We start from the raw sequence: 57,671 nt of genomic DNA, 5'->3' as shown, positions 1-57,671 counted from the left end.
ATTGAATTATCAATTGGCCTTTTGGCAACGAATTGTTCAACCCTTTACCACAGTGGTCATGATGATTCTGGCGATACCATTTATTTTCGGACCGCTGCGTTCTTCAACCATGGGCTCCAAATTGCTGGCCGGCGCTACAATGGGCTTCGGCTTTCATATCATCAATCGATTTTTTGGGCCGGTAAGCCAGGTGCTCCAATGGCCGCCGATTATTGCCGCCCTGGGGCCGACCGTTTTATTTGCCTTTTTAGGCCTGTATCTTATGAAGCGGGTAAGATAATGATAGTTCGCCATCTACTTGAAGCCGTCATTAATCCATTCATTCTTTTGATATTATTTTTTATTTTTCTACTGTACAAGTTACGAAAACTGGAAGGCTCACAGCGATTGTTTACCGGCTTTAGTATTTTTTTAATGCTGCTTTTGCTTATTAGTACCGGTTGGCTGCCTCGGTTTATAACCAATTCACTTGAAAGGCAATACCCGCCAATTAAAAAAACCGATCCCAAAATCGAATGGATTGTGGTGCTAAGCGGCGGACAGACCGAGGTAAAAAATTTACCGCCGCAATCCTTGCTTTATGCAGCATCCGTCAAGCGTGTCCTGGAGGGCTTGCGTTTATGGCGGCAAACTCCCGGAGCTAACCTGTTGCTTTCCGGAGGCGGTTATGGCCAGGAAACTGCTGAAGCCTTCCGCATGCGTAAACTCGCATTACTGTACCCGATTGATTCATCCAGATTACAGATAGAGACGGGTTCTTTAAATACGGCGGATCAGGCAAAAGCCATAAAAACCTGGGTAGGGGACAAGCCATTTTATCTGGTCACCTCAGCCATTCATATGCCAAGGGCAATGGCACTTTGCCAGGCACAGGGTTTACATCCCATTGCCGCCCCGACTGATTTCACCTTGTATTGGGGTGATGAGCGCTGGCAAAAAACCTTCATCCCCAATGCCCAGAATATGGTCTTTCTTAATATCGCCCTGCACGAGTTGATGGGGTTAGCCTGGGGGAGGTTAAGCGGTTTGCTGTAAGCTTCTAGGCAAACCGCGAACCCTTTCGAATTCCTGCAGCTTTGACCCATAGGTATCTACACAAATGTGTTTCTCACTCCGAATCCCCGCGGCGTCGACCGCAAGGGATATCTGGTGGCCGAAAATGCGCTTTGAGTTTGCAATGTTGCCAAAAAATAGAGAGTAAAAAGACACAAGACTGATACCCTGAATAGGCATCATGTGGGCCCCGCGGTCGTTGCCGCGGGGATTCGATAGCTAATGCATTTGTGTAGATAGCTATGGGTCGACGCCGCGGGGATTCGGTGCACTTAAAGCCCGGGAAATTTCGAAAGCCATATGCGCCGCAGAAAATTCACAGGCTTACAACATAAAACGAAAGATAAGATAGGATCTTTTGACTAAAATCGTTAGAATAGGTCACTCAAACTGTTTTCTAAGTTGTCATGCCAAAACGTACAGATATTAAATCCATTTTGATTCTTGGTGCAGGCCCGATTGTTATTGGCCAGGCTTGTGAATTTGATTATTCAGGTACGCAGGCGGTGCGTGCATTGAAAGATGAGGGATATCGCGTTATTTTGGTTAATTCCAATCCCGCCACCATCATGACGGATCCGGAATTGGCGGATGCTACTTACATTGAGCCTGTACTGTGGCCGGAAGTGGCGAAGGTTATTGAAAAAGAACGGCCCGATGCACTTCTGCCTACCATGGGCGGGCAGACTGCTTTGAACTGTGCGCTTGATTTGGCAAAGCACGGAATCCTGGAAAAATATTCAGTCGAAATGATTGGCGCTACCAAGGAAGCAATCGACCGGGCAGAAGATCGCGAGCGCTTCCGCCAGTTGATGAAAAAAATAGGCCTGGAAATGCCAAGATCTGCCATTGCGCATAGCATGGAAGAAGCCATTCAGGTACAGGCACAATTAGGTTTCCCCACGATTATCAGACCTTCATTTACCATGGGCGGCAGCGGCGGGGGTATCGCGTATAACCGCGAGGAATTCGAAGAAATTTGTACACGCGGCCTGGATATGTCGCCCACTCATGAACTGTTGCTCGATGAATCGGTTCTTGGCTGGAAAGAGTATGAAATGGAAGTGGTCAGGGATCAAAAAGACAATTGCATTATTGTATGTACCATTGAAAATTTTGATCCGATGGGCGTTCATACCGGCGATTCGATTACAGTTGCACCTGCCCAGACACTCACTGATAAAGAGTTTCAACGCATGCGGGATGCGGCTATCAAAGTGTTGAGGGCCGTTGGCGTGGACACAGGGGGTTCGAATGTCCAGTTTGCCATTAACCCGGAAGATGGGCGCATGCTCGTAGTAGAAATGAATCCACGGGTTTCAAGAAGTTCGGCGCTCGCATCAAAAGCCACTGGATTCCCTATTGCCAAAATTGCAGCAAAACTGGCGGTTGGCTACACACTGGATGAACTGGATAATGAAATTACTGGCGGCAAAACGCCCGCTTCCTTTGAACCCAGTATTGACTATGTTGTTACAAAAATCCCACGGTTTAATTTTGACAAATTCCCCCAGACTCCGACTACACTGACAACGCAGATGAAATCGGTGGGCGAAGTGATGGCGATTGGCGGTAATTTTCAGGAATCATTGCAAAAAGCCATACGGGGTTTGGAAATCGGTCGCAATGGTTTGAATAGCCTGTTCAAGAAAGGTGAGGATTTAAGCCGGTTAAGAGGCCATCTGCGCGAACCCACCCCGGATCGCCTCTGGTATATTGCTGATGCTTTCCGTCAGGATCTGACCCTGGAAGAGATCCAGCAGGAAAGCAAGATTGACGCCTGGTTTCTTCACCAAATCCAGGATTTGGTGATGCAGGAAAAAGCGCTGTATGGCAAAACCATTACTGATTTGGATAAACAACACCTATTGCAGTTGAAGCGCCACGGGTTTTCCGACTCGTTTCTTGCCAAGATCCTTTATTGCCGGGAAGAGCAGGTGCGCGCACATCGTCTGAGATTGGGAGTGAAGCCAGTTTACAAGCGGATAGACTCCTGTGCTGGCGAATTCCCTAGTTCTACTGCTTATTTATATTCCTGCTATGAGGGAAGTTGTGAGGCTAACCCGGAGCCTAATGCTAAGAAAGTCATTATTCTTGGAGGCGGGCCCAATCGAATTGGCCAGGGTATTGAATTTGATTACTGTTGCGTCCATGCGGCTATGGCTCTGCGGGAAGAGGGTTATCAGACAATCATGGTCAATTGCAATCCCGAAACCGTTTCAACCGATTTTGATACTTCCGACAGGCTTTATTTTGAACCGGTAACGCTGGAAGATGTGCTATCGATTGTTGCTGTTGAACAACCCATGGGCGTGATTGTGCATTATGGCGGGCAAACTCCCTTGAAGTTAGCCCAGGCGCTTGAAGAGAATGGCGTACCCATTATTGGAACCTCGCCTGACGCTATCGACATGGCTGAGGATAGGGAACGTTTTCAGAAAATGGTCGCTGAACTGAACCTGCATCAACCAGCCAATGGCACGGTACGAAGCCTGCCAGAGGCGCTTGAAGTTGCCAAGCGCATCGGTTATCCCCTGGTAGTAAGACCTTCCTATGTCCTTGGCGGGCGGGCGATGGAAGTGGTTTATCAGGAAGAAGACTTACGCCACTACCTTGAGCATGCAGTCGCTGTTTCCAATGACTCACCTGTATTGCTGGACAAGTTTCTAAATGATGCCATTGAGGTCGATATTGATGCTGTCTGTGATGGCCATGACGTTATGATTGGCGGTATTATGGAGCATATTGAGCAGGCCGGCGTCCACTCGGGCGATTCAGCCTGTACATTACCGCCCTTTAGTTTAAGCTCTGTAGTCCAGCAGGACTTGATTGAGCAAATGCGGCTAATGGCTTTAAAACTGGGCGTTGTTGGACTTATCAATGCGCAATTTGCGATTCAGGCAGATGATATTTATGTCCTGGAAGTCAATCCCCGGGCATCGCGTACAGTTCCCTTCGTATCCAAGGCAACCGGGCTTCCCTTAGCGAAAATTGCAGCGCGCTGCAAATTGGGGCAAACTTTAAGACAGCAAGGTCTTAGTCAACATTACCCGATGCCGGCTTTTTACTCGATCAAATTACCGGTGTTCCCCTTCATTAAATTTTCTGGTGTGGATTCTATTTTAGGGCCGGAAATGAAATCGACGGGTGAAGTGATGGGTATTGCCAGACGATTTGGCCAGGCCTATGCTAAAGCCCAATTAGGGGCAGGCTGTAATATTGTTAAAAGGCGCCGGGCGTTTGTTTCTGTAAGGGATGCGGATAAAACCCGAATCGGCGAAATTGCAAAACGCTTGATTCAACTGGGGTTTGAAATTATTGCAACCCGCGGAACGGCACTGGTATTGCATGCTGCCGGTATTGATTGCCGCAGGGTTTATAAAGTAGCAGAGGGAAGACCTCATGTAGTGGATTTTATTAAAAACCACGAAATAGATTTTATCGTAAATACGACTGAGGGAAAGCAAGCTGCTGCGGATTCATTTGCAATTCGTCGCAATGCCCTGCAGCACAAAGTTAGCTATACTACGACTTTATCAGGTGCTGAGGCAGCTTGCCTGGCAATGAAATATGAGGATCGTGAAACGGTCACTCGTTTACAAGATTTACATTAGAGGTGGATATGATGCATAAGCATCCAATGACAATTGCAGGTGCAGAAGCACTGAAGAAAGAGTTAGCTCATTTAAAAACAGTAGTGCGCCCTCAGATTATAGAGGCGATTGCAACAGCAAGGGCACTCGGCGACTTAAAAGAAAATGCCGAATACCATGCTGCACGCGAACAGCAAAGTTTCACTGAAGGACGTATTAAAGAACTGGAATCCAAAATTTCCCATGCGCAGATCGTCGATATCAGCAAGCTGGAAAACCATGGCAAGGTGGTTTTTGGCGCGACAGTTACTATTTGCCATACAGAGACGGGCAATGAACTAAGTTACCAGATTGTGGGTGAAGACGAAGCGGACATCAAATTAAACAAAATTTCCTATAGTTCTCCGATTGGCCGTGCCTTAATTGGCAAGCAGATTGATGATACGGTCGTGGTTGAAACACCAGGCGGAAAGGTTGAGTACGACATTATTGAAGTCGATTATAGTTAAACCCTAGTATATTTTCACAAAAGTCAAGCATTTCCAAGTACTTGCATACCATGAATAACGGTATGCAGGCTTCTTGCTAAGGAAGGACTTGTTTCTTTTCTACAGGAGATTCTAACCCTATTGTTGGCCTTTCTGACGGGAAGAAATGGTTACAGATAGTCTGTTGCATTGCTTTACCATAATTATGGGGTGCACTTACGTACTCCCTAATGATCGCCTTCATATTATTGTTTCTTTTTGTAATATGATGCCTTGTCTGTTGGGTATTATAGTCATCAAGACGCTTTTGACGGCTTTCATCAAGTTTTAAATTAGCGATAAATCTTTTTCTATACCTATCCAAAAGCGATGGATCTTTATCAATGCCTAATTGTTCGTATTGTAAGATTTGCTTCTTTCTGTTGATGTCTTTTGCCAAATCCGAGTCTGCTTCTATCTCAATTTTATTTAATGATGTACAAAGCTTTTGGCTTGATAATGATTTTGCATGAGAAGAATAAGTATTAATAGTTTCAAGAAGTGGATTAATATCTGAATCTAAAGTGGCTATGTGATTATCTACAGCCTTAAGATTGGTTTCGGGAATATTTTTTCTTGAAAAAAAATCGATTAAGGTTTTTATTCCTGCACCCAAACTAAGAGTAAAGGGTAATAGAACTATACATACTGGCCATGCATATTTCCATAGCTCGATATCAAAAGAAATTCTTAAAACGCCTCGGGCATTTCTAAAATAGATATCTAAAAAACTCTTTTTCATAAAGTCCTGTGATGTGTAAGTTTTGCACAATTGTATAAATATTTAACATCCTTGTCAACGCAACAAATATGGTTTTTCTTTGGAAGAGAGGAAAGGCGAGTAGATAAGCCTGTTCCAGGCTCTTCAATGAAAAGTCCAGTTAAAAATTGCTTTAAGTTAATCTAAGGATGGCGTAAAATTAGACAAAGTGATTTGTTGTGAGTTTGAAATGGGGTGGAAAAAATTAGGTGAGGGGGCTTTTAATACAGTTTATGTCAATGACGATAAAACCACAGTGCTCAAAATTGCGAAGGACTGCTCCGCAACCGATAAGCCGGAACGTTCTGTAAGAATATGGAACGAGATAAACGCACATATCAAGCCTTCTGCAACAGTCGTAGATTCGCCACTTGGCAAAGGTTGGTGTTGCCCTTATATCGAAGGGAAGCAGGCAAGTGATAAGGAAATCAGTCAGTCTGTGATTGACATTTTCAATCGTACAGGCCGTATTGTTATAGATGCGGTAACCCAAAAAAATATTCTTAAAACCAAAGATGGGGAGCTGGTTTGTATTGACATAGGCCTCGCTGTGCAGCTTGAACAAAGAGAGGAAGTCATTGTTAATAAAAAGCTAAGGCGAAGAAGCCTCGTCAGCCAGTCTTACTGGCATACCTATCAAGCACCCCATGATTCCTGGTTTTATATTGCCAGCTTTACCCGTCCACAGGGAGTTGACACGGTAAAAGCCTTGTTATTTATCAAGGCTAACAGGCCTGACATGTTTGATGTGAGTTTTTTAAAAGACAAGCCTAATCTGTTGAAAACATTAGCTGCTGCATACGATGCGCAGCGCGTATCCTTTAAAGCGCCAGGTCTGCTGGCCGCTGAAATAGTAGACCACAGGGCTCACAAGGCAATTCATCCCCTAAATCCATTACCTCCTTTTAAATTGAATGCTAAAGATAAATTGGCTGATGCTGTAAAAAAAGGAAACAAAGTACTGTTGGATGAGCGAGAAATAAATCTGGATAACCTCAAGGAGAGCTGTCTTCGGGAGTTAACCCGCTATTTCTATTCGAGAGGTTCTTTAAAAAAGGGCGAGTTTCAAGCCTCTTTGGCTACCCGCTTATTCCGTAATCATGCCTTGACTGCGACCAAGGCGGAATATACCAAAGTGCTGATGGATAAAATTAATCATGCAGTTACGCTTGATGAGATCAAGCAAATAATTAATAAATCGCTCAGTAATGGGCTCCTTACCATGTCTTCCCACAAAGTCAGTCTCGCGGTGCGTCTGGCTCGATGTTCTGTGATGTGTGAGCTGGCCAGACCCTATCTAAATGACGTAGAGAATAAACATAGCTATACACACTAAGGAATTAGAAATATCGAATGCTCGCGGCTGCGACCTATGGGTATCTACACATCTCTGAAAACACAGTCTGCACCTAGCTTCTACGTCCCACCACTTGTCCGAGGGATCCATAAGACTCATAGAAAAACACTGGACCCTGCGGACAAGCCGCAGGGCGTAGGGGTGGTGTGTAGATACCCACGGCTTATAGGCCTGATTTAGTATGTTGCCTGGGCTCTGTGTTGGCAAACTGATGTTCCAGCGCATCTTCGAGATCCGGATATTGGAACTGATAGCCATTGTCCATCAGGCGGTTAGGGAGAACCCGCTGGCCGCTGAGCAAGAGGCATTCTCCCATTTCGCCGAAAAGTAATTTGATAACCCAGCCTGGAATGCGAAATAGCAGCGGCCGTTTTAGAACACGGGCCAGTGTTCTGGCGAATATCTCCTGCGTCACTGGTTCGGGGGCGCATACATTCAATGGGCCGGTCAGGCCGGGATTGGCTAACAGGAATTGGTAAGCGCCAATAACGTCCTGCATATCGACCCAGGAAATAATTTGCTGGCCTTTTCCCAGGATACTGCCGATGCCTAATTTAAAAACAGGAGCCAGTTTTCCCAGCATGCCGCCTTCCCGATCAAGTACAACGCCAAAACGCGTAATGGTGACTGGTATATTGGCATCGATTGCTAGTTGCAGGGATTGCTCCCAGAGAATACCAACTTTGCTGAGAAAATCATGGGGTGTTTCATCATCAATTGCACTGTTCTCATCGAAGGCGTTGCTGTCATTGTCTGCCTGTGTTCCATAAATGCCAACGGCATTTGCACAGAAAAAATGGGGGCTGGCTTGGTGTTTAAGCAACCAGTCAATCAAGACCTTATTCGTGTGAACACGTGAATTAATAATGTCCTGCTTGATTGTATTATTCCATCGCAGTGAAGAAATATTCCTGCCGCTTAAATTGATGACGGCATCGAATGACCGGGGATCAATAGTATCCAGATGATCCCAGTCAAGCTGTTTTACAGGATCAGAAAATATCGCTTGCAGTAATTTAATATTTCGCCCTAACACAGATATTTGGTGATCTGCGACTAAGGCTTTAACCAGTTTCCTGCCAATAAGTCCGGAAGCGCCTGCAATCAATATGTTCATTCTTATCCTTAAGCCATTAGGGCAAGACTTTTGAGAACGCCTGCTGTCATGGGAGTAATCTGTAGAACCTGTTCTAATTCATGTTCAAGTAATTCGATGCTTAACCGTTTTGAACTTTCCATTATTTCCCGTTTCATTTCACTGGCTGTTTTCCATATTTCATCCCAGGTTTGAAAGACTGCTGCCGGATAGTCGAGATGATGGGCAACCAGCTGCTGCAAAGCGCCCATCTTTTTCGGGTGGCCGTCTGCAATATTGAAAATTCCCTCTGCGCTGCGTTTCATGGCAAGCTGTGAAGCAATTTTCACTAAATCCATAACGAATATATGATTAGTATAAGGGGCTTGCTGAGGTATTAAAAGGGGATTTTGAGTGCGCGCTGCTTCAATGGGCAAGCGGTTGGGTCCGTAAATTCCAGCAATACGAAGGAGCACACAGGCTGCCCCGTTTTTTTTTGCAAATTGCTTCCATTGTTCCTCTGCATCTAGACGTCTCAGTTGCCGCGCGTGCTGAATACGGCATTTCGAACGTTCCGTTATCCATTTTCCCTGATGATTTCCATACACAGCGCTTGAACCGAAATATACAATTTTCATGGGTTTTAGTAGTGTTTTGCTTAAAAACTCATGAAGAAGGCTGTCTGTGTCCCTTGCGGGAACAGGGGGAACAAGATAGTAAATAACAAGATCCGCTTCTTGAGCGATGTTAAGGTTACACAAGTCGCTGGCTATATGTTTTAATCCTGGCAGCGCCAGGGAGGGTTCATAATGTCTGGAAACAGCGGTGACCTGCTCATGCTCATCCAATAAATGTTTCGCAAGATAGAATCCGCAATAGCCATAACCTAAAATTAAATGATGCATAATTTACTGCGTTCGAAAAACCTTTCATTATTGGATAAAATAATAAAAAATCAAGGGATTAGATTAATTTCTTGAACAGTTGTTAATTAAATCAGGCTATTTGGTTGTAAAATTACACAAATTGATATTAAATGAAAAAGAATACATCGATGGAGTAATGGAATGCCTGTCAGTGATATGTGCTGTAAATTATTTGAAAAAATGATTATTGATTACCAGCAAAAAGGTTCAGGGGATCATGATTTTAAGAATCTCCACAAACACCTGTTGCAATGGTTGTTTAAAATTAAGACAGATGATAGTCAGTATAACGATGCTCAGTTTATATTGGAAATTGCAAGAAATACCGCTTACCTGCACAAGGATGAAAATCCCGGTTTAATAAGTGCTAACCAGTCGTTTCAGACAGCCTATTTGAAAGAAACCGCCCATTCTCAATTGTTTGTACAAACAGATGGAAGCGTTTTAGGAAAATGGCCCGTTGTCCAGGAGCCTTTGCCAAAACCACCAGAAGGCCCTTCAAATATAGAAACGATGTCATTTTTTAGCCAGGAAATAAAAAAGGCAGCGGATAAGTTAGCTGCTAGCCGCCAGGCCAAGGAATTAGCCATCATCAATGAAAAATTCTGTATTCTTCCAACGGACGATTCGCCAGGGGTGACCTTGGGCTAGGCGCCTTGGCTTCGACCGCGGGGCCCACACGATATTGGTTTTTGCTAATTTAAGATAAGTTTGAAAGACTTGTTCCTAACTGCTTTTGCTATTGAGGGCAACGTTGGATTCTTCTGAAGAGTATGTTCGGCCACCAAACATGGGCCCCGCGGTCGCAGCCGCGGGGATTCGACTGTCGACTAGCACGAATTCCCGCGGCGGAGACCGCGGGATCCATTTTAAATCTGGGGGTCTTCTCTATTTAAAGTTAAAGCGCTTTCATAAAGCTGACTAGATCTTTCTTTTCCTGCTCATTTAACTGGAGCTTCAAAATCAGGTTAAAGAATTCAACGCTGTCGTCCAGGGTTAGCAGACGGCCGTCATGCAAATAGGGCGGCGAATCTTTAATTCCCCTTAATGGAAAGGTTTTGATTGGCCCGTCACCAACTGCCATCATGTTATTAATCATAACCGGTTTGAAAAATCGTTCAGTCTGCAGGTTATGCATCGTGTTATCGGTATAGTAGGGAGGAACATGGCAGGTTGAACATTGGGCTTTGCCGAAAAAGAGTTCCTGGCCGCGTAATTCTTCAGCGCTTGCCTTGGCAGGATCAAGTTTACCATCCACTCCCAGCTTGGGAGCGGGTGGGAAATCCAGGATATCCTGAAATTCCGCCATGAAGTGAACCTGGCTGCCACGTTCAAGAATGTTAACCCCTTTCTTCGTTGCAATAACCGGATCGCCATCAAAATAAGCGGCTCTTTGCTCAAACTCAGTAAAATCTTCAACAGTTTTTAAAGCCCTTTGTGAGCCAAATAAACGTTGAATATTCACGCCGCGCAAACTGGGCGTATTAATCCGATGACGAAACTCCTGGGGCCTTATATCGCCGACCAGATGCGTCGCTTTGTTGGTGTGGCCGTTTGAATGGCAGTCAAAGCAGGCCACTCCGCGGCTGGGAGCCACCGTTCGTCTGTCTTCTGTCTGATTAAACTGCTGCTGCGGGAAAGGAGTTACCAGTAAGCGTAAGCCTTCGAGCTGTTTGGGATTAAGGAGACCGTTAAACAGTTCATAATAATTATTGATGTTAACTAACTGGCCTTTCGACACATCGCCCAGATCAGGCCGGGTTGTGAGAAAAATTGGTGCCGGGAAGATGGGAAGAAAATGATCGGGAATATCGAAGTCCAAATCAAATCGGGTTAAATCGCGTTGTTCCTGTTTATTAAATTCGTCAATGACAAATTTGGGAAACAACATGCCACCCTCAGGATGGTTAGGATGCGGCAAGGGCAGAAATCCTGCGGGATATAAACCTTTTTCCTGAATTTCTTCAGGCGTCATTTTCGATAAGGAATCCCAGGTTATCCCTGCAGGCAGCTTCACCCTGACGCCTTCCTGAATCGCCTTGCCGCCCGTCATGGTGGTGCCGGATGCCGGTTTATTGCTAAGATCATAGCGCTGCTCAAGCAAGTCAGCATGTTTTTTTTCAACCGCATCTTTCTGATCGACCATGCGTTTCATGATGGTTTGAAAATCTTCTTTGATGTCAACAGGCATGTAACTGGAAGGATGGTCGGAGTAAGCTGTCGAGCCAAAGCCGACAAGTAATGGGAAAAGCCATTTGGCAGGAGTGCGCATCAGTTAAAATCCTTTTCCAAAAATCAAGAGCTTAAAAGATAAATCAGAGACTTGCAATAGTGGCAGGTGATCCCCTCAAAACCTTGACGCGCTATGCTTATCAAGGCTGGACACTGCGCACTAAGGTTTTTCATTTAACCCGGCAAAGCGAGGTATAGCTACACTGTTGGCAGATAGAACGATTAAGCGGCTGGGGGGCGCATAATCCTTCTGCAAATTCCTTTGCCAGCTGTTCAAGACTTTTTTGCCAGCTTTGACGGGCATTTTCCCAAGAGTTTTCTTCCGGAAGGCTTTGAATGTTTTTTATCTCGTAATTACTGCTGCTCACCCCTTTGCAGTGGTGCTGCCCCTCTTTCAGTGCTGAAAACACCAGTGTGTCGATCGCCCCGTCAAGCAAGGCATACATCAGAAGCTGCGGCTCCCGTGGCCGTTCTTCGTTCCAGGGAAGGCTGACAGGGATACTGGTTTTATAGTCAATCACCCATTTACTGCCATCCTCAAGCTGGTCAAGGCGATCTACACGCATATTAAACTCAATTCCGCCAAGCATTAACTTGAAACTTTTCTCCAGTGCCTCCACTTTAAAGGGAGGGCGTCTTTTTTCCCATTCGAGGCAAGTTTTCAGCAGGCGGCATAGCCGTTTAATTTCGACCTGTTGTATTAAAGAGGAAAATGAGTAATGTCTGTGTTGTCGATAAGGATCCAGGGCTAAATCGATTGAATTGCTGATTAACTCGCTTAATTCGTCCTCTGACATCGCAAGTAAGCGTTTCTGATCGATGACCTGCTGCCAGAAGCATTCCAGTGCTTTATGAACCAGTTGCCCCCGTTCCAGGGGATTTAAACCATCAAAGGCGGGATTGCCTTGCTGGGCATGAAGACGGTGCGCCGCAAAAGCCTGGAAGGGACATTTCGATTGTTTTGCCAATAAACCCGTACTTCCTTTGATAGACTCTTTATTCTGTGGAATCTGGTAAGTCTCTTCTATTTTCTCCAGGGTGATACCTGAGCGGATATCCTTTATGGCCAGGGCAGTCCTCTCTGGCATGTGCTTGAGCAAGGGTGAGGGCAGTTGCGGTTTGTCCTCCTCAATAGCGGCATAGCTGAAAATAATCTCTGGCGCATTCTGCAGAAAGGATTCAAACTGTTTCTCTGCTAAAAACAATGCATGCTCCGAGCTGATATAAGCCCTTTGGTACTCTAATGGAATGAAGGGAGAGGGTTTAATCTTTTTGGGAAGGCATACATCGGTCATTCCGGTAACCCAGAGGGCGTCAAAACGAATACCTGTTGCTTCAAGCATTCCCATAATCTGCAGATTGCTTTTTTCTGCTTTGGGTTGAAAAATGGTGTTGGAAGCAATGCCGGTTAAAGCATCAATTGCTTCAACCATGGTCATTTTGCAGGTAAGAAGCTGGAGTTGCTTGAATTCAGAGAATAGATTTAGCAGCTTTTGAAAACACTGATAATCCTCGGAATTCAGGCTAAGATCGCCCGGAAATCCAAGTGTGTTCAGTCTTGTGCGAAAATGACTGGCCCACTCTGAGGGAGAGGCAGTTTCCGGATAAGCGCTGATTGAAGAAAGTGCTTTGTGTAATTGCGGAGCAGATCCACGAAGTTCATTTAAAAAGTAACCCCAGTTAATCACTTCCTCCTGGAGGGAAAGGCTGTTTTGCATCATTTGCGCGCGCTTGAGAAACTCTTCATTGGCCTTGTATAAATAAGGTGAATGAAGCAGTAAGCGCGCCTGATGGTTGCCAAGCGAGTAACCATCCAGTTTGAGCCAGTTTAGTGCATGGCCAATCAGTGGATAATCGCTCAAAGGTTGACCCAGAGAAATGCTAAACACTATTTCAGGAAGCCTGCGCTGCAATAAGCGCTGTAGTGTTGTTCCCTCTGTTTCCAAAGAGGGGACAACAACACCTACACTTGCTGAATCGGCCAGTCTCTCTTTTATCCACAGAATCATTTCCTCATATTCATCGCTGGCGTTTTTAGCCTTGTATAAACGGGTTGAGGCGATAGTGACGTTTAGGGGCGTATGGAGAACCCTGCATCCGAGTGCCGTCAATTTATCGTGTAGTGCTTTTTGCTGAGGGGTATATTCTTCAAAACATACCCAAATGCTGGTGGTGAAATCAAGGCATAGAAGCGATGAAGTCAGATACTCTGCCAGCTGTTCATCGACAATCCCTGGAATGTTATCCAGCTCCCTCTGAAACAATTTTGACCACTTCGCAAATGCCTGGGTCTGCTCCGTATAGGAAAAAGCCGGGGAATTAGTATCCAGCTTCCAGCGCTGGCATTTGGACCATGCATCTTTGACTGTCTCGACCAGACCTGCGTGCAAAGGAATTTCCTGTTGCCCGAGAACTTTCTGCCAAAGGTAATTGTATTGACTGCTGTTTAAGAGTAATGGATGCCTGTTTTCCGAATTATTAAAACACAGCGTATGGTACTGCAGGCGTAAAAAATTCTGAAAAGGCAGGCAAACGGGTTTTTTGACAGTCTTACAGTTATAAAACTGAAAATATTCTTCTAAAAGCGCTATCGAAAGACGTTTGGTCGGTGTTATTACGACAGCCCCCTCTGCCATTAAGGGAAATAGCGTTTGTCTATCAATCATTCCGATTTATGATTCCTTATGCCTGAGTTTGTCAACATCACGCAAACCGGGAAAAAAATGTTTATTAAAATACACAGCAATCAATGCAGTAACGGGCATTAGCCAAGGACCAATAATGAACGTTACAGACAGAAAAATAGCCCCGTACACAACCCAGTAATCACGGAATGATAATTTGCTGAAGTTAGGATCGTTCCAGTAGGAATTAATTAAAACAGCGAGACTGATGAGAAGCAGGTAAACAATGGCCAATAACAAGCCCAGTAAAAAAGGACGCCACCAGCGAGAGGGTTTGACCAGCTGATTGCCAAACAATGCGCCCAGTATCATTCCAAAAAGGGGTACAATAATCAAGGCATATCCCAGGGAAAATCCCTGGTTCACCTTAAGCGGTAATAATGTATAACGCGTAAAAATCAGGAATAATAAGGCAAAAATGCCAAAGAAAATGCTTGCTGCAAAACGGGGGCTAATTGGTTTTTGTTCGCTTGTATTCATAATCGCTTATGTCTGGTTATTGTTTTTCTTTTGATGCAGAAGTCATGCTGCTCGAGCTCGCTATGGAGGATAATGTATACCAAATGGCCGCGTAAATACACAGCAGCAAGTCCTGATAAAATGGCCAGCCACCATCCTACTATGATAAAACTGTTGATTAAAATAAATAAATAGACAGAAATTAAACTATGTGAATGAGGGATAAGTTCCAGATAAGTATCGTATTCTTTTAAAATGTAGAGAAAAAGAAAGTCATAAAAGGGCAGGGCACTAAGGGTCATGAACAGGCCGTAAAGAAACACCCTCAATCGATAAGGCCTGGGGCAATGAACGATTTTTTTTCCAAAAAGAAAACCAAAGACCCCGGCTGTAAAACCAGCAAGAACTACTGCGACAAACACGGGAAGAATTTGCTCAAGGCCAAATAAAACAAGAAGGGTATCAATGAGAATTGTACCGATGATCGCGAGAAATGCGAAATAGGAAGCGCTTAGCAAGCGGGGATTATGCAATGACATTGCATCGTCTATGCTTTTCTTCATTAGCAATGTCTCCTGATACAAACCTGATAACAGCCAAGGTCCCAAAGCCGAGACAAGTTAATTAATTAAGGCAGAGTGACGCCAGTCCTTATCTATAATTTTAGACTAATTGGTTAAATTCATTTCATTATCTACACTTAAAATATAAAAAAAGAAAAATCGGATGAATATGGATATTACGCCTTTTTTCAAATTAATGGTCGAACGGGGTGCCTCTGATTTATTTTTCAGTGTCGGTGCACCCCCTCATATAAAGATGGAGGGGATCACTTCTCCAATTGGTCAATCGCCTCTCAAATCCCAGCAAATGGCCGAAATTGCGGCATCGATTATGAATGATGAGCAGCGGAAGGAATTTGATGCCACCCTGGAGTTAAATATGGCAATTTCCCTGGCGGGAGTCGGCCGGTTTAGAATCAATCTTTTTCGTCAGCGCGGCGAAGTGGCCATGGTGGTTCGTTATATTAAAGGGGTAATTCCCAGTATTGAGGAATTGCAGCTTCCCAGTGTATTAAAATCAATTATTCTTGAACTGCGCGGGCTTATACTGGTTGTCGGATCAACGGGTTCAGGAAAATCAACCACTCTGGCTTCAATGATAGACTATCGCAATGAAAATCAGCGCGGGCACATTTTGACGATAGAAGATCCCATTGAATATCTGTACCGTCATAAAAAGTCAATTGTTGATCAGCGTGAAGTAGGGCTGGATACCCTAAGCTATGAGTCTGCTTTGAAAAATGCAATGCGGGAAGCACCGGATGTGATATTAATCGGCGAAATCCGCGATCGCAATACCATGCGGCATGCTATAGCCTATGCTGAAACCGGTCATCTTTGCCTATCGACCTTGCATGCCAATAATTCTAATCAGGCTTTGGATCGTATCCTTAATTTTTTTCCCGATGATGCCAGACAGCAATTACTGCTCGATCTTTCCCTCAACCTGAAAGCGGTAGTATCGCTTCGCCTCATTCCCGGCCTTGAGAAACAGCGGGTGCCCGCTGTAGAGATATTGTTAAACTCCCCTTATATTTCTGATTTAATCGAAAAGGGGAAGATTGATGAAATTAAGGAAGTCATGAGTAGGAGCCGGGAGCAGGGCATGCAGACTTTTGACCAGGCACTGTTTGACCTTTACAAGGCAGGAAAAATCAGCCAGGAGAATGCCATCCGTTTTGCTGACTCAAAAAATAATGTGGGCTTGCAGATTCGTCTGACTGAAGAGAAAGGCCTGGATGGTATCCAGGATTTAAGCATTCAGGAAGATTTCCCCGAGGGGGTTTGATTTTGCGCCGGCTCTTCGCATTTATTTGCCCGTACGAATATTAGCGTTTATTTGCCCGTATGAATCCCCGCGTTTATTGTGCATACGAATCCCCGCGGCTTCGACCGCGGGGATTCGCTGGTCGTGCCGTGGGGATTCGATGGTTGGCGCCGCAGGAGTTCAGGGAATGCCACATTAATGAGTTTGCATCTCGCCCAGGCGAAACGGATAATCGACCCTGCATTGTTCGTAGGCTCTGTACATTCGTGCAGGATTAGGATAATAACCATAATGCTCTGCCTCATAGGCGCAGCAGGGCAGCCTGCTCAGAAAGCAACCCCGTTTGGCATTCCACACCAATCCTTTTCCCGTACAGCTAAGGGAGCGTCCGTCAATACAAACATATCTTGCTTTGGAAGGGGGATTACCAATAATACAGCCTTGAGCCATACTCAAGGCGGGGATTAAAACAAGCAAAATAGCTATTGTTTTCATTCTTATTTTATCCATTCACTTGCTATAATGATAAGGATAGATGATTTTGTTAAAAAAGTAGCAAAAATAATGTTATTAAGGACTTCTTAAGGTTTTAAAGCTAGAATAATGGAAGAATTGCGATTGGAGTATTCTCATGCCTCAAAATGTAGCGTTACAACAAGCTCTTAAAAACCCAAAATTTTTCGCTGATGAAGAGGCTAAAGCAGCCTTTGAAGCGATTTATGCTGTTGATCCCAATGATGAAGCAGCGTTTAAGCAAGCAGTTAATGCGCATAAGAATACATGGAAGAAGTATAATGTTGCCGAGCCGGTTGATGATCTGAATAAAGACGGCCCCCCCAGTTTTATTGATCTTTATAAGTTAGCCACACGTCAGCGTGTGATTTCAATGTTTCCAAAAACCCACGAAACATACCTTACGAGTCTCATTCTGGATAATCCTGTTGAGATACGTAAGTTCTTAACTAAGAACGAGGGTCATAAAAACCATTTTGGTAATTTAAGCAAATCTAAAATTGCAGCCTGGGATCCAGCTACTGAGGCTGTCCTTTCCAATGATGAAATTAAAGAAATCAGCCTGGCTGCCCAGACTGCTTATCTTATCAGGAAGATTGATGCGGCAAAAAATCCGCAAGACTTGCATGCTATGTTGCAGGCAATTGATGCCAATAATGATGCTGAATTTAGACGAGTGCTGGTATCCTGGCAAATCCCTCAAAATATTGCTGATAAAATGACCACAGCAGAAGTGGGCGCTCATATCGCCCGCTCGCTCGCTGTCAAGGCCATTGAGACAGCTGCTCCCCACTGGGCAGCTAATCCAGGTGAGCACGTCCGGTTAACAACTGTACTTCAGCGAAATGATGATGCTGATTTTGCAAATAATCTGGGAGCCCTCTATCAGGGAAAAGTAACTCCGGAAGACTCAACACACCTGCGGGGAACAATCGGCAGCGAATTAATTAAAGCCAAATTGAATGCGGAAGTTAAAGGCCAACAGGTTTTATTATTGCAGATAGCTGGAATTACAGAGCTGAACGGCTTGCAAGATGCTTTGGCAAATCGATATGGCAGCCAGGATGCCGATCATAAAGCAGCACATAACCAGTATTTTAAAGAGGCTGTAACCGAGACCAATAAAAACAGTTTTCGACAAATCGCTGCGAGCAAGGCATTTGCCTATAAGATTGCGGAAATGAATGATCCTGCCGCTCTTGATGCTATGGCGAGGGTTAAAACGCCTCAGGATCTCACCCAGCTACTAGCAGCATCCAATGCTTTTGGTTTAGACAACCCCGCGGGCAAACCGGCACGCGAGGCAATCACTGATCTCAATGAAATTAGAAAATTAAGCGCACTCGCCCACATCCGCAGTAATTTACTGCCCAGATCACCGCAATCTGAGCCCGAATGGCAACAGGCCACTGCCCACGCTGATAAACTGGCCACCTTGCTGGATCCCGCTTTTACTGCCGCAAACTATGCTTCTCAATTCTTGGCTGCCAATCCTAAACCGGAGGAGCTGCAACCCTTTAAAGATTATTTTCGTGACGAAGCACGCAGGGATGAAGCCCGTAAAATGGCATTAGCCAGCCTGCTGCCGATAGTGCTAAAAAATGCAAGCCCAGAGCAATTAACCGCGATAACAACGGCCAATGATGAGGGCGGATTGAAACAGGCTGTGGCGGCTGTTTTGGGAAATCAGCATGCCAATGATTTAATCGATGCAGACCTTGGATCAGACTATAACTTGAAAATTCGTGCGTCTGCCCAACTTAATCTAATGCCGCAACTCCTTGCTGGTAAAGATTATGCTCAGCTGTCAGGTATTGTCCAAGCGGCTGGTTGGGCTGGTTTTGAAGATGGAGTGCGGACTTTACTTAATGGTTTAAATCAAAATGATAGTCAAAACCTGGAAGCTGGGTTAATCCAGGCGCTGGTCAAACAATATCCCGCGGATCAGGATTTGACCTTGCTGGTTAATCTTTCCAAACCCGGTATTTCAGAAGCTGAATTCAAAGTGGCCTTAACTGGACTGGGAATCCAACGACAGGATTGGGTAAATCCTGCTCGTATGCAAATGGTGCAAAAGGCGGCCAGTGAACGGGCAATGCAGATTCAGACTGAAAAAACGATTGGTGTGCCATTGGATGCAAGGCCTGAATTGAAAAAAGTGATGCAAAGCCTTTCAGCTGCCAAACAGGCCTCTCTGGCGGCAAAACCTGAGTTAATTGCATTGCTGGCAAGCAGGACCAAGCCTGAGCAAATTAAAGAGTTGCTGCAGGAAAGGCATTTGGACGTGGAGGCATTAAGCAAGGAAAATACCAATCAACGCTTGCTTAATAAAATCCATAATCCGGCCCTGGCGGATGTATTAAGAAATCTGAACGTTAAAGTAGACGCCGATCAGGTTCGCCGCATCAATGACTATCTCGCTTCCAAGGATACTTCCAACCAGCTTTATGGCCTACTGGGTTTAAAAGAGTCAGTTAATCGGCTATGGGGACTGCTTGGCAGTTCCAATACCCATATCAATGAAGCAGCACTTAACCGCGCATTTGGCTTTAATGACGATAGAACTAATCTAGTTAACAATGCTATAGAAATAGATGCCGTAACTCAGCATACTCATAACGAACCCTTAATTGCTTACCGTAAGGCGGTAAGTCCAGCGAATCCTGATGGAAAAAGAAGGGTGGCGGCTTTCCTTATGGGGCTTCGCAAAACCCAGGAGTTTCCTGTTGCCCGGCTGGATAGCCTGTGCGCGCATATAGACGCTGCGAAAGATCGAAACGAGTTGCTTAATCTGATTCAGGGCGATCCTGCTCTGGATGCAGTTATGCCGGCAGATTTTAAACGCCAATTAACTGAGGGGACTTATAATTCTTTAAAACAAAATCTCAAGAGCGATCAGCTTAAGGGAATGAGTCTTGAGAATTTGACTGCTGCCTTAGGCACCCGCCATGCTGAGATTCAGGCCAATCTGGATAAGCTGCACAATTTACAGAAAGCCCAGCAACGATCCACGCGATCTGCACTGAAAGCCTTTAGCGAAGTGGAAGAAGCCCTCTGGCTTGATCCTGTAAATGAAGGATTAAGCAAAACCAATGCAAAACGAATTGAGGAAGATTTAAAAAATACTGAAAAATTGTGCAATATCGTTATCCCTTCGCTTAAAGCGCATTTGGCTCTGATTGAGGAGCAGTATAAATCTTTACCACAAAATGAGCCGAACCGCAAAAAAGCGGACTTAATTACCAAAGAAAGGCAATTTCTTAAAAAAGCGCATGATGAAGTCAGTGCCGAATTAAATATGTATCTCAAAATAGAAGATGCATTAAAGGGTAATCCCAATGCTGCGGATGAGCGTATGCAAAAAGGATTACTGGCTGCTGTTGAAGAGGCAAAAGAAGGCAAGCAGACGATCGTCTTCAATGATTTCAAGGTTAAGGTTCAAGCGGATTGTGATATCAGCGAGTTTAATGACCGGATTAAACAAAAAGACGGGCAAAGACAACAGGCTACTTATAATCAGGCGCTGCAGGTCGATGTAGGCGTTCAGGTTAAAGATTACGATACGACCAAAAAGGTCGATATTAATAAATTTCGACCCTACGTGATTGAGCACCAAACCAAAAAGAAGGATGGCAGCGTTTTGGTTACTACCAGCACTATTCTGGAGCGGCGCTACCCCCAGGATATGGCTGCGAAGACCAGCAACGGCCAAACTGTCTATTCGCCGTCAATGTCACTGACCCTGGTTCCCAATGATAATCGTACAGAAGAACAGATGACTAAGGACGCTATATTCATGGCTATGAAAATTATTTCGGGTCTGGCTGCTGCCCCTACGCCTGAACGCCCCTTTCTATTGACAGGTGATGACCCGAAAGAAACCAGGCTAATGTATGGTGCGTTATTGGCGCTGGGTGAAATGCATCCCAAGTTCAAGTTTGATGAAAAATGCATTAAAATGGGTACGACCTCCTATGTTCCATCTGATGACCGATCATGGGGTAGTAATACCGCCTATAAAAAGGTAAAAAGCCATCCTGAGTTTAAAGCATTAACCAGAGGATTTAGCAATCTGGCTTCGCAACAGGTGAAAGCCCAGGCTGAATTTAATCAAGTGGAACAATCAGCAGCCGAAATTGCCCAAGCCTATAAAGATAGTATTCAGCAAGGACGTGAGCTTAAGAAACTCGAGGAAGAAGTACGAAACCGACCTCCAAGCCCAATGGTTGGCGGCTAATAACAACTTTAAGGACAACATGAATAATAATAATTTGCCAGTAGGCGTATTCGACTCAGGGATGGGCGGCTTAACTGTTCTGCGGGCCTTGAAAAGCTTATTGCCCAGAGAATCATTTATCTATCTGGGTGATACCGCACGTTTGCCTTATGGTACGAAAAGCGCAGAAACAGTCCAGCAATATGCCGTACAAATGGCCAGATTATTGATTGCGAGGCGCATTAAGGCATTAGTCATTGCCTGTAATACAGCGACTACAGCCGCTCTGCCGCATTTGCAAGCCCTGTTTACTGAAATCCCGGTAATTGGTGTGGTTCGTCCTGGTGCTGGTGCCGTTGTGGCGGCTACACGAAATCAGCAGATCAGCGTGTTTGCGACTGAAACGACTATTGCATCCAATGCCTACCAGCGGCTTATTACCGAGCAGTTGCCTCAGGCCTCTATCAGTGCACGTGCCTGCAGCGTTTTAGTGGCACTGGCCGAAGAGGGGATGGTGAATAATGCAGTGGCCCGGGAAGCCTTGCTTTATTATCTGTCTGAATTTAAAAATGAAGACACATTATTGCTGGGTTGTACTCATTTCCCAGTTTTCCGGCCTCTGTTAGCTACGCTGCTACCAGAATCCGTAGCGGTTGTCGATTCTGCTGAAGCGACTGCCTATGCTTTCCAGAAACTTCTGTACTCGCATCATTTGCAAACTGATTCGACTTCTCCAGGGCGAATTGAGTATCTAGTCACTGACTCGATTCGGCGCTTTCAGAACGTAGGCGAAATTTTTCTGGGTGAGGTGCTAAAGGATCATCATATCGAGCTAGTCGATGCTTGTTTAACGGTAGAAGCTGATAATTCAACCCGAGCTGCCTAGAACCAGGAATGTGCCTTAGATAAAGCTTCGATCTGGGTTGCTTCGCCAAGGCTCGCAAAGACGGGTGGTGTTTTTTGCGCATGAAGTGAAGCAACCCAGACTGTGCCTATTAATATTATGGAAGAAATTTAAAAGAGGGTGGAAGTTGCAAACCCACTTCCCTGTGGCCCAGCGCATCCTTGCGCTGCTCCCTTTTCATGGAACTCCTGTTCCTGAATCTGCAACTGTCCTTAATTTAAAGTGTAGTTAATTGCATGCAATTAATCATTAAGAAACTTTATTAGAATGTCTTGAGATATTTCTCAATTTAGGTCTGGCAAATTACTTAAGCATTGAAGTATCCTTCGCTAAGCGTATCAAGCCCGATGAATTAATAGAAGTAAAGAGGAAAAGATGGTTTTTATGTTTACCGTTGTCACAAAAGAGTCCACTCGTGAAGAATTCATTCATTCTTTTGAAATGATGAAATCGGTGCCCGGATTTCAAAGTATCGCCCTGTATCAGGACTTGTCTAATAAAAACAGATTTACCTGCGTTGAGTATTGGGATAGCCATGAAAGCCATACACAGCATGTAAAGGAAATACCTGACGAGGTTAGGGATCAATGGTTGAGTCTTCTTGATGAGATCTCACCAGGTCAATTTTATGAAAAAATTACAGAGGTCGTTGCTTAACCGTCATGGGCGGCAACGATTGAATCCCCGCGGTCGATGCCCATACCCAAATTGTATTAACACTGTTCGGCCTGAGACGGAGCAAAGCTCCGTCTCGAAGGCTTGGCACCAAGCGAAGTCTTCGAGACGCCGCTAAAGCGGCTCCTCAGGCCGAACGGATTAATATAAGCTGAGGCTCACTCAGACATGGGCCCCGCGGTCGCAGCCGCGGGGATTCGGATGGTCGCAGCCGCGGGGAGTCGAGAAGGAAAAACATTTATGACTATGGTGATTTGCAGATTAAGTTCAAGACTTAATCATCAGTTTGTCGACCAAAAACATAAACAGACCAATTCCCAAAAAATAAAGCGGCATGGCCCATAATGTAGCATTATGAAAATAGCCCATACCTACTGTAAAAAGAGAAATTAAACAATAGTATAGAAATCCGAACAGGCTGGATGCTGTTCCAATACACCATTTAAAATCAGTCAGGGCCAAAGCCAGCGCATTACTGGTTACCATGCAGCTTCCGAACATAATAATCATTAGCATAATAAGACTGGCCGTAATCATTATTGCGGGCGGCAAATTGGAAACCACAGCAAAGCTGCTGTATGAAATTGTCGCTATCAAAATAATAAGCAGACCATATCGCATTATTTTGTCGGAAGAGTAATGGGTATGCAGACGTTTGGACACCAGACCGCCCATCATGGTACTCATTGCGAGCGCAATAAAACTCATACCATACTGACTGGGTGATAAACCAAGCATCTTGATAAAGTAGAAGGGGCCTTCTGCAAAATAGCTGAAAGAAATACCGTTACATCCAGCGACCAGAAAAGCAAATCCCATCACTTTGTTATTCCTAACCAACTGATTGGCGACTGCTCTCATTGAGATGTTTGTTCTTCTTTCTGGCAGATGGGTTTCCGGCAGTTTCTGAGTGATTAAAAAAAATAAAAACAGGCAGAAACAGGCCAGTACAATAAAAATAGTACGCCAACCCAGAGTTTCAGCAATTAACCCTCCTGCCACAGGACCTATCGCAGGAAAAACGGCCAGGGCGCTGCCGACCACAGAGTAGACTTTACCCAAGGCACTTCCCTGAAATGCATCCCGGCAAATGGCTTGGCCGAGTACACTGCCGATGCTCCCTCCAAAAGCCTGTATAAAACGGCTCAGCATCAGTCCCTCAATCGTGGTAGAAAAATAGCATCCCATACAGCCGAGAATAAAGATAAGCAAGCCGATTAGTATGCCGGGTTTTCGACCAAATCTGTCCGAAAATTTACCCCAGACCAGGGTGCCAATGGCAAAACCGAATAAATAAATACTAAGGGTATATTCAATCATCGATGCCGAGGTATGTAAACTTCGGGCAATATCAGGTAAAGAAGGCGTATATATTGTTTCAGAAAGCTGAGGAAGCCCAGCGATGAGCACAATTAACCATACAGGTGGTAACTTGAAATGCATAAAAACCTCATTGTTTTCAAAAAATAAATAACAGCTGCTTTGTTTAAAGCAGTCGATCCGTTCAGATTGAGTTATTATTGTTCTTAAACAACGACGATCTTTTTCATTTCAGTACGCTTCTGGCAGGTGTAAAAATTCGTATTATACAGTAGAAACCTCATTGCGAACAGAGTGAAGCAATCCAGATCGATGCCTTGTTGGGGATTCAATCTGGATGGCTTCGCCATAGAGCCATAGGACGTAATCAGGCAATATTTTCCTGGTTTATAGAGTTTAACACCCACTGAACTTGTGTAGGCAGGTCAATTTCGATTTGAGACAATTCTTCGAAGCGATGATCCTCATAAGGATTCGCCCCCGGATTGTCTGCCTTTATCCTGGCAATCTGCCGGTCTCTTTCCTGATGCAACCAGGTAATCTGGGGTTCGAATAAATGCAGCATACCTTCGACCCATTGATCCAGAATTTGCCAATAAGGATCATCTTCCAGAGTCATCTGATATTGTTTGATAAAACTTGAAACATGTTTGGCATCATACCAGATTTCTGATGATACCCAGCGATTAACAGTGAATAAACGGATGGGCTGGCCGTAGCAATTCATCGAAATAGCGACGATATGGGCCATCGGGTTATCCATGTGCTTATCCCAATCGGGTAAAGGACTAGGCTTGATTCTGGCAGGGATCCCTTTGTAGCGCAGGAAGCAATGGAAGTGTCCATGCTCCATATTGTCAAAATCTTCGCGATGGCAATGATAAAAATATTGGGCGCCCGTTTGGCGATCAATGCGATCCCCTTTGGGATAATGACTCATTGACTCATGGCGGCGTTTTTTTTGCAGCGTGTAATGAATGATGTTTTTGCCTTTGGCAGTTGTCATTTGTTGCTGGGCTTCCAAAATTTGGGAAGCATAAGCCAAAAGACGAGCCTGTTTTGCTTTACTTAAATCAGGGAATGAAAATTCAGACATGGGAATTACACACTAAAGAAAGGAAGCGTTAAAACGCTTCCTTTTTAAAAAATATTAGCTACCGCTGCAGCCGCCACAGCCTTTGCAGCCATTGCAACCTTTACAGCCTTTGCATCCGTTGCAGCCTTTACAGCCATTGCAAGCTTTACAACCTTTGCAACCAGCGCAACCGCTTGCTTGAGTTGTAGTTGAATCAGCATAAGCTGCAGGAACAACAGAAGCAGCTGAAAGGGCAGTCAATAATGCGGCCACGGCTAAAGTCGATTTTTTCATAATGAATCCTTCCTTCGAAAAAGTTATATGAAACACACTTGTAAAGCCAGAAAAAGTGTTCTGGCGACACGGTACTCCTTCAGAACTTTGTCAGCCGCATCAAAGCTTGCTTACAGTTTCAAAAGGTTAATTTAATTATATTAGAGTCGCGCATTTGATCAAGCTATGTTCTTCATATTTTTGAAAATTTTTGTCGCTGAAGATTTCAGAATGATTAACAAAAAAACATCCTGATCTAAACAGTTAATAATTTCTCTTTGCTTTAAAATTTTTCAGCATCCGCCTTATCCCAATGCTTTTTAAAACAGTCGGGGATATCTTCCCCCAGTAACTGGCCTGGTTTTAAATAGTCATAGATCTCATTAAAAGGTTTGACACAATCGGCACTCACACGCCGCATTAAATATTCGGGTGAGAGATCACTGGGGTTGCATAATCCCATTGCACCGACTATCTCAAGGAAACTTCTTACAGTATTGTTATGAAAATTTAACACGCGAAATTTTTTCTCTTCAACAACAAGGCCGCGCTGAAGACGAAGATTTTGTGTTGCAACACCTGTAGGGCAGGTATTGGCATTGCATTGTTTTGATTGAATACAGCCCACCGCGAACATCATCGCCCGCGCTGCATTGCACATGTCGGCACCCATGGCAATATTGGCCACCATATCAAACCCGCTTGCCACTTTTCCACTTGAGATGATCCGAATTTTATCCCGCAAATTAGTCCCCACCAATGCATTATGGACAAAGACCAAAGCCGCTTCCAAAGGTTCGCCTACGCGGTTAGTGTATTCAACAGGGGCCGCACCTGTACCGCCTTCCGCACCGTCAACTGTAATGAAATCTGGCGTTATGCCTGTTAGCATCATGGCTTTGCAGATTCCCAGAAATTCATGGCGTTTGCCCAGACAAAGCTTAAACCCCACTGGCTTTCCGCCGGATAGTTGCCGCAAACGTTTAACAAACTCTAATAGCGTACGGGGTGAATCGAAGGCTGTATGCGCAGGCGGGGAAAGAATATCGCCGCCTATTTTAATTTTACGGACTTTTGCAATTTCAGGGGTGACCTTGGCGGCGGGCAATATCCCCCCATGGGAGGGTTTTGCGCCTTGCGAAAGCTTGATTTCGATCATTTTGACTTCTTCGCGCGTCGCTTCACTGGTAAATTCTTTTTCATCAAAGTTGCCGTTATCATCCCGGCAGCCAAAATAAGCAGTGCCGATTTGAAAAATAACGTCGCCACCTTGCAAATGATAGGGGCTTAGTCCGCCTTCGCCAGTATTATGGGCAAAATTTCCCATTTTCGCACCTTTGTTAAGCGCCATAAGGGCATTGGGGGACAAGGAGCCAAAGCTCATGGCCGAAATATTTAAGCGGGAAGCGCTATAGGGCTTGCTGCAATCAGGACCGCCAACGACAATGCGTGGTTCAACTTCTGATACATGTTTGGGAGATAGCGAGTGCAAGACCCAGGTATAACCCACTTGAGTGATATTACGGCTGGTGCCAAAGGGAATAGTGTCACGGACATTTTTAGCCCGTTCGTAGACCATACTTCGGATTTCGCGATTATAAGGGAGCTCCTCCTGATCATCAGCGATAAAATATTGCTGAATTTCAGGACGTAAAAACTCCATAATAAAACGGAAATGGCCCAGGACAGGAAAGTTTCTCAGGATGGAATGTTTGGTCTGAACCAGATCGTAAATACCTACGAGGATAATTGGAACCAGAAAAAAAAGGCACCAGATAGTATCGTGCATCATTACCAGAAAGAAAGCGAAGCTTAGCAGGACTAGCCCAAATCCAATATACCATTGACGCCGCATACTAAAATCCTTATAAATCTGTTAGGTGGGCTTTACGGCCCGGCGTTCGTTTTGCTGGGCTTTACAGCCCAGCCTACCGTCTAGCTGGTGAAAACCTGATATTCCGGGTACCACATGGTTTCTTTAATGGCGGTTTCGATATCGGCATCACTGATTTTATCCGCATGTTTTTCTTTAATTGCTTGTAATATTACTGCTTTGGCAATATGACGGCTGACATCGCGAATAACTTTCAACTCCGGTAAAAGAGCGCCTTCTCCCTTAATCATTGCCGGGGATAAATCACTCAGGGCCATTGCGGCTGCCATCATCATTTTATCGCTTACCCGTCTTGCTTTCCCAGCAACAACTCCCAGCCCCACACCAGGGAAGATGTAGGAATTATTGCATTGGGAGATTTCAATCTGATGCGAGCCAACCGTTACTGGCTCGAAAGGGCTGCCGGTAGCGACCAACGCCCTGCCAGCGCTCCATTCCAGGATTTGATGTGGGGTTGCCTCCACTCTTGAAGTGGGATTGGAAAGCGGAAAAACAATCGGACGATCACAGTAACTGGCCATGGCGCGGATCATCGGTTCGGTGAACTGGTTGGGTTGGCCAGAAACGCCGAGTAAGATAGTTGGCTTGGCATTATTAATCACATCAAAAAGGCCAATTTGCTGCCGATTATTTACTGACCAGGTCTTTAAGGCATTTTCTGACCGGACAAATCCTTTTTGGAAGGGCAGAATAGTTTCCATTCCTTCATGCAATAAACCCATGCGGTCTACCAGATAAAAGCGGGAGCGTGCTTCTGCTTCGCTCAAGCCCTGGTTAATCATCGCCTGAACCAGTTGCTCACTAATGCCGCATCCCGCCGAACCTGCGCCCAGTAAGGCTATGCGATGATCTTTCAAGGGCATTCCGGAAACCCGGGTCGCTGCAATAATAGCAGCGACTGCGACTGCCGCAGTACCCTGAATATCATCGTTAAAGGTGCACAGCTGATCACGGTATTTTTCAAGAATTGGGTAGGCATGCTGCTGGGCAAAATCTTCAAATTGCAATAACACATTAGGAAAGCATTTTTTTACTGACTGAACAAACTGTTCGATAAATTGATCATAATCATCACCGGTTACCCGTTCATGACGCCAGCCCAGATATTCCGGGTCATTAAATTTTTCCTGGTTATTGGTACCTACATCCAATACGATTGGGAGAGTATGCGCTGGATGAATTCCACCGCAGACCGTGTAAAGCGATAGTTTCCCGATAGGGATTCCCAAGCCGCCGGCACCTTGATCCCCCAAGCCTAAAATCCGCTCGCCATCCGTGACAACAATGACATCGATTCGACGGTGCTTGGCTACGGATGCAAGAATTTTTTCCATTTTATCCCGCTCGGGATAACTTAAAAACAGACCTCGGGGCTGGCGGTAAATCCGATGGAATTGCTGGCAGGCTTCACCCACCACTGGCGTATAGATAATGGGTAGGACTTCAATTAAATTATCCATAACAAAGCGATAAAATAACACTTCATTGCGATCTTGCAGGGCTCGCAGATAAATATGTTTCTCCAGGGGAGAATCTTTGGCATCGTAGGCATCGCGGCAGCGTCTTAACTGTTCAAGGATACTTTCTGTATTGCAGGGAAGGAGTCCATGTAATTCAAATAATTCCTTTTCAGCTTCAGTGAAGGCTGTGCCTTTATTTAGTAATGGATCACGCAGTATTTCCTGGCCGCGTCCATTAATCCTGATACTCATAACCTGCTCCCTGGTAACAATTTATAACTTATAAATGTTATGCTAGTTCATTGGCTGAGAGAATCAATACCTTCTTGAGAATATTTATCAAGTGGCTGCTTCCATAATTCGCATTGCAATTTTACTACCTGATTCAGCGAACCGCTTTCTTTAAATACTTTTCTGAGTAAGGAAGCATCATTTACTTTATTGAGGGTATCCGTTTGCAGTGAATTAAGAATGGCTGTGTTTCCTAAATACTCAATTTGCTGGTTTATTTTTTTTAGTGTATTGAGGATGTCGTCCTGAATTAAACAATGTTGGCCATTATCCGAGTTAATAATATCCCCTTCAAAGCCATACCGGCTTCCCTGAAAGCGGTTATAGCTGTATAGAAAATAAAGATCATGGCTCACCTGCGTTGGACGTTCTTCCAGCAAATAAAGGGACAGGCTTTGTAAATAAGCAGCCAGTTGCACCGCTTTGCCCAAGGTTAAAGGCGTATCGCATACGCGGACTTCTACAGTACCGAACTCTGGTTTTGGCCGAATATCCCAATAGAAATCTTTCATGCTGCCGATTATTCCGAGACGGCGCAATTTATAGTAGTACTCAGACAATTCATTCCAGTTGATAAGATAGGGAATTACTCCACTTAAGGGGAAAGCGCTAAAAATACTGGAGCGGGAAGAGCAATAGCCCGTGTCCACGCCCTGATAGAAGGGGGAGGAGGCAGCCAGGGCGATAAATTGTGGAACATAACGTCCCAGCGCATGGGTCAGGTACAAGGCATCTTCCGCAGTGGAACAGCCAATATGAATATGCTGACCAAAAATGGTCGCTCTTTTAGAAAGATAACGATATTTCCGCGCCAGATTTTTATAGCGCTTTGCCGGGAAAATTTTCTGTTTTGTCCAGCGCTCATAAGGATGGGAGCCTCCTCCGCAAATATAGGCGCCCAGTTTCTCCGCCTCCTGTAAAAGAAAGACCTGAAGCTCCGAAAATTCTTCCAACATTGTTTTTGCTGACTGGTGAACCGATGAGTTAATTTCAATCATGCTTTGAGTAATTTCAGGAACGATACGTGTTTCAAAGCCGCTTCCGGGAACATCCCTGATTAAATCTTTCGAACAGGAGCGATGTCCCCAGGTTTTTGGATTGATCAACTGGAATTCCAGTTCTACCCCAATCGAAACAAGGGCGGACTTTTTAAATGGTAATTTTCGCATTTTTTATCCTGTTATTTTCTGCAATCCATTGCCAGGAAAGAAGGAGTTCAACCCCATGATCAAATTATAAGCTGTAAATTTAAATTGGTCTAAAATAGATCACTTTGCTTTGTTATGATTTTTTATCCCTAATACTAAGGCGAAATGAAAAACGGTCGATATGAAATTTATAGGACATGCTGCTGTTCTTCTGGGCATGACGCTCAGAATTTTTGAATTAAAATAACAACAAGGAAGAAAAAATGATCCCGGAAAAGATTTCGCATTTTGTATTAATGGGCGATAGCCTTACTGACCGAGGCACTATTAATAATAAATATTTATGGGGATGTATTCCCATGAAATGGATAACTGGTCTGGATAAGAAATCACCGGATGGCCGTTTTACAAATGGATATGCCTGGAGTGATCATTTAAGTGCCGGTATTGCTGAAAACTTCATCATCAGAGAAGTCGGCAAAGAATACAAAATGGATGCAAGCGATATCAGCGATGCGGTAATAAGCCATGACAGACGGGTTAGGGAGCATGTGCAGAACAGTTATGATCTCGATGATGATTTGGTTGTCCGCTACAAGGGGGTCGATTTCGTCAGAAATTATAGTGAGGGTGGTTTAAGTGCCCATGATTACAGCTGGGTGCCTACTTCAAGCTTGAGTCTTTTTTTTAACCGCATGGTTGTTTCTACGCTGGAAGAAATGCGGGAGAAAATGTTGAAATATGATACCGCACACCAGGTATCGGAAGAGCAGAAGAAGGCGACGCTTGTCATTGAGTGGTCTGGCGCCAATGATTTAATTACTGTCAATGAGCGTCCAACAATCAGTGAAGCCAAAAAGGCATTGGCGGCCAGAATCGGAAATGTAGAAGAGTTGGTTAAGAAGGGGTATCGAAACTTTATTTTATTTAACTTACCTGATTTATCATTTACCCCAATGTACCAGCAAAAGAATGAATATGAACAAAGTAATGCCCAGTCCTGTACCCTTTATTTCAATGAGCAATTAAGAATTGCATGCAATGAGTTAAAAGTTCGCTATCCTTATTGTTCTGTAGAATGTTTTGATATTAACACTTTGTTTACCGATATTATTCAGCATCCTGCAAAATGGGGATTTGATCCGGAAAAGGTAAGCGATTCTTATTGCGACTCTGAAGATTTTGATATTGAAGACGGGGTGTCGCCAGCGACAGGATATATTTTCTGGGACAAGATTCATCCCTCCGCTGATATGCATGCCTTACTTGCCCATCAGTTTTATTTGCGATACCAGTTTAAATATAATTTTATTGCGCCTGATTTCCTCTCAGAGAGCCAGCGCCAGGAAGCCAGTTCAACAATGAGTGAATTACGCCGCCAGTTTATACAGGAATATGGCGCAAGGCTGGCCAAGGACAGAAATGGTTTTTTTGGGGGGGTCGCCCGTTCCAATATTGATTATAAGAATGCAAGTCTCGAAGAGATTTTCCATCATGCGCTTTATGAAAAAGGACACAGAACGCGAGCCAGTATTGAATATTTAAACTGGATTGATAAGAAGGGGAATATTACCTTGAAGGTTCCTCCACTGGAGGCGGCAAAGATGGTTGCCGAGGCCAAAGAGGGGATGAGAAAGGGAATGTGATTATTGATCTGGTTAAAGATGGCCCGCGGCATGGACCATCGAACCCCCGCGGCGTCGACCCATAGCTCTACACAAATACACTCGCATCCCCGCGGCTGTGACCGCGGGGCCCACAGGAGGCCTATGTAGAATATTGGTTTTGCTAATTTAAGATAATGTTTGTAGGACTTGTTTTAGCTGCTTTTGCTATTTATGGAAACATTGGATTCATTTGAAGAGCATGCTCAGCCACCAAACATGGACCCCGCGGTCGCAGCCACGGGGATTCGATTGCTAATGCATTTGTATGTAGATCCCTATGGGTCGAAGCCGCGGGCATTGAACGGTTTGCGCTTCAGCGGCTTACGGTTACCCGCACATCTCCTGCATTGGGAATCGAATGCGGTTTGCTAACACTTACGCATACTTGCTCAAGCTTGAATTCCCTTTTAACCAGAGCAGCGACGTGTTCAGCAACCGTTTCAATCAGCTGAAAGGAATTCGATTCGACATAGTCTGTAACACTGCGGCAGAGGGCATCATAATCGGTGGTTTTATCCAGAGCATCTTCGCACTGGCTAAAATCAGACGGGATAGTAATATCGATAAACAGATTTTGTTTGATTTGTTGTTCCCATTGATGCACTCCAATGCGGGTGGCAATTTTTAACGCTTTAATTTCCAGAGTATCCATTTTTTAGGCAGAAGGTCAAAATTGCAGGGTAACAAAGTCTCAGGACTAATACAAGTTGCAAAGCCGCCCCGCTCCAGGAAGAGAAGGGCGGGTAGGCTTAAGCTAATTTTTGCAGGTTAATTAATTCCCTGATACCGCTGTCAGCCAGGTCGAGCATATTATTCAATTGAGCACGGTTAAAGCTGTTTTCTTCAGCAGTGCCCTGTACCTCAATGAAATCACCCGCCTCATTCATCACTACATTCATGTCTGTTTCAGCGAGTACATCTTCCGCATAATCGAGATCAAGAACAGATTGTCCACGGTAGATACCGACAGACACCGCTGCAACATAGGTGAATGCAGGCATTCTTTTAAGCTTTTCACGGCTAACCATCCAGCTCAATGCATCGCGCAGAGCCAGGCAGGCGCCAGTAATCGCTGCGGTTCTCGTTCCGCCATCAGCTTGAAGTACGTCGCAATCGATGGTTATGGTGTTTTCACCCAGGACTTTAAGATCAAAACAGGCGCGCAAAGAACGGCCAATCAGGCGTTGAATCTCCAGCGTGCGCCCACCTTGTTTGCCCTTGCTGGCTTCACGTTCACAGCGGCTGTGGGTCGCCCGCGGCAGCATGCCATATTCTGCCGTAATCCAGCCCTGGTTTTTCCCTTTGAGAAAGCGTGGAACACCGTCTACAACTGAAGCATTACAGATGACTCGAGTTTGGCCAAACTCGACAAGGACTGACCCTTCGGCATGCTGGGTATAGTTGCGATGTAATTGAATAGAACGAAGTTGATTGGGCTCACGATTGCTGGGACGCATGGTTGCTCCTCGATAAAATGTGCAAGTATAACCCTTTATTCCTGATGATGCACGCAGACTTGCATTTGTACAAATTTAGTTTATAGTCGGCCATCCTCATAAATAATTAGTGTAAATTGATTATGACTAGTAGTATGACCGCTTTTGCACGCGAGCAAATTGAAATAGACGGCATGATTTTTTGTTGGGAAATCCGTTCAGTCAATCACCGATATATGGATGTTTCCTTTCGCTTGCCGGAATCATGGCGTTTTCTTGAGAATGATTTGCGATCAATGCTTCGTGGTCAGATTAGCCGGGGCAAGCTGGAGTGTCAGTTAAAACACCAGGATAACTCAGGCCTGGATAAAGCGATTTCGATTAATGAACCCCTTTTAAATGCATTAATAGGAACTGCCGAAAAGCTTTCAGGGGATAAGCATTTAGCGAATGATATGAGCCTTTCAAAGGTATTGGCCTGGCCCGGTATAGTTACAATTGAACAACCTGTTTTAGAGCAATTTTCGCCTTCTATACTAAACTTGTTTGGCAGTACTTTAAAACAGTTGGAGCAAATGCGGGCAACAGAAGGGGCGGCACTGCACTCGCATGTGCTTAAACGACTTTCGGGATTGCAGGCTGAAATTGGCAAAGCCAAAACCTTTGCCGAGAAAAATGCCTTGTCGGCGCGTGATAAGCTGCTTACGCGACTGCATAGTTTAAACCTTGAAGTCGATAATAATCGGCTTGAGCAGGAATTGGCGCTTTTACTAAGTAAAATGGATGTGACTGAAGAGCTCGATCGCTTAACTGTTCATGTTCAGGAAGTAAGCAAAAGCCTCAACGCAAAAGAGCCTGCGGGGCGGCGTCTGGATTTTTTAATGCAGGAATTGAATCGCGAAGCTAACACCTTAAGCTCCAAATCGGATTCAATTGAACTGACGCAGTCTGCCGTAGAAATGAAGGTTTTCATAGAGCAGATGCGAGAACAAATTCAAAATATAGAGTAAGAATAAATGGCGAATGATGGCACAGGAAATTTATTTATCGTAGCCGCCCCATCTGGCGGCGGAAAAACCAGTCTGGTGAAAGAATTGGTTACCAGCCTGCCTGACATTGAGATATCTATTTCGCATACCACCCGCTTAATGCGTCCCGGTGAGAAAGATGCAGTCGATTATTTTTTTATCTCCGAGAACGAGTTTCAGGCAATGATTGAAGCGTCGGCATTTATCGAATATGCCCGGGTATTCAATCATTATTATGGGACATCAGTCGCCCAGATAAAGGAGAGGCTGGCATCCGGGATTGATGTGGTGCTGGATATTGACTGGCAGGGCGCACAGCAAATCAGACGGTTATTCCCGGAATCAGTCAGTGTTTTTATTATTCCGCCCTCGCTGGAAATTTTAAAGCAGCGCCTGCAAAATCGTAAACAGGATAATGAAGCTGTTATTGGCAGCCGCATGCAGCAGGCACAGGAAGAGTTAAGCCATTATGCTGAATTTGATTATTTAATAGTGAATGATAATTTTGATCTGGCTGCCCAGGAACTGCGAGCTATCGTCTTGGCCAATCGGCTAAACATACAGAGGCAATCTGTAAAGATTGCAAAATTACTTTCCTTCTTACTGGCATCCAAGTAAAATAGACTGTTTTGGTTATAACTTAACACTTGCACTGCGTAGGGGGTATTTATGGCACGTGTCACAGTAGAAGATTGTTTGGAACATGTTGCAAATCGTTTTGAATTAGTGATGGTTGCAACCAAGAGAGCGCGTGAAATTGCAGTCCGCGGCGAGCAGCCTTTGGTTGAGTGGGAAAACGATAAACCTACTGTCGTTGCCTTAAGAGAAATTGCAGCGGGATTAGTTAAACCAGATATCCTGGATAAAGATTAATTAATGTTTTTGTCCTGACCGGCGGTATCAGTTGCAAATATATTTTACAGGTTTAGGCGAAGGGAGTGCTCTGTGAGCTACTTTAAGGAGTTACACGAGGAGCTTCAACATTATCTTGAGCAACAGCAGGTTGAAAAGTGCCATCAGGCTTATCTGGTTGCGGAAAAAGCTCACCACGGACAAATGCGCCGCTCAGGTGAGCCTTATATTACCCATCCAGTAGCAGCTGCGCTGATTCTTGCCCGGATGCGTCTTGACTATCAAACCATTATGGCAACCCTGTTGCATGATGTGGTTGAGGATACTTCAGTCAGCAAGGAAGAGCTAAACCAGTTGTTTGGTGAAGAAGTCACCGCTCTGGTTGACGGCGTTACCAAGCTGACAAAAATAAAATTTGAATCCCGCGCCGAAGCCCAGGCGGAAAATTTCCGCAAAATGGTTCTGGCGATGGTCAAAGATATTCGGGTTATCATCGTCAAATTAGCCGACCGTTACCACAATATGAAAACTCTGGGGGCAATGCCAGCGTCCAAACGCAGGCGCATTGCTATTGAAACCCTGGAGATTTACGCACCGATTGCCAATCGATTGGGTATGCATGCCATTTATGTCGGTTTAGAGGATCTGGGCTTTCAGGCACTTTACCCAATGCGTTGCCGTGCCATCAAATCGGCAGTTGAAAAATCACGGGGAAATCGCCGGGAGCTGACTCAAAAAATCGAACACGATTTGGAAGAAGCGCTTAGGCAGCTCAATATTCCCTATGAGCATGTATTTGGCAGACAAAAGCATTTATACAGTATTTATCGAAAAATGCGCCAGAAAAAGGCCTCGTTTACTGAAATTACCGATGTGTTTGCTTTCCGGGTGATCACCGAAGATATTGATGCCTGTTATCGCGTGATGGGTGCTTTGCATCGCACTTATAAACCTGTTCCGCAGCGTTTCAAGGATTATATCGGGATCCCCAAGGCAAATGGCTACCAATCATTACATACCACGTTATTTGGCCCTTTCGGTGTTCCCCTGGAAGTGCAGATTCGTACACGCGATATGGATAAAGTGGCTGAAAATGGTGTGGCGGCACACTGGATCTATAAATCTGCAGGCCTGGAAGTCAATGAGGCCCAACTGCGCGCCAGGGAGTGGGTACAGCGTTTGTTAGAAATGCAGCGCAGCACTGGCAGCTCACTTGAATTTATTGAAAACGTCAAAATCGATTTATTTCCTGATGAGGTTTACGTTTTTACACCCAAGGGCCATATTATGGAGCTCCCTAAGGGTGCTACGCCGGTTGATTTTGCTTACACTGTGCATTCAGGAGTAGGGAATAGTTGCGTGGCGGCCAAGGTGAACCGCCGGCTGGTGCCGCTGAGTATTCCCTTGACCAATGGGCAGACGGTGGAAATTATCACTGCACCGGGAGCGCATCCCAATCCGGCCTGGCTTAATTTTGTCGTTACCGGAAAAGCAAGAAGCAATATCCGCCATTTTCTGAAAAGCCAGCAGCATGCTGAGTCCATTGTAATGGGTAAGCGTCTGTTAGAGCAGGCACTTGCGGAATTATCATCCGATTATGCGAAAGTACCCCCCGAATCATTACAGGCTATACTTCATGACTTGAATTATAAATCCAGTGATGAATTACTCTATGCTATTGGGATTGGTAATCAAATGCCAATGGTGATCGCCAAACGCCTGGTGGTTCGCTCTGAACCGGCCGAGCTTGATAAAAATGGTAAAAGCCGCCCGCTGGCCATCAAAGGCACCGAAGGGATGGTGGTCCATTTTGCAGAATGCTGCCAGCCTATACCTGGCGACAGCATTGTCGGTCGTTTCCAGCAAGGGCGAGGCATTATCGTGCATGCAAGTGATTGTCAGATGATTCATCATGTACGAAGCCCCGAGCAGTTCATCGCCCTGCGCTGGGATGAACAGGTTGAGGGTGAATTCTGGGTCGATATTACGGTTGAAGTGGCCAATCAGCGAGGCGTTCTTGCTGCCTTGGCGACTGCTATTTCTGAAGCAGAGTCCAATATCGGCAACATTAATGTGGATCCGCGCGACGGGCGTCATAATGCCGTCACTTTTTCAATCAGTGTGCGTGACAGAACCCATTTGGCGCGTGTTATGCGGCGCCTTCGTTCTAACAATGTGGTCATGCGCCTTTATCGAAAGAAACAAGGGGAATAATAATGCAATCAATCCATACGGAGCAGGCGCCAGCCGCCATTGGCACTTACAGCCAAGCTATTCGCTGCGGTAGCACTGTCTATCTTTCAGGCCAGGTCCCTCTGGATCCGGCAACCGGTATTATATGTAGTGATGAAATTCGACTGCAGATTGATCAGGTATTAAATAATCTGACCGCTGTTTGTAAAGCCTCTGGAGGCAGTCTGGCGAATATTGTTAAATTGAACGTCTATCTGACTGATTTAAATCATTTCCCTCTCGTGAATGAAGCCATGAGCCGTTATTTTGTCGAGCCTTTTCCCGCACGGGCGGCTATCGGGGTATCTGCTTTACCACGGGGATCCCAGGTAGAGATGGATGGTATTATGGTGCTTGACAATTCAGCTCAGGAATAATTAAGGGTGGATAATAATCAGTATGCCCATACCGGGCGTCGTATGTTTATTATCACCTGGATCCTTTTTTTTGGCCTGTTGTTTGTATTTTTTTATTTTCATGGCCAGTCGGGTGAGGGCAGCTTCGAAAGCCATCCTGGTAAAGTCATTATTACCGCAGATGAACAGGGCCATTATCGTATCGATGGAACGATTGACGATAAACCTGTTCATTTTATTGTGGATACTGGGGCAACACTGTTGGCTATACCCGAGAGAGTCGCCCGGGATTTAAACTTAAGCGGGCGCTACCCGATTACCATGCAAATTGCAAAAGGGACGGTGGAGGGCTCTTTAACCCGGGTTAGCAAACTCAGTTTTGGCAACTTTACCCTGTATGACGTAAAAGCGGTTATCATCCTGGGCAGCGAAGAAGATACTTTATTAATGGGTATGAACGTGTTATCCCATTTTAGCCTTACGCAAACGAATAAGAAGCTGGTTATTGAGAAGTAGCTGGGCAAAAGTCCCTCCCTCCAAACAAATTTTGATTTCAGTAAGTGAGAAGTGCCATGAGTATTGTGACATTGAATCGGGTCATCTTGAATGTGGGCGGTAATCGGCTGCTTGATGAAGCCGATTGGCAAATCCAGCCCCAGGATCGCGTTGCCCTGGTAGGTCGGAATGGTGCTGGTAAATCATCCTTGCTGCGCTTATTACAAGGCGAATTAATTCCCGATGGCGGCCAAATCAGCCGCCTTAGCGGTTTACGAATTGCTGGATTAACCCAGGAAGTTCCGGTTCATGATAATGAAACCGTGTATCATTTTCTCGTGAAAAGCCTGGGCGAGACAGGCGAAGTACTTGCTGAGTTTCATCAATTATCACAAGGCAAGGATTTAGATGCCTTGGCCCGTTGCCAGCAGAAAATGGATAATTTGCATGCCTGGGATCTCCTGCCCAGGGTTGATACCATGGCTACGCGCCTTGGCATTGATCCATCAGCGAGGATGGATAAATTATCCGGTGGAATGAAAAGGCGCGCGCTTCTGGCTGCTGCTTTAATCGCCAATCCTGATCTCTTGCTTCTGGACGAACCCACCAACCATCTGGATGTGGAAGCCATTGAATGGCTGGAGTCCTATTTAAAAACTTATCAGGGCGCAGTGCTGCTGGTTACCCATGACCGGGCATTTCTTAGTGCAGTATCGAATCGTATAGTTGAAATCGACAGGGGTAAACTTTACACCCATGAATGCGATTACGAAACTTATCTTGATCGGCGTGAGGCGATGCGGGTTACCGAGCAGCGCCATAATGAATTATTCGACAAACGCCTGGCAGAAGAAGAGGTGTGGATACGAACTGGTATTAAGGCAAGGCGGACGCGTAATGAGGGACGGGTGCGTGCTTTGAAGGCTATGCGCGAACAATATAAAGCGCGAAGAACCCAGCTTGGTAAAGTAAAAACGCTCAATCTTGAGGTCGCCCAGTCTGGGAATGTAGTCGTTGAAGCGGAGAAACTGAATTACAAAATAGGGGATAAAACAATCCTCCGCGATTTTTCACTGCTTCTTACGCGTGGCGATAAACTGGGAATTATTGGGCCCAATGGCTGTGGCAAAACTACGCTCGTTCGCCTTCTTCTTGGCGAATTGCAGCCGGATTCTGGCAGCATTAAACGGGGGACATCTCTGGCGGTTGCCTATTTTGACCAGTTAAGGCGGCAATTGGATGAACAGCAAACGGTAATGGCTAATGTGGCTGAAGGCGCTGATTATGTCACTATCAATGGCAAACAAAAGCATGTGGCCAGCTATCTCAAGGAATTCCTGTTCCCCGCTGAACGTTTTAACCAGCCCGTTTCCAGTCTGTCGGGCGGCGAAAGAAATCGCCTGCTATTGGCAAAACTGCTTGCCAAGCCCGTTAATTTTCTGGTGATGGACGAGCCCACCAATGATCTCGATATTGAAACCATGGAGCTTTTGGAAAGTATGCTGGTTGATTACCCCGGCACGCTAATCCTGATCAGCCATGACCGCGCGTTTATCAATCAGGTGGTCACCAGCGTGCTGGTTTGGGAAGGCGAAGGGCAGTTTCATGAGTACGTGGGCGGCTATGATGATTACCGCATGCAGAAAAAATCGCAACGTCAGACCACCGCGACACCCGCAGCAAAAGCAGCGCCGAAACGCAGCACCGCTTCAACTAAATTAAGCTTTAATGAGCAGCGTGAACTCGCGAAATTACCACAGCAGATTGAAGCCCTGGAAGAAAAAATTGCTAAAGCACAACTGAAAATGACAGAAGCTGATTTTTACCAGCAAGACACCCAGGCAATTGCTGCCTTTGGCCAGCAGTTGCAACAGGATGAGAGCGAGCTGGCCAAGCTATATGCCCGCTGGGAGGAGCTGGAGGGGTAGCAAAAGTATTCCCCTTTCAGTGCCTACGTACCCGCGCTTTATGCGCGGTATCCATGCAGGGCTTCTGTGGATAAAAAGTATGACAAATACACCATCCTGTTTATGGTTACCGCGCATAAAGCGCGGTACGTAGGAGCTTGGCGGTACGTAGGAGCTTGGCGGTACCAGGAGCTTGGTGGTACCAGGAGCTTTGGGTATGTAGGCACTGATAAGAGGGTTAAATTTTGTGAGGATCTCTCAGGCATAAAGCGCAGTACATAGTCACTTGTGTACCAATGCACTGGATCCCGCCTGCGCGTGGAGACAAATGTGCGGAATACGACCTGGAAAATTAAGGCGTGGGATGAAAGTCCTCCACCTCATCAAGAACGCTTTGGGTAGACGGAGTTCCACCTGTATTCCAAAAAGAATGAAGACTATTTGATGGCCAGTGCGTGGGTTCATCCCGTCTCAGAAACGTTTGATATGCCCCCTGAAGCGTTTGCTGTATCTGTCCACGACGCGGACCGCGTTGATACTCACTGGCTATACTGTTCTGGAGTTTTCTTACCGCTTCAAGCATTTCATTTGCATCAGTGCATCGTGAAAACTTATTTAGCAATTGCTCGAGTTGTTCCATTCTGGATGGTGGACGAAGAGCGGCTAGCTCTTCTTCTGAACAATTCAAATCACTGGCTTTGAAGCGGCTTAAAACCCGCTGCTTGTGTTTATCTTTGTTCACAAAATTCAGTAAAAGCTGCAGATTTTCGATAGTCTTGATAAATGTTTTCAGATTAACTCTATCCAGAAAATCAGAACGGTGAAACGGAGAGATTTTCTGCCAGTATGTTTGAAACGATGCCCAGGAGGATATCACTTTCGCATAGTTGAAAATGGGAATCCAGCTCTTGACAGGCATCTTTTCTAATAATAGATCCAGATCTTCCTCTGTCATAATCCAGCTTGCCAACTTGCTGGCATTGACTGTATTGAAGTCTGAAATTAAATCTGGATGTCGGGACCATTTATCCAATAGTGCTAGATATTCTGTGAATGAATTAACTTCTTCGCTCCAGACCCTTGCCAGGCTTATCAAAGGTAAATCCAGGAAATCCTTATATTCATTAAAATTGTCAGGGGAAAGCCATTGGCTTAAAGAGTCTAAAAACAGTTCTGCTAAACAATTTTGTGAGGTCGAATGCAACTGCTTGTATAGGCCTAGAAAAGAATCCACATTACCATTAAAAAAGTTGCTAAGAAAGGTTTGTAATTCCTCAAATAAAAGGGGAATTATCAGAGTAGATGAAAACTGGTTGGCAATTCTCACTACACAAGAGACATCATGAACTTCTTTTATAAGCTCCTTAACAAAACCCGTTTTGAACTTCTCCTGGAGATTGGGGGCTAATGCAAAATAAATATTGGTAAACTTACTGTAGGATGAAATATGTTTATAAATGTGAGGAAAAAATTCTTCAGTCAGGAGTAACTGTTGCACTTGCGCTGTCATTTTCTCTAAAAGTTTGAATAGCTTATCCGAATCTTTAAATTGCTGAGTTCGCTGTCGAATCAAAGGAATCAGCCCTTTAAATAAATCTTCCGATAAATCAATGACGTCAATTAAATCCTGAAAGCTGGAAACACAATAGGCAATAATTCTCGCCGTCATAAATGTGTCATTTCGCTGATTTGAATAAATGGAGAAAGCAAGTTCTTTGAATAAATTAGGCTCCTGGATTTCAAGCGTTTGTCCCCGTTTTTCCAGTGCTTCCAAACAATGACTGAGCAAGTCTGAAAGTGGTTCAACCCCTTGCTGAGTGTTCGCAGCGTGGGTTTTGAGGGGATTTGGGATGTTGAACAAACGGGGATGCTGTTTTAGAAACTCCTCAAGCGTGTTCGCAATAATATGCGCACAATTAAGGATCTGGGCGCCTTTATGCGAAGAAAACTCTGCTTTTGTGAGAGGGCAATCCAATAGTCTGACAAATAATGCAAAGAAATAAAGTGGTAATGGCCTTGGACTGCCATAGTGTTCCAGTTTCATCTGAAACAGTTCTTTTTTAGTCTCTCTGGAAAGTGCCCGCCAGATTGCATAAAACTCTCTGATCGCCTCTTCAAGCAATTTCATCTCGGCGACCGTTTCGGTTCCCGCATCCTCTTTTGAAGCTTTATAAGCATGCCGAGCCAGGTTCTTGATGGCAAAGCCCAGTGTGCTGTCATCATATTGCTGTTTATGGAATCGAAATAGCTCGTCCATCAGTCTGATACTGGAATTTCCGGCTGCCTGTTTCACATTCCACAACTCAATACTTTTTAGTAAATATTGTATTTCTGCAGTTGACTCCTGAAAGTCAGGAAAGATACTGTTCGTATTGGCAACCCCGGCTGAATAAATATCTTCAAGAGAAAGCAGTTCCCCCTCTGAGGCGGCCAGGAGGTATTTATGGACAGGAAAGTGTCCATCTTCCTCTGTTTCATCTTTAAAAGAGAAAGGCGAATCTGTCTTGCGGCTGATTTTGCGGGTACCTGGCATAAGGATTTGGCAAACCGCCTCATCCTTGCCTGCTATTTGCTCAGCGACCTGAAGGCAAAGCTGGTTAGCCGGAAGAAACGGATGTCTTGTGTAAGCCCAATTGGTTTTTTTTATGAACTCCCAGCGCCGCTTTAGAAAATACCTGATTTGAGTAATTGCTTCTTGTTGGTTCAATCCCCGCGCTAATTCCACTGTGATGCTTTTAAAGTAAAAAAAGGTTGATGTGGATTCCGCCTCCATGATTTTTTTAGTCTCAGGATTTAAATCAGGGTGGGCGATTACGGGAGATTGTACATGATTTGAAAAGTATTCTAGCAATTGCAAGGCAGTTAGCATGTTCCGATATGTCTCAAGGGCGAATTGTTTAATATTAACACATGCTGCTGTGCTATCAAACCCTTGCAGCGACTTCCGGCGGGCTTTGTTAATTAACTTGATAAGCAAAGTCCATCAGGGTTATAGTTTGATCAATAGCAATTTTCGCAGATTTCGACACTGGAGAACGAATTGTGTTGTTAACCCTGGCTTTGGTTGTATTGTGCTCAGCAATTATCGTTTTCTTTGCCGAAGAATTTGGCGGTGTTTTTAAGAAAATTTTTGCGTTGCCCGGGGTAAAATTGATTCTCCCCTTATTAATTGCATCATTTATTGTTGCTGCATATGAAGACTGGATCGTATGGATTTTGCTTGCCAATAAATATGTTTTCCATTCAGCTATGAGTTATATCGCTTCACTGTTTCCTTTTCAACAGTTCGCTGCTGAAACCGTGCAGATCCTGTTTTTATTATTTCTGACACTGTTTCCTCCATTTATTTTCATTACACTGCGCAAGCGTAAAACCGTAGTGCCATTCCGCTATACCTGGCTTATTTGCCTGGTGCTATGGCTGTTTTTCAGCATTCTCTTTACCGTTAAATAGTTCAATTAAAATATTTTTTTAGATTTCATCTCAGATTTTTTCAAGCCACCTATAATTTATTTAAACAAGCTCAGTTTAGATTGAGGGGCTATGAAAATTTCAAGCAGGCTTTTGCATAAAGCAGTTGAAGAGAAAATCATTGATGAAACTCAGGCAGCCCGGTTACTTGAATTCATCAAAGTAGAATCAGCCCATGAACCCCATTTTGATTTAACCAATGTCCTCTATTATCTGGGAGGCTTAATTGCCATTGGTGCCATGTCTTTGTTCATGAATGTCAGCTGGGAGCATTATGGCGGCATGGGTATATTCTATGTCTCCTTACTTTATGCAGTGGTTGGGCTTGGCTTGGCCAATATCATGGCCAAGAAAAACTACCCGATACCCGCCGGGATCTGTGCCACTTTTGTAATCGTTTTAACCCCAATTGCGATTTATGGTTTACAAAAAGGGATGGGGTGGTGGCCTGATGACAGTGTCTACAATGAATTACATTATTGGGTGCACTGGCACTGGATTTATATGGAGTTAGGCACTCTAATAGTCGGCGTCATCATGGCCTGGCTGTATCGATATCCTTTCATGATTATGCCAATCGCCGTAACACTCTGGTATCTTTCCATGGATGTGGCTGCTTTAATTGTTGATCCGCATTCTATGGATTTTGATTTCAAGGCGATGATTTCCATGTATATCGGACTAATCACTGTTCTGATTGCTTTTTGGGTGGATGTTCGTTCGCGCCACTCAGCTGATTACGCATTCTGGCTTTATATTTTTGGTGTAATTGCCTTCTGGGGAGGGCTAACCTGCCAGAGTTCTGACAGTGAGCTGTCAAAATTCTTCTATTTATGCATTAATCTAGTGATGATCATTATTGGTGTGATTCTAAACCGAAAAGTGTTTGTTATCTTCGGTGGAATAGGTGTGGCCTTTTATCTGGGACATCTGGCATCCAATGTATTTAAAGACAGTTTGGGATTCCCTGCGGCTTTGGCCTGTATCGGCCTCCTTATCATTTACCTGGGCACCTTATGGCATAAAAACGAAGACAAGTTACGAATAAAACTTCAATCCTTGCTTCCCAAACCTTTGCAGGAATTATTGCAGGCGAGGATTTGATTAGCCTTGGCAGGTACAAAGCAGAGATCTATTGCCAGAAAAGGCGAGAAACCAAGCAAATATTTTGTATTGCGAGACATATCCTTTGTGGCTAGAATGACTAAAAAATGACTAGGCGATTAGTTTATAAGGAAAGTCTATGTTTCGTAAGGTTTTTAGTATTTTTTCACTCCCTCAAAGAGGTGATGGTTTTTCTCATCAGATAAATGTGGAAAATCCGGATATAAATCCTGAAACACAGACGGCTAGTGTAATTTCTGAACAAGAAGCATTGCAAATACGAATTGATCAATTAAAACAGTTCAAAGCAGAAATCGAGGAAATGGAGAGTCAATATAAGAAACCCTTCTTCAGGTGGCAAGCCTCAACTGTATTAGGCAGCGTTACTTTAACGGCTGCACTGGGAGCGGTAATCGGCCGCTTAAATCACAAGTTCTTCAATCCTTACTGGGAACAGAAGGACCTTTTGTATAAGCAAAGATTCGTATTTATGCAACACAGGGGTGAGGAATGCAGGCCAGTTTCTTTTGGGTGCATGGATTACTATCCAAACTTTCTTCACTTTGGTTCAGATCCTATGGCTTATTGCAACCAATCAGGTTACTCGCCTTTAGAAAATATAGTATGCCCAGACCTGTATATTCAGGTATGTTTAAATATTATGGACACAATGTGTAACATTTTAAACTCAACCGACTTTCAGTATATGGATGACGATGCAAACAGGCATAATTTGGAAACGACTTTAAACCAGTTGATCGGGGCTTGTTGTCTGACGCCATTATTTGGACTTATGATGCTGGGCTTAATAGATTGGTTTAAAAATAAAATGCGAATGGATCTTATTCCTGTTTCAGCCTTGCAAAAAGAAAAGCTACAAGAATACATTAGTCAAACTGGTAGCAATATTCATCTTAATATAAGCAAGAAAGGGCTAGATAAGGAGTGTATTAATAGTACTGAATTGTATTCTCAAATTGATAAAGAAATAGCTTGGGCTAAGGCCAAACTGGTTGTAATAAATATTGATCGACAAAAGAACAATCGGCCGTCCTTTTTTCAACCGGATGGCAATGAGCAGCGTGCGGAGAGTGTCGTTCCTGACGAATCAGTTTACTTAGACCTGCAATTGCAATAGGTTGTGTTTATTGTGGTTCTTCGGCCTGAGGAGCCCAAGCGGCGTCTCGTAGGCTCGTACGGTGTTCAAGCCTTCGAGACGGAGCTATACTATGCTCAGGCTGAACAGATTGCCCTAATCATTCTCTAATAGTTTAGCGGATGCATTTTTCTTCATCACAATGATACTGATGCGCCGATTTTTTGGATTCAACGGATTCTTTTTATCCAATAACACCGTGGATGCATAGCCGGTAACGCGCATGACCTTATCCTCCTTCAAGCCTGCTTTCAGCAAAGCCCTTCTTGCGGTATTAGCCCGCTGCGTTGAGAGTTCCCAGTTGGTTTGTTCCAAATCCTCGGGATTGTGGTAGGGGTGGGCATCTGTATGACCCTGGATAGTGACTTTATTAGGAACCTCGTTCAACAGCACTGTAATTTTCGCAAGGATTTGCGCCATGGCCGGATCGATTTCGTCACTGCCCAATCCAAACATCGGCTTGTCGTCATTATCTATCAACTGGATACGTAATCCTTCAGAAGTGACATCCATCAACATTCTATCTTTTAACTCAGCCAAAGAAGGATCATTGTCGATGCTGAGCATGATATTGGATTTCAGTTCCTGTAACTGCTTCATTTCATTTTGCTGGAGATTGCCGGCAGTCGATTGCTGACCCTCCTTGGCAGGCTGGTTATCCCCTGAAACCTGGCCATCCTTTTTTTTCAGATTATCACCGCCGCCTTGTACAGTCAGTTCACGGGATCCCATACTGTCACCGCTAATCAACGATATTTTGAGCGGTTGTTTGAAATACTCAGCCAAGCCTTCTTTCTGTGCTTTATTTAAGGAAGCCAGCAGCCACATTAGCAGAAAAAAGGCCATCATTGCGGTTACGAAATCCGCATAGGCAATTTTCCACGAGCCTCCATGGTGGCCAGAATGATGGCCCCGGTTCTTTTTTATAATAATGGGGGGTGTTTCTTCTTTGCTGGCCATATGAATTCCTATGCCGTTTTGGGCGTTTTAATTTCCTCACTGAGCTCATTGAAGGAAGGTCGTTCATCATTGAATAATACTTTTCGTCCAAACTCTAAAGAAATGATAGGCGGGTTATTGTGCAAACTGGCCAGGATGATGACTTTAATGCAGTTCAGCATAATCTGTGTCTGATTGGCGCGTTGTTCCATCGCTTGCGCAACAGGACCAATAAAACCATAGCCCAATAGAATACCCAGAAAAGTGCCCACCAGAGCCTGTGCGACAAGTACGCCTAGCTGTGCCGGTGGAAGATTAATGGACTCCATGGTATGCACTACCCCAAGAACAGCTGCGACAATACCAAAAGCGGGCATTCCATCTGCAAGTTTTGTGACTGCATTCGCGGGAATCATTTCTTCCTGATGATGTGTTTCTATTTCAGCATCCATCAGCGATTCCAGTTGGAATGGCTGCAGGTTCGAAGTAATAATCAGGCGGAAATAATCGCAAATGAAGCTGATGATATGATGCTTGGCTGTAATGCGCGGGTATTGGCTAAAAATGGCACTATTTTCGGGGTCGTCGATATCCGCTTCCAGAGACATCAACCCTTCCTGCCTGGCCTTATTGAGCAGGGCATACATCAGGCTTAACAGATCCATATAAACTACTTTTGGCGATTTCTGGCTTTTAAAAACTGCAGGAATTGCTTTCGCAATCGATTTTAGAGCAGCCGGGCTGCTTCCCACTATCAATGAACCCAGTGCTGCTCCGGCAATAATCAGTAATTCCACGGGTTGGAATATGGCTTTCAAATGACCACCGGCTAGCGCAAATCCTCCGAATACACTCGCCAAAATAACCAGATATCCAACTAAAATCAGCATATATTTCCTTATTTCCACTTAAAATAATCTATGATCAACGATATCCACGAATCCCCGCGGTAAAGCACCCGAATCCCCGCGGTAAAGTACCCGAATCCCCGCGGTAAAGTACCCGAATCCCCGCGGCGAGGACCGCGGGGCCCATCTAATAATCCTTGCTGAGCACTTCAGCTGGCACATCCTGCATGGGCCCCGCGGTCTACGCCGCGGGGATACGTGGGACTACGCCGCGGGGATACGTGGGTCTACGCCACGGGGATACGTGGGAAAGCACTCCCCCTTACTTCAAATAATCGTATACGACTTTTCCGTAAGGCAATACCAAATCAGAAAGCACATGTACTGCACTAACCACTTTTTTGACCGGCAACAAGGCAATGGGGGCCAGCGCGTGGTGGAAAAGCTCCAGCTGAGCAGGACCTGTCCAGGCGCCTTTGATGACCACATCCTGTAATTCATACTCGACCAGTTCGCATACACGGGTTGTGCCATCGACATGGGGGATGAGTTTCAGTAAGTAGCAGGGGCTAACCATGGATTCATGGACTTTCTTGTGGTTCAGGCTCTCATATTTATAGCCCATTGTGGCGGTAGCAATACGTGTGGTTTCATAGTCAAGGATGCCCATCAAGGTTTCCTGCACTACGTAAAGCTTGGGATTCGCCAGTTTCTTGGGGAAACCCCAGATTTCACGCCCTGCAGCAATCGGCGGCAGATCATCCAGATACATGGCATGCGTATAGCCTCCCTTGCGCCCGCGAAAACTTACCGGAATAACCTGCCCAGATTCAGTATAATCACCAAAACCGGTAGAATCGGGCATGCGGATGACTTCAAATTTTACCAGGGGCTCGGTAACTTCCAGTGGTGCCGGTACAAATTCGCGCAGCAAATCAATATCTGTTTCATAAGTGATGATTAAATATTCGCGGTTATTAAAGCGATAGGGTCCACGGGGATAGGCTGGACTGCATAAAGGCATGGCAAATGCCTTGTCCCTCACGTCAGATTCCTTCATGTTCAACTCCTTTTGCTATACGCTATTATTCCATAAACCAGCCATGGCTAACTACGATGGATTGACCAGTAAGGGCATTGGTTTCAAAAGCTGCCAGGAACAGGGCGGTATTAGCCACATCATCCACTGTCGTAAATTCACCGTCTACTGTCTCCTTCAGCATAACATTTTTAATCACTTCCTGTTCGCTAATACCTAATTCCTTGGCCTGTTCCGGAATTTGCTTGTCAACAAGCGGTGTTCTTACGAAGCCGGGGCAAATCACATTAGAGCGCACGCGATAGGCAGCGCCTTCTTTAGCGACAACTTTACACAGTCCGAGAAGGCCATGTTTTGCAGTTACGTAAGGGGCTTTTAATTTTGACGCTTCTTTGGAGTGAACAGAACCCATGTAGATAATGCTGCCGCCTTCGCCAGACTCATACATGTGTTTCAGACAGGCGCGCGTTGTTAAAAAGGCGCCATCCAGATGGATTGCCAGCATTTTTTTCCAATTGGCCAGGGACAGTTTATCAACCGATTCGATGATTTGAATACCGGCATTGCTAACCAGAACATGGATATTGCCAAATTTTTTAACGGCGTCTTCAATCCCTTTATTAACCTGGTCTTCATTAGTGACATCCATTGCCACAGCCATTGCTTCACCGCCTTTGGCCTTAATTTCACTGACAACCTGTTCTGCCTGATCCAGATTCAAATCGGCAATGACAACTTTCGCGCCTTCACTGGCATAGAGCAGGGCAATTTCCTTACCAATTCCGCTGGCGGCACCGGTCACGACAGCAACTTTATTCTGAAGTTTCATAGCACAATCCTTGTAAAATGGTCTGAGAAGAAGTATAGCAGCAATTTGAATTAGCGCATCAATTCAATGGGTTAATTTAAGAAATGTGTATTGAAGAATAGCAGGGGGCGTGTTAGGTTAAGCAGGAATGACAGGTTAGTAATCACGTGGAATATAAATGGACTGGATGGAAATACTGGAGCATATCAACGAAGATCAGGCTTATCTCTACATGATAATTCGAGCGACTATCCTTTTTTTGATTAGCACAATTATTTTACGTTATGGAAACCGCCGATTTAATTTGCAAACCTCATTTGATTACCTGCTGCTTATCATATTAGGCGGCTTGATCAGCAGAGGCATTAATGGTTCAGCAAACTTATTATCAACACTGGTTGCAACATTCTCTCTCATCATTTTACATCGCATTATTGCAATGCTCACTTTAAGATTTGAAACCTGTGAACACATTTTGAAAGGGCGCTGTTATTTGCTGCTCAATGACGGAAAGTTTCAGGAAAAAACGATGAATAAACTGCACATCACTGAAAACGATGTGATAGCTGAAATGAGGCGTCAGTTAAATACTGAAGACTTTAGCAAAGTCTCAAAAGCATACCTGGAGAGGACAGGTTCGATAAGTTTTGTATGCAAATAAAAACTTGGCCTGCTTACTGCGGCTTGTCTCCAGCATCTCAAAGGCTCAATACCCAAAGCCTTCGAGATGGAGCTATACTCTTCAAGCCTCAACGAGGCCTGCAAATCAATAATAGTAATATCGATTGTAATAGTAGCGTCTGTCCTGTTCCCTGCCTATATGATGGCCCACCAGCGCACCGGCACCTGCTCCGATTGCTGTTCCCAATGCATCTCCTCCGGAGACCGCGTAGCCAATACCTGCACCTGCTGCAGCACCTGTTGCAGTTCCTACTTCAGTATTAGTACAGGCTGATAAAAAGGTAGTTGATGCGCCGACAAAGGTTAGAATCGCCAAGGTTTTTTTCATGATGTTTTTCCTCATCTTTTAAGGGTCCTTCATAATCATGATAGTCTATTTTTGATCATTTAGATTAAAAAATGACTTTATATCTATTGTAAGAAACCTTGAGAAAAAATAATTCAACCAGTAGTATTGGCAAATTATTCTAAAAAAATGAGGGCATTATGTTCCGAGGTAGTATTGTTGCTTTGACCACTCCCTTGCATGAAGACAAGGTGGATGTAAAAGCGCTGCGCGAGCTGGTTGAATTTCATATTGCCGCCGGCACCCATGCGATCGTGGCTGCAGGGACCACGGGAGAATCAGGTACTTTGAATAAAGAAGAGAAGCACTTGGTCATTAAAACTGTTATAGAGCAGACCCGCGAGCGTATTCCGGTAATCGCCGGAACTTCTGCCAATGCGACCAGGGATTGCATTGAATTAACCCGCATGGCAATGGAATGCGGAGCGCATGCGGCGCTCATCATGACTCCAGCCTATATTAAGCCAACTCAGGAAGGTTTATTTCAGCATTATAGCCACGTTGCCGAAAATGTTGCCATTCCAATCATTCTGTATAACGTTCCCGGACGTACTGCCTGTGATTTGCTGCCAGAAACAGTCGCAAGGCTAGACAAAATTTCAAATATTATTGGTATCAAGGAGGCGACAGGGCAAATGACAAGGCTTCAGCAAATACTGCGCCTTTGTGAGTCCCGAATGGATGTCTACAGCGGGGATGATGAAACCGGCGCACGCTGGATGCTGGCAGGTGCCAAGGGCATTATATCAGTCACAGCCAATGTCGCTCCCCGATTGATGGCCAAAATGTGCGACGCGGCATTTGATGGCGATCAGGCTGCCTGTTTACGCTATAACGATCAGTTAATGCCTCTTCACAAGTTACTGTTTTGCGAGGCGAATCCAATCCCTGCCAAATGGGCATTAAGTAAAATGAACTTACTGGAAAATGAGTTGCGCCTGCCCCTGACTCCTTTGTCTGAAAGTTATCATGAAGCACTGGAAAAAGCGCTGCAGGACTTGCAGTTGATTTAGGAAAAGCCGTGTTGCTCCCTTGGGAGCAAACAAGTTAAACTGGTGGATGAATTGCCGCCGCTGGATCCTGCGGACAAGCCGCAGGACGTAGGAGGATGATGAGAGGTTCCGTGGGGGGCTGTCGCCTATGTTCCCGTGGGGGGGAGGTCTACTTTCCGTGGCTTGTCCACGGAATCCAGGGGTTTGCAGGACGTATAATGCTGAAAAATATAAAAAAGTTTTGTAATTCTTTTAGATAATGGGGATAGTTGTGAAAAAATGCTTTATAGTTATGATAATAATGGTGTTGTTCTCTGCTTGCTCGCGCTATGCCAGCAATGGGGAAAATTTATATCTGGGAAGCCATAATGGACCATCACTTAATGTACCGCCGCCCCTGACCAGTGAAAATATCAGTCATTTCTACGATTTGCCTGATCAAAGACAAAACGCCCAAGTAAGTATTGTTCCGCCGCTAGATGCAGGTGAGCAAGCAGGCTAACAGCGAGGTTGACAAGAAATGTCCAGTGAATCTGACGAATTAAAAGTTATCCAGGAGCTTTCCAAGCGAATGGTGGAAGCGCAACGTAAAATTCGAATACTGGACAGTATCAAATGGGATGACTCCATTAAAAATGAGTTCTTCGAACACAAAGCCCAAAAGCTGCCTCCGGTTAATAAAGCCTATTATGATAACAAACCGCTGCCTTTCGACGCCCAGGAAAAGAAAGAAGAGTTTCGTCTGATATTGCGTGATGCAAATAATACCCTGGGGCAATACTCTCCTGTTACCCGTTTGTTAAAACGCCAGTGTGAAGAGTACAGCCGTGCAGTTGAAATGCTGGAAGCCAGAGGAACACCTGCATTTAGTGAAATTGCCATGGATTTATACGGCAGCCCTAATGATGTTTTTTATTCCGGCGGGCCGCGTTTATCCGAATTGGGCACCTTGCTGTTCGATGTATTAACTGCCCTTGATGTTCAATTGCAATCGGATGCTGACTTAAAGCGCCATACCCCTTTTCAGGCCCAACAAATACTGGAAGCCCGGCTGGGCGCCTATTTTGATCAGCATCCGGGTAAAGTGACCGTAGTGGTCAGTGATGATATGGTTGCAGATGCTTCCGCTGGTGCTGACAATATTAAGTTAAGCCAGCATGCCATGTTTAGCGATCGCGATTTAAAATACCTTGAGGTACACGAGGGCTGGGTGCATGTTGGCACTACCTTAAACGGTTCCATGCAGCCTTATTGCTTTTTTTTGGGTAAAGGCTCTCCCTCCAGTTCGGTTATTCAAGAGGGATTAGCCGTTATTACCGAAATAGTAACTTTCTCCTCCTATCCTGGACGGGTACGTAAAATTACCAATCGGGTCATCGCTCTGGATAAAGTACGCCAGGGGGCTAATTTTCTTGATATCTATCGTTATTTCCTCGAATGCGGCTTAACGGAAGATGACAGTTATAATCATGCCGTCAGAGTCTTTCGCGGCAGTACCCCCACCGGCGGTCCATTCACCAAGGACTTATCCTATTCGAAAGGCTTTGTTCTTATTTACAATTTTATTCGTTTTGCCATAAGCCAACAGCGGGTTGATGCGATTCCCCTGTTATTCTGCGGCAAACTGGTCTTGGATGATATACCCTTATTAAGGGACCTGCGCGCTCACGATCTGTTAATGCCGGCTGTTTATCTACCGCCTCCCTTTCGTGATCTGGCGGCTCTAAGCGCCTGGATGAGCTTTTCCCTGTTTCTTAATAAATTCAGTCTGGCCGAGATATCCAAAGGATTTGGTTTCCTGTTAGGATAATAATTAATCAGGAGAGGTTCATGGGACTATTAGTAAATGGGCAGTGGCAGGATCAATGGTATGATACTGATAAAACCAAAGGGGAATTTAAACGGGAAAATGTCAAGTTCCACCAGGCAATAAGTCCTGATCCCAAGGCTGATTTTCCTGCCGAAGCCAATCGCTATCATTTATATGTTTCCCTGGCCTGTCCCTGGGCCCACCGAACCCTGATTTTCCGAAAATTAAAAAAGCTCGAATCAATAATAGACGTGTCCATTGTTCATCCTCATATGCTGGATAATGGCTGGGAGTTTAAAAAGGATTCTAACGCGACTGGGGACAAATTGTATGATCTGAAGTTTCTACATCAACTGTATACAAAAGCGGTTTCGGATTATACAGGGCGTGTCACTGTGCCAGTCCTCTGGGATACCCAAAAAGAAACGATTGTTTCCAACGAATCAGCAGAAATTATTCGCCAGTTTAATAGCCGCTTCAATGCCCTTACTGGTGATACCCAGGATTTTTATCCGCCCAAACTGCGTGCCGAAATTGATGAACTTAATGAGCGAATTTACAACACTGTTAATAATGGTGTATACCGTTGTGGTTTTGCCACGACACAGGAGGCTTACGAGCGGGCATTTGTGGAGCTGTTTGATAGCCTGGATTTTCTGGAATCGCGTTTATCTGGCCGTCAATATCTTGTAGGTGAACAGCTAACCGAAGCAGATTGGCGTTTGTTTACCACCCTTATTCGTTTTGATGCCGTTTATTTCGGGCATTTTAAAACCAATCGCCAGCGGATTATGGATTATCCGCATTTATTCGCTTATCTCAAACGGCTTTACCATCATCCAGGCGTTGCCGATACTGTGAATTTCGAGCATATTAAACAGCATTATTATTTTAGCCATCGCATGATTAATCCAACCCAAATTGTGCCCAAGGGGCCGCTTCTTTATCTGGATTAATTCGTGAGTTCTATGTTTTAATAAGCATCATTTTTATTGAGAGAAAAGAAATGACCTTCGTAATTACTGAAAGTTGTATTAAATGCAAGTACACAGATTGTGTGGAAGTTTGTCCTGTGGATTGTTTTTATGAGGGTCCTAATTTTCTGGTGATTAACCCGGATGAATGCATTGATTGTGCCCTCTGCGAACCGGAGTGCCCTGTAAATGCAATTAAATCAGAAGATGATTTAGAGGATAATGAAAAAGTTTTTAAGGAATTAAATGCTGAGTTGTCTCAAAAATGGCCCAACATCACCGTGAAAAAGGATGGTCCTCCTGATGCGAAAGATTGGGAAGATGTGAAAGACAAACTGCAATATCTGCAAAAAGACTGGTGAGCGCTATTTCAGTCAGCACAGATCCAATCGCTCATTGCAGAAGGCTTTTTAATGAAAATGGCCGATTGTCCACCGCTATTCCCGGTTTTGTAGCTCGGGAGGCGCAAGTGGAGCTGGCTGCTGCTATTGCAGCCAGTATTGAAAAAAACGCTATCCTGATTGCTGAAGCCGGTACTGGGACAGGAAAAACCTTTGCTTATCTCGTTCCCTGTCTCCTTAGCGGCAAAAAAACGCTTATTTCTACTGCAACAAAAACTCTGCAAGACCAACTATTTCAAAAAGATTTACCCAATCTGATTAGGGCGCTTGGTTTATCCTTACAAATTCAGAATTTAAAAGGGCGGGCCAATTATATTTGCCGGCACCGAACCGAGCTGCATGCCCAGGAAGGGCGCTTTACTCAAGCACAAGCGGTACATGATTTACTGTTTATCCGCGAAAAACTGCCATTACTGCAAACTGGCGAACGCTCCGAATTGCCTGAAATCAATGAAGATTCAGCAGTCTGGCCTTATGCGACTTCGACAGCAGATAACTGCCTGGGAAGCGAGTGTGAGCACTATAAAGACTGTTTTCTCGTAAAAGCGAGAAAAAAGGCCATGGATGCCGATCTGGTGGTAATCAATCACCATCTGTTCTTTGCAGACTCGCAACTGAAGGAAGAAGGATTTGCGGAACTATTGCCTGGTGTGGAGGTGGTCGTTTTTGATGAGGCACACCAATTGGCCGAGATTGCTGCGATTTTTAACAGTGAGCGTTTAAGCACCAGACAATTAACCGAAGCGGCAAATGATCTCCTGCTTGAATGGCCGGTACTGGATTTACCCAATCAGCCCTTTAAACAACTGGCCATGGAACTTGATAAAACCATTGATCAGTTGCTGCTCTCCATCGCCAGAGAAGAGGAAAAATTGCCTTGGGAGCAAGTCATTAAACAAAAGCAGTTTGAAACATCCTGGAATTCGCTGCTCAGTATTCTTGATCAATTCATTGCCGGGATTGAAAATGCAGCCTGTGAAGAGCAAAAGGGGATAGGCAATTGCCTGGCGCGATTCAAAGAGCTCAAGTCGCTGAGTTTACGCTTGGCTGACAGGAACCAGCCTTTTATCCGCTGGATTGAACGATTTAAACAAAGCCTGACCTGCCATGCCACTCCCTTTGAAGTAGCCCAGGCATTTAAAAAACTAATCAGCAGACAGCAAGCGGCCTATATCTTTACTTCTGCTACCTTGACCCTGGAGTCCTCATTTAACTGTTTCCTCAAACCACTGGGGCTGGAAAATGCTGAGACAATGATTTTACCCAGTCCGTTTAATTATCAGGAACAGGCTTTATTATATTTACCCAGGGATTTGCCTGATCCCAAACATGTTCGTTATTATGAAGCGCTGCTGGAGAAAGCCTTGCCAGTTATCAATGCTTGCAAGGGCCGTTGCTTCTTCCTGTTTACCAGCCACCGCGCACTGAAAATGGTTGCTCAATTGCTTGGCAATACATTAAACTACCCGCTGCTTATTCAGGGGGATGAGGCAAAGCCGATTTTATTAGCCCGTTTTCGCCAGCTGGGTAATGCCGTGCTACTGGGTACTGCGACGTTCTGGGAAGGGGTTGATGTGAAGGGCAGTGCCTTATCTTGCGTAATTATCGATAAACTACCCTTTGCCAGTCCGACCGATCCTGTGATCCGGGGCAAAATGGCTTATTTAAAATCCCAGGGGTTGTCCGGCTTTGATGAGTTATCACTTCCCAATGCGGTATTGGCCTTAAAGCAAGGTGTGGGGCGTCTTATCCGTGATATTGATGATCGCGGTGTGCTGATGATCGCCGATCCCCGTTTGACGGGCAGGGATTATGGCAGGCAAATATTTTCCAGTTTGCCCACCCTTCGCAAAACCCGCGATGAGCAAACCGTATTACGTTTTATTGAACAATTGGCATTAGATGAAGAAATTATTGAGTATTGATACCTCCACTTCGCATGCATTTGCTGCAATCAGCATTGACGGCAGTGAAATGGTCATTGAACAAAGTGTTCAGCGAAAGCATGCTCAAACCCTGCTGCCCATGATTGAGGAATTACTTGCCAGTCATCAAACCAGCCTGCAGCAGCTGGATGGTATTGTCTTCGGCCAGGGGCCTGGCAGCTTTACGGGTTTAAGAATTGCCTGTTCAGTTGCCAAAGCCTTGGCCTATGCGCATGATTTGCCCTTATTCCCTGTCAGCAGTCTTATGGCGATTGCCTGGAATGTCAGGACATCTGGTAAAATTAATCCGGAATGCCCCATTCTGGCCATGATCGATGCCAGAATGCAGCAGGTTTATTGGGGCATTTTTAACGATCGGCATGAAACAGTAGAGCAGGTATCCGATCCCGTCAGTATTCATGTTGGGTCTGGAGAGGCAATCGTTTTGGCAGGCATAGGCTTTGAACCCTATTTGCCTCTTTTGCCTGAGTCCACCCGGGGAAATATAAGTCAGCAAATTGAGACTTATCCCAATGCCCTCTCCATGATTCATTTGGTGCAGGCCGGTAAGATTTTTCCGGTGGATGTTGCTGCTGCTGCTCCGGTTTATATCCGCAACAAGATCACTCAGTAAGGAGTTTCTATGGACAAACGTTTGCTGGAAATTCTGGTTTGCCCTTTGTGCAAGGGCAAGCTTGTATTAAAAGATGAGGAGTTAATCTGCGCATTTGATCGAATCGCCTACCCTATTCGCGGTGACATCCCAGTCATGCTGGAACAGGAAGGGCGTTTGATTCCCCTGGAAGAGAAGGAGCAGTTGTGAGTGTTGATTATCATGTCATTATTCCTGCACGTTATCAGTCCTCCCGGCTTGCAAACAAATTAATGCTGGAACTGGCTGGTAAAACAATTATTCAACGAGTCTATGAGCAAGTAGTA

General features: G+C 44.8%; 53 protein-coding genes (2 of these 53 only partly in view). 31 read left to right on the top strand and 22 right to left on the bottom strand.

The window, feature by feature from the left end; genetic code table 11:
- From lptG to greA, 4 genes are all read left to right on the top strand, one after another.
- Positions 1 to 280, top strand: partial view of an LPS export ABC transporter permease LptG gene (lptG, locus tag DYH42_RS11235; protein WP_058523595.1) — the final stretch only. Its footprint begins 785 nt before the window's first position; the window shows 280 of its 1,065 coding nt (coding positions 786-1,065); the start codon falls outside the window, past its left edge; it ends in the stop codon at positions 278 to 280.
- Positions 280 to 1,035 carry a YdcF family protein gene (locus tag DYH42_RS11230; protein ID WP_058523596.1) on the top strand — a complete coding sequence of 252 codons (756 nt, stop codon included), beginning with the start codon at positions 280 to 282 and terminating at the stop codon, positions 1,033 to 1,035. Before lptG ends, DYH42_RS11230 begins: the two co-directional genes overlap by 1 nt.
- A 425-nt stretch (positions 1,036 to 1,460) precedes the next feature.
- Positions 1,461 to 4,667 (top strand): carbamoyl-phosphate synthase large subunit, encoded by a 3,207-nt coding sequence (carB, locus tag DYH42_RS11225; protein WP_058523597.1) that lies wholly within the window; start codon positions 1,461 to 1,463, stop codon positions 4,665 to 4,667.
- A gap of 11 nt (positions 4,668 to 4,678) precedes the next feature.
- On the top strand, positions 4,679 to 5,155 hold the full coding sequence (gene greA / locus DYH42_RS11220) for a transcription elongation factor GreA (RefSeq protein ID WP_058523598.1): 477 nt from the start codon (positions 4,679 to 4,681) through the stop codon (positions 5,153 to 5,155).
- Positions 5,156 to 5,231: 76 nt separating this feature from the next.
- On the opposite strand, the gene DYH42_RS11215 is transcribed toward greA, so the two are convergent.
- Complete coding sequence (locus DYH42_RS11215) at positions 5,232 to 5,915, bottom strand: hypothetical protein (protein WP_058523599.1); 684 nt, start codon at positions 5,913 to 5,915, stop codon at positions 5,232 to 5,234.
- A 208-nt stretch (positions 5,916 to 6,123) separates the two neighbouring features.
- On the opposite strand from DYH42_RS11215, the gene DYH42_RS11210 reads away from it, so the two are divergent.
- On the top strand, positions 6,124 to 7,269 hold the full coding sequence (locus DYH42_RS11210) for a hypothetical protein (RefSeq protein WP_115317058.1): 1,146 nt from the start codon (positions 6,124 to 6,126) through the stop codon (positions 7,267 to 7,269).
- 184 nt (positions 7,270 to 7,453) lie between these two features.
- Here the strand turns inward: DYH42_RS11210 and DYH42_RS11205 are convergent, their stop codons facing one another.
- Together DYH42_RS11205 and DYH42_RS11200 are read right to left on the bottom strand one after the other, a co-directional pair.
- Positions 7,454 to 8,407, bottom strand: a complete 954-nt coding sequence (locus tag DYH42_RS11205) for a TIGR01777 family oxidoreductase (protein WP_058523601.1) — start codon at positions 8,405 to 8,407, stop codon at positions 7,454 to 7,456.
- Between the two features lie 8 nt (positions 8,408 to 8,415).
- The gene (locus DYH42_RS11200; RefSeq protein ID WP_058523602.1) at positions 8,416 to 9,270 is read right to left on the bottom strand and encodes an NAD-dependent epimerase/dehydratase family protein; all 855 of its coding nucleotides are present in this window, start codon (positions 9,268 to 9,270) and stop codon (positions 8,416 to 8,418) included.
- A 162-nt stretch (positions 9,271 to 9,432) separates the two neighbouring features.
- Here DYH42_RS11200 and DYH42_RS11195 point away from each other — a divergent pair, with 162 nt between their 5' ends.
- The gene (locus DYH42_RS11195) at positions 9,433 to 9,942 is read left to right on the top strand and encodes a hypothetical protein (RefSeq protein ID WP_058523603.1); all 510 of its coding nucleotides are present in this window, start codon (positions 9,433 to 9,435) and stop codon (positions 9,940 to 9,942) included.
- A gap of 247 nt (positions 9,943 to 10,189) precedes the next feature.
- On the opposite strand, the gene DYH42_RS11190 is transcribed toward DYH42_RS11195, so the two are convergent.
- From DYH42_RS11190 to DYH42_RS11175, 4 genes are all read right to left on the bottom strand, one after another.
- A complete protein-coding gene (locus tag DYH42_RS11190; protein WP_058523604.1) occupies positions 10,190 to 11,563 on the bottom strand; it encodes a hypothetical protein in 1,374 nt (457 codons plus the stop codon).
- A 130-nt stretch (positions 11,564 to 11,693) separates the two neighbouring features.
- A complete protein-coding gene (locus tag DYH42_RS11185) occupies positions 11,694 to 14,189 on the bottom strand; it encodes a PD-(D/E)XK nuclease family protein (RefSeq protein WP_058523605.1) in 2,496 nt (831 codons plus the stop codon).
- 6 nt (positions 14,190 to 14,195) lie between these two features.
- The gene (locus DYH42_RS11180) at positions 14,196 to 14,687 is read right to left on the bottom strand and encodes a hypothetical protein (protein WP_058523606.1); all 492 of its coding nucleotides are present in this window, start codon (positions 14,685 to 14,687) and stop codon (positions 14,196 to 14,198) included.
- Positions 14,684 to 15,229 carry a hypothetical protein gene (locus DYH42_RS11175; RefSeq protein WP_058523607.1) on the bottom strand — a complete coding sequence of 182 codons (546 nt, stop codon included), beginning with the start codon at positions 15,227 to 15,229 and terminating at the stop codon, positions 14,684 to 14,686. Before DYH42_RS11175 ends, DYH42_RS11180 begins: the two co-directional genes overlap by 4 nt.
- A gap of 169 nt (positions 15,230 to 15,398) precedes the next feature.
- Here DYH42_RS11175 and DYH42_RS11170 point away from each other — a divergent pair, with 169 nt between their 5' ends.
- Positions 15,399 to 16,517, top strand: coding sequence for a PilT/PilU family type 4a pilus ATPase (locus DYH42_RS11170; protein WP_058523684.1), 1,119 nt, complete (start codon positions 15,399 to 15,401; stop codon positions 16,515 to 16,517).
- Between the two features lie 174 nt (positions 16,518 to 16,691).
- On the opposite strand, the gene DYH42_RS11165 is transcribed toward DYH42_RS11170, so the two are convergent.
- Positions 16,692 to 16,991: a hypothetical protein gene (locus tag DYH42_RS11165; RefSeq protein ID WP_058523608.1), complete on the bottom strand. Its 300-nt coding sequence runs from the start codon at positions 16,989 to 16,991 to the stop codon at positions 16,692 to 16,694.
- A gap of 136 nt (positions 16,992 to 17,127) precedes the next feature.
- Between DYH42_RS11165 and DYH42_RS11160 the strand changes: the two genes are divergently transcribed.
- The 3 genes from DYH42_RS11160 (at position 17,128) to DYH42_RS11150 (ending at position 22,786) form a co-directional block, all read left to right on the top strand.
- Entirely contained in the window at positions 17,128 to 21,246 is a 4,119-nt protein-coding gene (locus DYH42_RS11160; protein ID WP_058523609.1) for a hypothetical protein, read from the top strand.
- 19 nt (positions 21,247 to 21,265) lie between these two features.
- Positions 21,266 to 22,111 carry a glutamate racemase gene (murI, locus tag DYH42_RS11155; protein WP_058523610.1) on the top strand — a complete coding sequence of 282 codons (846 nt, stop codon included), beginning with the start codon at positions 21,266 to 21,268 and terminating at the stop codon, positions 22,109 to 22,111.
- 393 nt (positions 22,112 to 22,504) lie between these two features.
- Positions 22,505 to 22,786, top strand: a complete 282-nt coding sequence (locus tag DYH42_RS11150) for an antibiotic biosynthesis monooxygenase family protein (protein WP_058523611.1) — start codon at positions 22,505 to 22,507, stop codon at positions 22,784 to 22,786.
- A gap of 285 nt (positions 22,787 to 23,071) precedes the next feature.
- Here the strand turns inward: DYH42_RS11150 and DYH42_RS11145 are convergent, their stop codons facing one another.
- The 6 genes from DYH42_RS11145 to DYH42_RS11120 form a co-directional block, all read right to left on the bottom strand.
- Entirely contained in the window at positions 23,072 to 24,247 is a 1,176-nt protein-coding gene (locus DYH42_RS11145; RefSeq protein ID WP_058523612.1) for a multidrug effflux MFS transporter, read from the bottom strand.
- 244 nt (positions 24,248 to 24,491) lie between these two features.
- Positions 24,492 to 25,220: a DUF6969 family protein gene (locus DYH42_RS11140; RefSeq protein WP_058523613.1), complete on the bottom strand. Its 729-nt coding sequence runs from the start codon at positions 25,218 to 25,220 to the stop codon at positions 24,492 to 24,494.
- Positions 25,221 to 25,264: 44 nt separating this feature from the next.
- The gene (locus DYH42_RS11135) at positions 25,265 to 25,420 is read right to left on the bottom strand and encodes a hypothetical protein (protein ID WP_172464994.1); all 156 of its coding nucleotides are present in this window, start codon (positions 25,418 to 25,420) and stop codon (positions 25,265 to 25,267) included.
- A 335-nt stretch (positions 25,421 to 25,755) separates the two neighbouring features.
- A complete protein-coding gene (locus DYH42_RS11130) occupies positions 25,756 to 27,327 on the bottom strand; it encodes an FMN-binding glutamate synthase family protein (protein WP_058523614.1) in 1,572 nt (523 codons plus the stop codon).
- An 80-nt stretch (positions 27,328 to 27,407) separates the two neighbouring features.
- Complete coding sequence (locus tag DYH42_RS11125) at positions 27,408 to 29,078, bottom strand: NAD-dependent malic enzyme (RefSeq protein WP_058523615.1); 1,671 nt, start codon at positions 29,076 to 29,078, stop codon at positions 27,408 to 27,410.
- 47 nt (positions 29,079 to 29,125) lie between these two features.
- Positions 29,126 to 30,286, bottom strand: coding sequence for a YbdK family carboxylate-amine ligase (locus tag DYH42_RS11120; protein ID WP_058523616.1), 1,161 nt, complete (start codon positions 30,284 to 30,286; stop codon positions 29,126 to 29,128).
- A 242-nt stretch (positions 30,287 to 30,528) separates the two neighbouring features.
- Between DYH42_RS11120 and DYH42_RS11115 the strand changes: the two genes are divergently transcribed.
- Complete coding sequence (locus DYH42_RS11115) at positions 30,529 to 31,911, top strand: SGNH/GDSL hydrolase family protein (protein WP_058523617.1); 1,383 nt, start codon at positions 30,529 to 30,531, stop codon at positions 31,909 to 31,911.
- A gap of 334 nt (positions 31,912 to 32,245) precedes the next feature.
- On the opposite strand, the gene folB is transcribed toward DYH42_RS11115, so the two are convergent.
- Entirely contained in the window at positions 32,246 to 32,584 is a 339-nt protein-coding gene (folB, locus tag DYH42_RS11110) for a dihydroneopterin aldolase (RefSeq protein ID WP_058523618.1), read from the bottom strand.
- 97 nt (positions 32,585 to 32,681) lie between these two features.
- On the bottom strand, positions 32,682 to 33,389 hold the full coding sequence (rph, locus tag DYH42_RS11105) for a ribonuclease PH (RefSeq protein ID WP_058523619.1): 708 nt from the start codon (positions 33,387 to 33,389) through the stop codon (positions 32,682 to 32,684).
- A 122-nt stretch (positions 33,390 to 33,511) separates the two neighbouring features.
- On the opposite strand from rph, the gene DYH42_RS11100 reads away from it, so the two are divergent.
- The 7 genes from DYH42_RS11100 to DYH42_RS11070 all read left to right on the top strand — a co-directional run bounded on the left by DYH42_RS11100 (position 33,512) and on the right by DYH42_RS11070 (position 40,259).
- On the top strand, positions 33,512 to 34,378 hold the full coding sequence (locus DYH42_RS11100) for a YicC/YloC family endoribonuclease (RefSeq protein WP_058523620.1): 867 nt from the start codon (positions 33,512 to 33,514) through the stop codon (positions 34,376 to 34,378).
- Positions 34,379 to 34,384: 6 nt separating this feature from the next.
- Positions 34,385 to 35,014, top strand: a complete 630-nt coding sequence (gene gmk / locus DYH42_RS11095) for a guanylate kinase (RefSeq protein ID WP_058523621.1) — start codon at positions 34,385 to 34,387, stop codon at positions 35,012 to 35,014.
- Positions 35,015 to 35,065: 51 nt separating this feature from the next.
- Positions 35,066 to 35,269: a DNA-directed RNA polymerase subunit omega gene (rpoZ, locus tag DYH42_RS11090; protein WP_058507616.1), complete on the top strand. Its 204-nt coding sequence runs from the start codon at positions 35,066 to 35,068 to the stop codon at positions 35,267 to 35,269.
- Positions 35,270 to 35,341: 72 nt separating this feature from the next.
- Positions 35,342 to 37,462, top strand: coding sequence for a bifunctional GTP diphosphokinase/guanosine-3',5'-bis pyrophosphate 3'-pyrophosphohydrolase (gene spoT, locus DYH42_RS11085; protein WP_058523622.1), 2,121 nt, complete (start codon positions 35,342 to 35,344; stop codon positions 37,460 to 37,462).
- Between the two features lie 2 nt (positions 37,463 to 37,464).
- Complete coding sequence (locus tag DYH42_RS11080) at positions 37,465 to 37,857, top strand: RidA family protein (RefSeq protein ID WP_058523623.1); 393 nt, start codon at positions 37,465 to 37,467, stop codon at positions 37,855 to 37,857.
- A 6-nt stretch (positions 37,858 to 37,863) separates the two neighbouring features.
- Positions 37,864 to 38,352: a retropepsin-like aspartic protease family protein gene (locus DYH42_RS11075; protein ID WP_065232813.1), complete on the top strand. Its 489-nt coding sequence runs from the start codon at positions 37,864 to 37,866 to the stop codon at positions 38,350 to 38,352.
- 56 nt (positions 38,353 to 38,408) lie between these two features.
- Positions 38,409 to 40,259 carry an ATP-binding cassette domain-containing protein gene (locus DYH42_RS11070; protein WP_058523624.1) on the top strand — a complete coding sequence of 617 codons (1,851 nt, stop codon included), beginning with the start codon at positions 38,409 to 38,411 and terminating at the stop codon, positions 40,257 to 40,259.
- A gap of 331 nt (positions 40,260 to 40,590) precedes the next feature.
- Here DYH42_RS11070 and DYH42_RS11060 read toward each other — a convergent pair whose 3' ends face one another.
- Positions 40,591 to 43,107, bottom strand: coding sequence for a hypothetical protein (locus tag DYH42_RS11060; RefSeq protein ID WP_147287638.1), 2,517 nt, complete (start codon positions 43,105 to 43,107; stop codon positions 40,591 to 40,593).
- 173 nt (positions 43,108 to 43,280) lie between these two features.
- On the opposite strand from DYH42_RS11060, the gene DYH42_RS11055 reads away from it, so the two are divergent.
- From DYH42_RS11055 to DYH42_RS11045, 3 genes are all read left to right on the top strand, one after another.
- Positions 43,281 to 43,691: a hypothetical protein gene (locus DYH42_RS11055; RefSeq protein ID WP_058523628.1), complete on the top strand. Its 411-nt coding sequence runs from the start codon at positions 43,281 to 43,283 to the stop codon at positions 43,689 to 43,691.
- Between the two features lie 90 nt (positions 43,692 to 43,781).
- Entirely contained in the window at positions 43,782 to 44,813 is a 1,032-nt protein-coding gene (locus tag DYH42_RS11050; protein ID WP_058523629.1) for a DUF2157 domain-containing protein, read from the top strand.
- 139 nt (positions 44,814 to 44,952) lie between these two features.
- A complete protein-coding gene (locus tag DYH42_RS11045; RefSeq protein ID WP_058523630.1) occupies positions 44,953 to 45,951 on the top strand; it encodes a hypothetical protein in 999 nt (332 codons plus the stop codon).
- 114 nt (positions 45,952 to 46,065) lie between these two features.
- Here DYH42_RS11045 and motB read toward each other — a convergent pair whose 3' ends face one another.
- From motB to DYH42_RS11025, 4 genes are all read right to left on the bottom strand, one after another.
- Entirely contained in the window at positions 46,066 to 46,929 is an 864-nt protein-coding gene (gene motB / locus DYH42_RS11040; RefSeq protein ID WP_058523631.1) for a flagellar motor protein MotB, read from the bottom strand.
- An 8-nt stretch (positions 46,930 to 46,937) separates the two neighbouring features.
- Positions 46,938 to 47,798 carry a flagellar motor stator protein MotA gene (gene motA / locus DYH42_RS11035; protein WP_058523632.1) on the bottom strand — a complete coding sequence of 287 codons (861 nt, stop codon included), beginning with the start codon at positions 47,796 to 47,798 and terminating at the stop codon, positions 46,938 to 46,940.
- 280 nt (positions 47,799 to 48,078) lie between these two features.
- Positions 48,079 to 48,816 (bottom strand): acetoacetate decarboxylase, encoded by a 738-nt coding sequence (locus tag DYH42_RS11030; RefSeq protein WP_058523633.1) that lies wholly within the window; start codon positions 48,814 to 48,816, stop codon positions 48,079 to 48,081.
- A 25-nt stretch (positions 48,817 to 48,841) separates the two neighbouring features.
- Positions 48,842 to 49,624 carry a 3-hydroxybutyrate dehydrogenase gene (locus DYH42_RS11025; protein WP_058523634.1) on the bottom strand — a complete coding sequence of 261 codons (783 nt, stop codon included), beginning with the start codon at positions 49,622 to 49,624 and terminating at the stop codon, positions 48,842 to 48,844.
- 157 nt (positions 49,625 to 49,781) lie between these two features.
- Here DYH42_RS11025 and DYH42_RS11020 point away from each other — a divergent pair, with 157 nt between their 5' ends.
- Complete coding sequence (locus tag DYH42_RS11020) at positions 49,782 to 50,264, top strand: DUF421 domain-containing protein (protein ID WP_058523635.1); 483 nt, start codon at positions 49,782 to 49,784, stop codon at positions 50,262 to 50,264.
- A 105-nt stretch (positions 50,265 to 50,369) separates the two neighbouring features.
- On the opposite strand, the gene DYH42_RS11015 is transcribed toward DYH42_RS11020, so the two are convergent.
- Positions 50,370 to 50,612, bottom strand: coding sequence for a glycine zipper domain-containing protein (locus DYH42_RS11015; RefSeq protein WP_058523636.1), 243 nt, complete (start codon positions 50,610 to 50,612; stop codon positions 50,370 to 50,372).
- 158 nt (positions 50,613 to 50,770) lie between these two features.
- Here DYH42_RS11015 and dapA point away from each other — a divergent pair, with 158 nt between their 5' ends.
- The 9 genes from dapA to kdsB form a co-directional block, all read left to right on the top strand.
- Positions 50,771 to 51,643 (top strand): 4-hydroxy-tetrahydrodipicolinate synthase, encoded by an 873-nt coding sequence (gene dapA / locus DYH42_RS11010; protein ID WP_058523637.1) that lies wholly within the window; start codon positions 50,771 to 50,773, stop codon positions 51,641 to 51,643.
- Between the two features lie 271 nt (positions 51,644 to 51,914).
- Positions 51,915 to 52,124, top strand: coding sequence for a hypothetical protein (locus tag DYH42_RS11005; protein WP_237759013.1), 210 nt, complete (start codon positions 51,915 to 51,917; stop codon positions 52,122 to 52,124).
- Positions 52,125 to 52,142: 18 nt separating this feature from the next.
- Positions 52,143 to 53,432 carry a flavohemoglobin expression-modulating QEGLA motif protein gene (locus DYH42_RS11000; RefSeq protein ID WP_058523639.1) on the top strand — a complete coding sequence of 430 codons (1,290 nt, stop codon included), beginning with the start codon at positions 52,143 to 52,145 and terminating at the stop codon, positions 53,430 to 53,432.
- 20 nt (positions 53,433 to 53,452) lie between these two features.
- Positions 53,453 to 54,388 carry a glutathione S-transferase family protein gene (locus DYH42_RS10995; protein ID WP_058523640.1) on the top strand — a complete coding sequence of 312 codons (936 nt, stop codon included), beginning with the start codon at positions 53,453 to 53,455 and terminating at the stop codon, positions 54,386 to 54,388.
- A 50-nt stretch (positions 54,389 to 54,438) separates the two neighbouring features.
- A complete protein-coding gene (gene fdxA / locus DYH42_RS10990) occupies positions 54,439 to 54,768 on the top strand; it encodes a ferredoxin FdxA (protein ID WP_058523641.1) in 330 nt (109 codons plus the stop codon).
- Positions 54,765 to 56,732 carry a DNA repair helicase YoaA gene (gene yoaA, locus DYH42_RS10985; protein ID WP_420324123.1) on the top strand — a complete coding sequence of 656 codons (1,968 nt, stop codon included), beginning with the start codon at positions 54,765 to 54,767 and terminating at the stop codon, positions 56,730 to 56,732. The genes fdxA and yoaA overlap by 4 nt, the downstream gene beginning before the upstream one ends.
- Positions 56,710 to 57,366 (top strand): tRNA (adenosine(37)-N6)-threonylcarbamoyltransferase complex dimerization subunit type 1 TsaB, encoded by a 657-nt coding sequence (gene tsaB / locus DYH42_RS10980; protein WP_058523642.1) that lies wholly within the window; start codon positions 56,710 to 56,712, stop codon positions 57,364 to 57,366. Before yoaA ends, tsaB begins: the two co-directional genes overlap by 23 nt.
- Before the next feature lie 9 nt (positions 57,367 to 57,375).
- Entirely contained in the window at positions 57,376 to 57,555 is a 180-nt protein-coding gene (locus DYH42_RS10975) for a Trm112 family protein (RefSeq protein WP_058523643.1), read from the top strand.
- A protein-coding gene (gene kdsB / locus DYH42_RS10970) for a 3-deoxy-manno-octulosonate cytidylyltransferase (RefSeq protein ID WP_058523644.1) crosses the window boundary here: on the top strand, positions 57,552 to 57,671 show its 5' portion. The gene runs 621 nt beyond the window's last position; 120 of the gene's 741 nt are visible here — the first part of the coding sequence; it begins with the start codon at positions 57,552 to 57,554; the stop codon falls past the right edge of the window. The genes DYH42_RS10975 and kdsB overlap by 4 nt, the downstream gene beginning before the upstream one ends.

This window comes from Legionella birminghamensis (genome assembly GCF_900452515.1).
Taxonomy (GTDB): Bacteria; Pseudomonadota; Gammaproteobacteria; order Legionellales; family Legionellaceae; genus Legionella_C; species Legionella_C birminghamensis.
This window is presented reverse-complemented; position numbering and strand designations above follow the sequence as displayed.

What these genes read in the sequence shown, in the direction of transcription:
- DYH42_RS11100 (WP_058523620.1), top strand. Translation starts at nt 33,512, where the DNA reads ATGACTAGTAGTATGACCGCTTTTGCACGCGAGCAAATTGAAATAGAC.
- DYH42_RS11210 (WP_115317058.1), top strand. Translation starts at nt 6,124, where the DNA reads ATGGGGTGGAAAAAATTAGGTGAGGGGGCTTTTAATACAGTTTATGTC.
- gmk (WP_058523621.1), top strand. Translation starts at nt 34,385, where the DNA reads ATGGCGAATGATGGCACAGGAAATTTATTTATCGTAGCCGCCCCATCT.
- DYH42_RS11230 (WP_058523596.1), top strand. Translation starts at nt 280, where the DNA reads ATGATAGTTCGCCATCTACTTGAAGCCGTCATTAATCCATTCATTCTT.
- DYH42_RS11195 (WP_058523603.1), top strand. Translation starts at nt 9,433, where the DNA reads ATGCCTGTCAGTGATATGTGCTGTAAATTATTTGAAAAAATGATTATT.
- fdxA (WP_058523641.1), top strand. Translation starts at nt 54,439, where the DNA reads ATGACCTTCGTAATTACTGAAAGTTGTATTAAATGCAAGTACACAGAT.
- motA (WP_058523632.1), bottom strand. Translation starts at nt 47,798, where the DNA reads ATGCTGATTTTAGTTGGATATCTGGTTATTTTGGCGAGTGTATTCGGA.
- carB (WP_058523597.1), top strand. Translation starts at nt 1,461, where the DNA reads ATGCCAAAACGTACAGATATTAAATCCATTTTGATTCTTGGTGCAGGC.
- DYH42_RS11020 (WP_058523635.1), top strand. Translation starts at nt 49,782, where the DNA reads ATGGACTGGATGGAAATACTGGAGCATATCAACGAAGATCAGGCTTAT.
- DYH42_RS10975 (WP_058523643.1), top strand. Translation starts at nt 57,376, where the DNA reads ATGGACAAACGTTTGCTGGAAATTCTGGTTTGCCCTTTGTGCAAGGGC.
- DYH42_RS11160 (WP_058523609.1), top strand. Translation starts at nt 17,128, where the DNA reads ATGCCTCAAAATGTAGCGTTACAACAAGCTCTTAAAAACCCAAAATTT.
- DYH42_RS11180 (WP_058523606.1), bottom strand. Translation starts at nt 14,687, where the DNA reads ATGAATACAAGCGAACAAAAACCAATTAGCCCCCGTTTTGCAGCAAGC.
- motB (WP_058523631.1), bottom strand. Translation starts at nt 46,929, where the DNA reads ATGGCCAGCAAAGAAGAAACACCCCCCATTATTATAAAAAAGAACCGG.
- greA (WP_058523598.1), top strand. Translation starts at nt 4,679, where the DNA reads ATGCATAAGCATCCAATGACAATTGCAGGTGCAGAAGCACTGAAGAAA.
- DYH42_RS11015 (WP_058523636.1), bottom strand. Translation starts at nt 50,612, where the DNA reads ATGAAAAAAACCTTGGCGATTCTAACCTTTGTCGGCGCATCAACTACC.
- DYH42_RS11190 (WP_058523604.1), bottom strand. Translation starts at nt 11,563, where the DNA reads ATGCGCACTCCTGCCAAATGGCTTTTCCCATTACTTGTCGGCTTTGGC.
- murI (WP_058523610.1), top strand. Translation starts at nt 21,266, where the DNA reads ATGAATAATAATAATTTGCCAGTAGGCGTATTCGACTCAGGGATGGGC.
- DYH42_RS11145 (WP_058523612.1), bottom strand. Translation starts at nt 24,247, where the DNA reads ATGCATTTCAAGTTACCACCTGTATGGTTAATTGTGCTCATCGCTGGG.
- DYH42_RS11000 (WP_058523639.1), top strand. Translation starts at nt 52,143, where the DNA reads ATGTCCAGTGAATCTGACGAATTAAAAGTTATCCAGGAGCTTTCCAAG.
- DYH42_RS11125 (WP_058523615.1), bottom strand. Translation starts at nt 29,078, where the DNA reads ATGAGTATCAGGATTAATGGACGCGGCCAGGAAATACTGCGTGATCCA.
- rpoZ (WP_058507616.1), top strand. Translation starts at nt 35,066, where the DNA reads ATGGCACGTGTCACAGTAGAAGATTGTTTGGAACATGTTGCAAATCGT.
- DYH42_RS11140 (WP_058523613.1), bottom strand. Translation starts at nt 25,220, where the DNA reads ATGTCTGAATTTTCATTCCCTGATTTAAGTAAAGCAAAACAGGCTCGT.
- DYH42_RS11030 (WP_058523633.1), bottom strand. Translation starts at nt 48,816, where the DNA reads ATGAAGGAATCTGACGTGAGGGACAAGGCATTTGCCATGCCTTTATGC.
- DYH42_RS11150 (WP_058523611.1), top strand. Translation starts at nt 22,505, where the DNA reads ATGGTTTTTATGTTTACCGTTGTCACAAAAGAGTCCACTCGTGAAGAA.
- DYH42_RS11185 (WP_058523605.1), bottom strand. Translation starts at nt 14,189, where the DNA reads ATGATTGATAGACAAACGCTATTTCCCTTAATGGCAGAGGGGGCTGTC.
- rph (WP_058523619.1), bottom strand. Translation starts at nt 33,389, where the DNA reads ATGCGTCCCAGCAATCGTGAGCCCAATCAACTTCGTTCTATTCAATTA.
- DYH42_RS11200 (WP_058523602.1), bottom strand. Translation starts at nt 9,270, where the DNA reads ATGCATCATTTAATTTTAGGTTATGGCTATTGCGGATTCTATCTTGCG.
- tsaB (WP_058523642.1), top strand. Translation starts at nt 56,710, where the DNA reads ATGAAGAAATTATTGAGTATTGATACCTCCACTTCGCATGCATTTGCT.
- DYH42_RS11045 (WP_058523630.1), top strand. Translation starts at nt 44,953, where the DNA reads ATGTTTCGTAAGGTTTTTAGTATTTTTTCACTCCCTCAAAGAGGTGAT.
- DYH42_RS11165 (WP_058523608.1), bottom strand. Translation starts at nt 16,991, where the DNA reads ATGAAAACAATAGCTATTTTGCTTGTTTTAATCCCCGCCTTGAGTATG.
- DYH42_RS10995 (WP_058523640.1), top strand. Translation starts at nt 53,453, where the DNA reads ATGGGACTATTAGTAAATGGGCAGTGGCAGGATCAATGGTATGATACT.
- folB (WP_058523618.1), bottom strand. Translation starts at nt 32,584, where the DNA reads ATGGATACTCTGGAAATTAAAGCGTTAAAAATTGCCACCCGCATTGGA.
- DYH42_RS11025 (WP_058523634.1), bottom strand. Translation starts at nt 49,624, where the DNA reads ATGAAACTTCAGAATAAAGTTGCTGTCGTGACCGGTGCCGCCAGCGGA.
- DYH42_RS11070 (WP_058523624.1), top strand. Translation starts at nt 38,409, where the DNA reads ATGAGTATTGTGACATTGAATCGGGTCATCTTGAATGTGGGCGGTAAT.
- DYH42_RS11205 (WP_058523601.1), bottom strand. Translation starts at nt 8,407, where the DNA reads ATGAACATATTGATTGCAGGCGCTTCCGGACTTATTGGCAGGAAACTG.
- DYH42_RS11170 (WP_058523684.1), top strand. Translation starts at nt 15,399, where the DNA reads ATGGATATTACGCCTTTTTTCAAATTAATGGTCGAACGGGGTGCCTCT.
- DYH42_RS11215 (WP_058523599.1), bottom strand. Translation starts at nt 5,915, where the DNA reads ATGAAAAAGAGTTTTTTAGATATCTATTTTAGAAATGCCCGAGGCGTT.
- DYH42_RS11005 (WP_237759013.1), top strand. Translation starts at nt 51,915, where the DNA reads ATGATAATAATGGTGTTGTTCTCTGCTTGCTCGCGCTATGCCAGCAAT.
- DYH42_RS11050 (WP_058523629.1), top strand. Translation starts at nt 43,782, where the DNA reads ATGAAAATTTCAAGCAGGCTTTTGCATAAAGCAGTTGAAGAGAAAATC.
- DYH42_RS11130 (WP_058523614.1), bottom strand. Translation starts at nt 27,327, where the DNA reads ATGCGGCGTCAATGGTATATTGGATTTGGGCTAGTCCTGCTAAGCTTC.
- DYH42_RS11175 (WP_058523607.1), bottom strand. Translation starts at nt 15,229, where the DNA reads ATGAAGAAAAGCATAGACGATGCAATGTCATTGCATAATCCCCGCTTG.
- DYH42_RS11080 (WP_058523623.1), top strand. Translation starts at nt 37,465, where the DNA reads ATGCAATCAATCCATACGGAGCAGGCGCCAGCCGCCATTGGCACTTAC.
- DYH42_RS11060 (WP_147287638.1), bottom strand. Translation starts at nt 43,107, where the DNA reads ATGCTAACTGCCTTGCAATTGCTAGAATACTTTTCAAATCATGTACAA.
- DYH42_RS11135 (WP_172464994.1), bottom strand. Translation starts at nt 25,420, where the DNA reads ATGCTGATTCAACTACAACTCAAGCAAGCGGTTGCGCTGGTTGCAAAG.
- dapA (WP_058523637.1), top strand. Translation starts at nt 50,771, where the DNA reads ATGTTCCGAGGTAGTATTGTTGCTTTGACCACTCCCTTGCATGAAGAC.
- DYH42_RS11115 (WP_058523617.1), top strand. Translation starts at nt 30,529, where the DNA reads ATGATCCCGGAAAAGATTTCGCATTTTGTATTAATGGGCGATAGCCTT.
- DYH42_RS11120 (WP_058523616.1), bottom strand. Translation starts at nt 30,286, where the DNA reads ATGCGAAAATTACCATTTAAAAAGTCCGCCCTTGTTTCGATTGGGGTA.